General features: G+C 33.9%; 54 protein-coding genes, 1 tRNA gene, 1 other RNA gene and 2 pseudogenes (2 of these 58 running past the window's edge). 34 read left to right on the plus strand and 24 right to left on the minus strand.

The features are described from left to right. Nucleotides 1-955 carry the 5' portion of a PQQ-binding-like beta-propeller repeat protein gene (locus IPK14_27470; protein MBK7996975.1) on the minus strand. Its footprint begins 257 nt before the window's first position, so the window shows 955 of its 1212 coding nt (coding positions 1-955); the start codon lies at nt 953-955; the stop codon falls past the left edge of the window. Between the two features lie 121 nt (nt 956-1076). Here IPK14_27470 and guaA point away from each other — a divergent pair, with 121 nt between their 5' ends. The 17 genes from guaA to IPK14_27555 all read left to right on the plus strand — a co-directional run bounded on the left by guaA (nt 1077) and on the right by IPK14_27555 (nt 17924). After that, nucleotides 1077-2618, plus strand: coding sequence for a glutamine-hydrolyzing GMP synthase (gene guaA, locus IPK14_27475; GenBank protein ID MBK7996976.1), 1542 nt, complete (start codon nt 1077-1079; stop codon nt 2616-2618). A 119-nt stretch (nt 2619-2737) separates the two neighbouring features. Next, nucleotides 2738-5254 (plus strand): SMP-30/gluconolactonase/LRE family protein, encoded by a 2517-nt coding sequence (locus tag IPK14_27480; GenBank protein ID MBK7996977.1) that lies wholly within the window; start codon nt 2738-2740, stop codon nt 5252-5254. Between the two features lie 118 nt (nt 5255-5372). Beyond that, complete coding sequence (locus tag IPK14_27485; protein MBK7996978.1) at nt 5373-7121, plus strand: tetratricopeptide repeat protein; 1749 nt, start codon at nt 5373-5375, stop codon at nt 7119-7121. Nucleotides 7122-7233: 112 nt separating this feature from the next. Further along, nucleotides 7234-7305: transfer RNA gene (locus IPK14_27490), tRNA-Val, on the plus strand. Between the two features lie 187 nt (nt 7306-7492). Next, nucleotides 7493-9424 (plus strand): threonine--tRNA ligase, encoded by a 1932-nt coding sequence (gene thrS, locus IPK14_27495; GenBank protein ID MBK7996979.1) that lies wholly within the window; start codon nt 7493-7495, stop codon nt 9422-9424. Between the two features lie 40 nt (nt 9425-9464). Beyond that, on the plus strand, nt 9465-9668 hold the full coding sequence (rpmI, locus tag IPK14_27500) for a 50S ribosomal protein L35 (protein MBK7996980.1): 204 nt from the start codon (nt 9465-9467) through the stop codon (nt 9666-9668). A gap of 58 nt (nt 9669-9726) precedes the next feature. Beyond that, on the plus strand, nt 9727-10179 hold the full coding sequence (gene rplT, locus IPK14_27505; GenBank protein ID MBK7996981.1) for a 50S ribosomal protein L20: 453 nt from the start codon (nt 9727-9729) through the stop codon (nt 10177-10179). An 89-nt stretch (nt 10180-10268) separates the two neighbouring features. Then, nucleotides 10269-11300, plus strand: coding sequence for a phenylalanine--tRNA ligase subunit alpha (gene pheS / locus IPK14_27510; GenBank protein MBK7996982.1), 1032 nt, complete (start codon nt 10269-10271; stop codon nt 11298-11300). 44 nt (nt 11301-11344) lie between these two features. After that, complete coding sequence (locus IPK14_27515; protein ID MBK7996983.1) at nt 11345-13393, plus strand: phenylalanine--tRNA ligase subunit beta; 2049 nt, start codon at nt 11345-11347, stop codon at nt 13391-13393. Between the two features lie 31 nt (nt 13394-13424). After that, nucleotides 13425-13700 (plus strand): hypothetical protein, encoded by a 276-nt coding sequence (locus tag IPK14_27520; GenBank protein MBK7996984.1) that lies wholly within the window; start codon nt 13425-13427, stop codon nt 13698-13700. 39 nt (nt 13701-13739) lie between these two features. Continuing rightward, nucleotides 13740-14042 (plus strand): cell division protein ZapA, encoded by a 303-nt coding sequence (locus tag IPK14_27525; GenBank protein MBK7996985.1) that lies wholly within the window; start codon nt 13740-13742, stop codon nt 14040-14042. Nucleotides 14043-14120: 78 nt separating this feature from the next. Beyond that, a non-coding RNA gene (gene ssrS / locus IPK14_27530) (6S RNA) lies at nt 14121-14304 on the plus strand. 58 nt (nt 14305-14362) lie between these two features. Beyond that, on the plus strand, nt 14363-15043 hold the full coding sequence (locus IPK14_27535; protein MBK7996986.1) for a hypothetical protein: 681 nt from the start codon (nt 14363-14365) through the stop codon (nt 15041-15043). A 49-nt stretch (nt 15044-15092) separates the two neighbouring features. Next, the gene (locus IPK14_27540; protein ID MBK7996987.1) at nt 15093-15872 is read left to right on the plus strand and encodes a TIGR00282 family metallophosphoesterase; all 780 of its coding nucleotides are present in this window, start codon (nt 15093-15095) and stop codon (nt 15870-15872) included. A gap of 197 nt (nt 15873-16069) precedes the next feature. After that, nucleotides 16070-16792: a DUF4870 domain-containing protein gene (locus IPK14_27545; GenBank protein ID MBK7996988.1), complete on the plus strand. Its 723-nt coding sequence runs from the start codon at nt 16070-16072 to the stop codon at nt 16790-16792. A gap of 86 nt (nt 16793-16878) precedes the next feature. Continuing rightward, nucleotides 16879-17148, plus strand: a complete 270-nt coding sequence (locus IPK14_27550; protein MBK7996989.1) for a hypothetical protein — start codon at nt 16879-16881, stop codon at nt 17146-17148. A gap of 152 nt (nt 17149-17300) precedes the next feature. Beyond that, a complete protein-coding gene (locus tag IPK14_27555; GenBank protein ID MBK7996990.1) occupies nt 17301-17924 on the plus strand; it encodes a hypothetical protein in 624 nt (207 codons plus the stop codon). A 5-nt stretch (nt 17925-17929) separates the two neighbouring features. Here IPK14_27555 and xth read toward each other — a convergent pair whose 3' ends face one another. From xth to IPK14_27570, 3 genes are read right to left on the minus strand one after another with little or no spacing between them, the layout of a single operon-like run. Then, nucleotides 17930-18700 (minus strand): exodeoxyribonuclease III, encoded by a 771-nt coding sequence (xth, locus tag IPK14_27560; GenBank protein MBK7996991.1) that lies wholly within the window; start codon nt 18698-18700, stop codon nt 17930-17932. A gap of 24 nt (nt 18701-18724) precedes the next feature. Further along, nucleotides 18725-19465, minus strand: coding sequence for a serine/threonine-protein phosphatase (locus IPK14_27565; protein MBK7996992.1), 741 nt, complete (start codon nt 19463-19465; stop codon nt 18725-18727). 43 nt (nt 19466-19508) lie between these two features. Next, complete coding sequence (locus IPK14_27570; GenBank protein MBK7996993.1) at nt 19509-20600, minus strand: ankyrin repeat domain-containing protein; 1092 nt, start codon at nt 20598-20600, stop codon at nt 19509-19511. Between the two features lie 199 nt (nt 20601-20799). On the opposite strand from IPK14_27570, the gene IPK14_27575 reads away from it, so the two are divergent. The 4 genes from IPK14_27575 to IPK14_27590 all read left to right on the plus strand — a co-directional run bounded on the left by IPK14_27575 (nt 20800) and on the right by IPK14_27590 (nt 24165). Continuing rightward, on the plus strand, nt 20800-22377 hold the full coding sequence (locus IPK14_27575) for a protein kinase (GenBank protein MBK7996994.1): 1578 nt from the start codon (nt 20800-20802) through the stop codon (nt 22375-22377). Between the two features lie 115 nt (nt 22378-22492). Continuing rightward, nucleotides 22493-23302 (plus strand): metallophosphoesterase, encoded by an 810-nt coding sequence (locus IPK14_27580; GenBank protein ID MBK7996995.1) that lies wholly within the window; start codon nt 22493-22495, stop codon nt 23300-23302. A gap of 226 nt (nt 23303-23528) precedes the next feature. Beyond that, a complete protein-coding gene (locus IPK14_27585) occupies nt 23529-23975 on the plus strand; it encodes a hypothetical protein (protein ID MBK7996996.1) in 447 nt (148 codons plus the stop codon). Next, nucleotides 23914-24165, plus strand: a complete 252-nt coding sequence (locus tag IPK14_27590) for a hypothetical protein (GenBank protein ID MBK7996997.1) — start codon at nt 23914-23916, stop codon at nt 24163-24165. Before IPK14_27585 ends, IPK14_27590 begins: the two co-directional genes overlap by 62 nt. On the opposite strand, the gene IPK14_27595 is transcribed toward IPK14_27590, so the two are convergent. The 6 genes from IPK14_27595 to IPK14_27620 form a co-directional block, all read right to left on the minus strand. Continuing rightward, complete coding sequence (locus IPK14_27595; protein ID MBK7996998.1) at nt 24162-24464, minus strand: hypothetical protein; 303 nt, start codon at nt 24462-24464, stop codon at nt 24162-24164. The two genes, IPK14_27590 and IPK14_27595, sit on opposite strands and share 4 nt — an antisense overlap. A gap of 5 nt (nt 24465-24469) precedes the next feature. Further along, nucleotides 24470-25003: a hypothetical protein gene (locus IPK14_27600; protein MBK7996999.1), complete on the minus strand. Its 534-nt coding sequence runs from the start codon at nt 25001-25003 to the stop codon at nt 24470-24472. Between the two features lie 83 nt (nt 25004-25086). Then, a complete protein-coding gene (locus tag IPK14_27605; protein MBK7997000.1) occupies nt 25087-25527 on the minus strand; it encodes a DMT family transporter in 441 nt (146 codons plus the stop codon). Nucleotides 25528-25542: 15 nt separating this feature from the next. Beyond that, nucleotides 25543-26223 carry a Holliday junction resolvase RecU gene (locus tag IPK14_27610; GenBank protein ID MBK7997001.1) on the minus strand — a complete coding sequence of 227 codons (681 nt, stop codon included), beginning with the start codon at nt 26221-26223 and terminating at the stop codon, nt 25543-25545. Between the two features lie 64 nt (nt 26224-26287). After that, entirely contained in the window at nt 26288-27034 is a 747-nt protein-coding gene (locus IPK14_27615) for a YebC/PmpR family DNA-binding transcriptional regulator (protein ID MBK7997002.1), read from the minus strand. 235 nt (nt 27035-27269) lie between these two features. Next, a complete protein-coding gene (locus tag IPK14_27620) occupies nt 27270-27962 on the minus strand; it encodes a YggS family pyridoxal phosphate-dependent enzyme (protein MBK7997003.1) in 693 nt (230 codons plus the stop codon). A gap of 142 nt (nt 27963-28104) precedes the next feature. Between IPK14_27620 and IPK14_27625 the strand changes: the two are divergent. After that, nucleotides 28105-29033 (plus strand): annotated as a pseudogene (locus IPK14_27625) (hypothetical protein). An 18-nt stretch (nt 29034-29051) separates the two neighbouring features. After that, nucleotides 29052-30398 carry a hypothetical protein gene (locus IPK14_27630; GenBank protein ID MBK7997004.1) on the plus strand — a complete coding sequence of 449 codons (1347 nt, stop codon included), beginning with the start codon at nt 29052-29054 and terminating at the stop codon, nt 30396-30398. Nucleotides 30399-30400: 2 nt separating this feature from the next. Here the strand turns inward: IPK14_27630 and IPK14_27635 are convergent, their stop codons facing one another. Together IPK14_27635 and aroA are read right to left on the minus strand one after the other, a co-directional pair. Beyond that, on the minus strand, nt 30401-30868 hold the full coding sequence (locus IPK14_27635) for a shikimate kinase (GenBank protein MBK7997005.1): 468 nt from the start codon (nt 30866-30868) through the stop codon (nt 30401-30403). 37 nt (nt 30869-30905) lie between these two features. Next, nucleotides 30906-32192, minus strand: a complete 1287-nt coding sequence (gene aroA / locus IPK14_27640) for a 3-phosphoshikimate 1-carboxyvinyltransferase (protein ID MBK7997006.1) — start codon at nt 32190-32192, stop codon at nt 30906-30908. Nucleotides 32193-32345: 153 nt separating this feature from the next. On the opposite strand from aroA, the gene IPK14_27645 reads away from it, so the two are divergent. The 6 genes from IPK14_27645 (at nt 32346) to IPK14_27670 (ending at nt 39755) form a co-directional block, all read left to right on the plus strand. Continuing rightward, the gene (locus tag IPK14_27645; GenBank protein ID MBK7997007.1) at nt 32346-32786 is read left to right on the plus strand and encodes an ATP-binding protein; all 441 of its coding nucleotides are present in this window, start codon (nt 32346-32348) and stop codon (nt 32784-32786) included. A gap of 18 nt (nt 32787-32804) precedes the next feature. Beyond that, entirely contained in the window at nt 32805-33152 is a 348-nt protein-coding gene (locus IPK14_27650) for an STAS domain-containing protein (GenBank protein ID MBK7997008.1), read from the plus strand. A gap of 65 nt (nt 33153-33217) precedes the next feature. Next, entirely contained in the window at nt 33218-35011 is a 1794-nt protein-coding gene (locus tag IPK14_27655; protein MBK7997009.1) for a hypothetical protein, read from the plus strand. Between the two features lie 27 nt (nt 35012-35038). Beyond that, nucleotides 35039-36367: a cytochrome P450 gene (locus IPK14_27660; GenBank protein MBK7997010.1), complete on the plus strand. Its 1329-nt coding sequence runs from the start codon at nt 35039-35041 to the stop codon at nt 36365-36367. A 79-nt stretch (nt 36368-36446) separates the two neighbouring features. Beyond that, the gene (selB, locus tag IPK14_27665) at nt 36447-38339 is read left to right on the plus strand and encodes a selenocysteine-specific translation elongation factor (GenBank protein ID MBK7997011.1); all 1893 of its coding nucleotides are present in this window, start codon (nt 36447-36449) and stop codon (nt 38337-38339) included. 33 nt (nt 38340-38372) lie between these two features. Beyond that, entirely contained in the window at nt 38373-39755 is a 1383-nt protein-coding gene (locus tag IPK14_27670) for a hypothetical protein (GenBank protein ID MBK7997012.1), read from the plus strand. Here IPK14_27670 and IPK14_27675 read toward each other — a convergent pair. From IPK14_27675 to IPK14_27685, 3 genes are all read right to left on the minus strand, one after another. Further along, nucleotides 39744-41702, minus strand: coding sequence for a BatD family protein (locus IPK14_27675; GenBank protein MBK7997013.1), 1959 nt, complete (start codon nt 41700-41702; stop codon nt 39744-39746). The genes IPK14_27670 and IPK14_27675 overlap by 12 nt on opposite strands. A 115-nt stretch (nt 41703-41817) precedes the next feature. Next, the gene (locus IPK14_27680; GenBank protein MBK7997014.1) at nt 41818-42480 is read right to left on the minus strand and encodes a tetratricopeptide repeat protein; all 663 of its coding nucleotides are present in this window, start codon (nt 42478-42480) and stop codon (nt 41818-41820) included. A gap of 210 nt (nt 42481-42690) precedes the next feature. Further along, the gene (locus IPK14_27685) at nt 42691-43554 is read right to left on the minus strand and encodes a hypothetical protein (GenBank protein MBK7997015.1); all 864 of its coding nucleotides are present in this window, start codon (nt 43552-43554) and stop codon (nt 42691-42693) included. Between the two features lie 304 nt (nt 43555-43858). Here IPK14_27685 and IPK14_27690 point away from each other — a divergent pair, with 304 nt between their 5' ends. From IPK14_27690 to IPK14_27700, 3 genes are all read left to right on the plus strand, one after another. Continuing rightward, nucleotides 43859-45151: a hypothetical protein gene (locus tag IPK14_27690; protein MBK7997016.1), complete on the plus strand. Its 1293-nt coding sequence runs from the start codon at nt 43859-43861 to the stop codon at nt 45149-45151. Then, the gene (locus IPK14_27695) at nt 45099-45440 is read left to right on the plus strand and encodes a TlpA family protein disulfide reductase (protein ID MBK7997017.1); all 342 of its coding nucleotides are present in this window, start codon (nt 45099-45101) and stop codon (nt 45438-45440) included. Before IPK14_27690 ends, IPK14_27695 begins: the two co-directional genes overlap by 53 nt. 164 nt (nt 45441-45604) lie before the next feature. Continuing rightward, a complete protein-coding gene (locus IPK14_27700; protein MBK7997018.1) occupies nt 45605-46669 on the plus strand; it encodes a trypsin-like peptidase domain-containing protein in 1065 nt (354 codons plus the stop codon). A 50-nt stretch (nt 46670-46719) separates the two neighbouring features. On the opposite strand, the gene IPK14_27705 is transcribed toward IPK14_27700, so the two are convergent. The 4 genes and pseudogenes from IPK14_27705 to IPK14_27720 form a co-directional block, all read right to left on the minus strand. Beyond that, a complete protein-coding gene (locus tag IPK14_27705; protein ID MBK7997019.1) occupies nt 46720-48546 on the minus strand; it encodes a tetratricopeptide repeat protein in 1827 nt (608 codons plus the stop codon). Between the two features lie 184 nt (nt 48547-48730). Then, nucleotides 48731-49099 (minus strand): protein kinase, encoded by a 369-nt coding sequence (locus tag IPK14_27710; protein ID MBK7997020.1) that lies wholly within the window; start codon nt 49097-49099, stop codon nt 48731-48733. Beyond that, nucleotides 49074-49622 carry a serine/threonine protein kinase gene (locus IPK14_27715; protein ID MBK7997021.1) on the minus strand — a complete coding sequence of 183 codons (549 nt, stop codon included), beginning with the start codon at nt 49620-49622 and terminating at the stop codon, nt 49074-49076. Before IPK14_27715 ends, IPK14_27710 begins: the two co-directional genes overlap by 26 nt. Nucleotides 49623-49738: 116 nt before the next feature. Continuing rightward, nucleotides 49739-50907, minus strand: a pseudogene (locus IPK14_27720) (hydroxymethylglutaryl-CoA reductase). 211 nt (nt 50908-51118) lie between these two features. Between IPK14_27720 and IPK14_27725 the strand changes: the two are divergent. Next, nucleotides 51119-51586, plus strand: a complete 468-nt coding sequence (locus IPK14_27725; GenBank protein ID MBK7997022.1) for an SRPBCC family protein — start codon at nt 51119-51121, stop codon at nt 51584-51586. Nucleotides 51587-51612: 26 nt separating this feature from the next. Beyond that, entirely contained in the window at nt 51613-52431 is an 819-nt protein-coding gene (locus IPK14_27730; protein MBK7997023.1) for a hypothetical protein, read from the plus strand. Nucleotides 52432-52469: 38 nt separating this feature from the next. Here the strand turns inward: IPK14_27730 and IPK14_27735 are convergent, their stop codons facing one another. The 5 genes in view from IPK14_27735 to IPK14_27755 are tightly spaced (at most 53 nt apart) and all read right to left on the minus strand, a layout consistent with a single transcriptional unit that may run on beyond the window. Then, complete coding sequence (locus IPK14_27735) at nt 52470-53630, minus strand: glycosyltransferase family 4 protein (protein MBK7997024.1); 1161 nt, start codon at nt 53628-53630, stop codon at nt 52470-52472. Between the two features lie 9 nt (nt 53631-53639). After that, a complete protein-coding gene (locus IPK14_27740) occupies nt 53640-54404 on the minus strand; it encodes a glycosyltransferase family 2 protein (GenBank protein MBK7997025.1) in 765 nt (254 codons plus the stop codon). Beyond that, on the minus strand, nt 54404-54886 hold the full coding sequence (locus tag IPK14_27745; protein ID MBK7997026.1) for a hypothetical protein: 483 nt from the start codon (nt 54884-54886) through the stop codon (nt 54404-54406). Before IPK14_27745 ends, IPK14_27740 begins: the two co-directional genes overlap by 1 nt. Then, a complete protein-coding gene (locus IPK14_27750) occupies nt 54858-56570 on the minus strand; it encodes a sulfatase (GenBank protein ID MBK7997027.1) in 1713 nt (570 codons plus the stop codon). The genes IPK14_27745 and IPK14_27750 overlap by 29 nt, the downstream gene beginning before the upstream one ends. A gap of 53 nt (nt 56571-56623) precedes the next feature. After that, on the minus strand, nt 56624-57671 hold the 3' portion of the coding sequence (locus IPK14_27755; protein MBK7997028.1) for an alkaline phosphatase family protein. It continues 230 nt past the right edge of the window; the window shows 1048 of its 1278 coding nt (coding positions 231-1278); its start codon lies off the right edge, out of view; the stop codon is at nt 56624-56626.

Raw genomic sequence — 57671 nt, forward strand, 5'->3', positions numbered from 1 at the left:
TTAAGCGGACTTTCCAAGCTGTATCACCGTTTTTAGCATTAAAGCCATAAACAAAATTATCAAAACAACTTACTATTAAAAACTTATCTGTTAGTTGAGGTGCAGTTTCTACAGCAGCACCAACGCGAACTTGCCAAAGTAATTTTCCTGTATCACGCTCTAAAGCATAAATATTGCCCAGGCTATCACCAAAAAAGACTTGGTTTTCATTAACTGTTGCTGTTCCACGTAAAGCACTTTGAGCTTGAAAACGCCAAAAAACTTCGCCTGTTTCGCTTGATAAACTGTGCATTAAACCTGCTTCAGTGCCAATAAATATTTCATCATCTGCAAATAAAGGCTTAGCCTTCGCTAAAGAACCTAAGTCAACTTGCCAATTAGTATTTCCTGATATATCTAGCGAGTAAAATTTGTTGTCTTCGCTTGCAGCATAAATTGTTTGTTCTTCTAGCACTAAAGGGTTAGAAAAAGCTTGAGGAAAATTTTTTGTCCAAGCTGTTAGACCAGTCCGCTTATTAATAACTCTTAAAATTCCTTCATTACTATCAGAAGAGTTTGGACGAGAGGAAATATAAATATTTTCTTCAGTGGCAATTAGCGGAGAAACAATTTTTCCTCCTGGTTGAGTTTCCCAACGAAGTTGACCGCTACTTGCTTCTAGCGATACTATCCGCCCATCATCCAAAGGTAAATAAACGCTTTCTGGTTCTACTAAAACAGGTAATTTAGTAGTATTACGGCTAGCAAATTGCCATTGAAAAACAAATGCTGGTGGTAAAGTTTCTAGCTTGGTAAAAATCTCTTTTTTAAGTTTTTCCTTTTTTTGACGGTTTCTAAAATTTTCTCTATCTCTTCTTCGTCTGCCTTGTCCAAAAATGTCAATATTGAACAAAAATAGAAAAACTAATAATAGACAAAGCATTTTAGAATATTTTGAAGTCGCTAAATTTTGCATAACTTAATTTCCTACTAAAGTTTGGCAATAAAGCCCTAGCTCTATTTGCAGCTATTAAGTTGATCCTCATATAATATTGGTTTCTTTTTTATTGTATTTTTATTACTGAGAGACAACTTTTGTGACTAATAAATCCGATATTATTTTGATTCTTGACTTTGGTTCGCAGTACACTCAACTAATTGCCCGACGAGTTAGAGAGTTAAATGTTTACTGCGAAATCATACCTTTTAACACGCCAATAGAGAAAATTAAAGCAAAAAATCCTAAAGGAATAGTCCTTTCAGGTGGCCCGGCTTCGGTCTATGAAAAAGATGCTCCTCATTGTGATTCTCAAGTATTAAAACTAGATATTCCTATATTAGGGATTTGCTATGGATTTCAATTACTAGCTTTCTTTCTTGGCGGCAAGGTAGAAGCCTCTAAACAAAGGGAATACGGCGCAGCAGAGATTATTGTTAACGAAACCGACACTAAACTTTTTGCTAATTTACCTAATCGTTTACAAGTTTGGATGAGTCATGGAGATTACGTTAGTCAACTTCCTAGCGGGTTTAGAGCTATAGCACAGACAGAAAACGCGCTTGGTGCTGCTATAAACTTAGAAAATAACTACTATGCCTTACAATTTCATCCTGAAGTAGTTCATACTCCAGAAGGAAAACAAATCTTAAGTAATTTTTTAGATATTTGTCATTGTCATAGAGATTGGACAATGAATGCTTTTATTGATGAAACTGTTGCTGAAATCAAAGCTCAAGTAGGCGATAGACATGTAATTTGTGGGCTTTCTGGTGGGGTTGATTCTTCTGTAGCAGCAGCTTTAGTTGATCGTGCAATTGGCGCACAGTTAACGTGTTTATTTATTGATAATGGGCTACTTAGAAAAAATGAATTTACCGAAGTTCTAAACCTTTATAAAGAAAATGTTCACTTAAATGTTATTGGAGTGGCTGCTGGAGAAAGATTTCTTTCTCAATTAGAAGGGATTATCGATCCAGAATTAAAACGTAAGCGTATAGGAAATGAATTTATTGAAGTTTTCCAGTCAGAAGCTAAAAAGCTAGGAACAATAGATTTTCTTGTTCAAGGCACACTTTACCCAGATGTTATTGAATCTGTATCGGTTAAAGGCCCATCGGCAGTAATTAAATCTCATCATAATGTTGGCGGATTGCCAGAAAAAATGTTATTAAAGCTAATTGAACCACTAAGAGAATTATTTAAGGATGAAGTTAGGCAATTAGGCCGTGAACTAGGGCTTCCAGACGAAATCATTAACCGTCAACCTTTTCCCGGCCCTGGTTTAGCTGTTCGTATCTTAGGCGAAGTTACAGCAGATCGAGTTACTACGCTACAATCAGCAGATACTATTGTGATGGAAGAAATCCGACGAGCAAACCTTTATGATGAGATTTGGCAAGCTTTTGCCGTGTTGCTACCTATTCAAAGTGTAGGCGTAATGGGTGATAGTCGTACTTATGAAAATGCTATTGCTATTCGTGCCGTACATAGCCAAGATGGAATGACGGCTGATTGGGTAAGAATGCCTTATGATGTTCTACATCGTATTTCTAGTAGAATCATTTCAGAAGTAAAAGGTATAAATCGAGTGGTTTATGATATTTCCTCTAAACCCCCTAGTACAATTGAATGGGAATAAATATTTTATACACTTGCAAATTGAGCAATAAGAGTTTTAATGCTATTATTCTTTGATCTTTAAGTAACATAACCACATTCAAACCTTTAGCATAAAAAGAATTATATTAAGGAGTATTTATGACTCTTATTGCTGATACTAAGGCAAAAAAATATTTAATTAAAAGTTTTGCGATTTTATTAATATTATTTTTAGGTTTTTGGTCGTCAAATCGAGAAACTACACCAAAAGTTTCTGCCAATGATCAACCAAGTGCTGTTTATAGTTTTGAAAGCCCACAAATTCATCCATTAGCTATTACCCCTGATGGAACACGTCTTTTAGCCGTCAATAGCCCAGATCATAGACTTAGTGTTTTTGATATTACTGTCAATAGTCCTAGGCTACTTTCTGAAATTCCTGTTGGCCTAGAACCTGTAAGCGTTGCTGCTAGAAATAATAATGAAGCTTGGGTAGTTAATTGGCTGTCTGATAATGTTAGCGTTGTAGATTTATCTACAGGTAATGTTATTAGAACAATTGCTGTAGGAGATGAGCCAACAGATATTATTTTTGCTGGCGGAGCAAATGAAAAAGCTTTTGTTTGTGTTTCTGGAACTAGACAAATAAAAGTTTTCCAACCCAATAGCGATCAACTTTTACAAACTATTGAAATTCAAGGTAAACAACCTCGCTCGCTCGCTCGTGATAGTAAAGGCGAAAATGTTTTTGTTTCTGTTTTTGAATCAGGTAATCAAACCACCATTATTTCAGCAGAGTTTGTTCAAGAATCTGGAGGACTTCCAGCCCCCAATCCAGCTATGTCTTCTAGTTTGCCTCCATTTCCACAAACTGGAATTATTGTTAAGAAAAAAGGTAAAAAGAAATGGGCTGATGAAACAGGTAGCACTAAATGGACAAAATTTGTTCCATTTACTTTAGCTGATAATGATGTTTTTGTTATTGATGCTACTAGCGATAAACCAAGTGTCAAAACTTCTGTAACAGGTGTTGGAACTCATATCGGAAATAGCGTTTTTGACCAAAAATCTAATAAATTACTTGTTATTAATACTGATTCTGATAATGTTGTACGCTTTGAGCCTAAAGTTAAAGGCCGCTTTATAAAAACTCAGGTAGCAGTAATTGATGTTTCTAGTAAAAATCCTGCTGTCAAAAATGTAAATCTCAACCCACACATTGATTTAACAAAAGAAGAAAGCAGCGCAGAAGATAAAGCTAAAAGTTTAGCTATGCCAACTGATATTGTCCAAGATAGTAGTGGGCGATTTTATGTAGCTTCTACAGGTTCGGCTAAAGTCGGAATTTTAGATAGCAATGGAAATATTCAAAGCCGCGTTAGTGTTGGCGAAGGCCCAACAGGACTAGCAATAGATGGGGCACGCAGTCAGCTTTATGTCTTAAACCGATTTGATCAAACAATTAGCGTTATAAATACTTCATCTCAACAAGAAAAAGAACGAGTCGCAATTGGTTATAACCCTGAGCCAAGTTTTGTACGTGAAGGCCGTCAATTCCTTTATGGTACAGAGTTTTCATCACATGGAGATATTTCTTGTGCAAGTTGTCATCGTAATGGTCATAATGATGGACTAGCTTGGGATTTAGGCGATCCTACAGGGAAAATTGATGTTGTAAGAAGTCGCTCATTTTTAGGTGGAGGGTCTTTTACTTTTAATCTACATCCAATGAAAGGGCCGATGGTGACACAATCATTGCGGGGAATTGTTGGGACTGAACCGCTTCATTGGCGTGGAGATAAGGAAAAACTTAAAAACTTTGATGGAGCATTTACATCTTTATTAGGTGGAAAACGTAAGCCAACAGAAGCGGAAATGGAAAAATTTGAGGCCTTTATTAAAACTCTAACTTTTCCTCCTAACCCACTGCAAAATTTAGACCGTACTTATCCTAGTCCATCAAGCGGCCCAAATCCTGCTCGTGGAGAAAGAATTTTTGTTAATGATCGAACTGATCGCGGCGCGTTAACTTGTAATTTCTGCCATACAACTGTTCCATTTGGAACAGGAACAAATGGTTTAATTATTCCTGGTCAAGTGCTGCTTATGTCTAATGGTAGACCTGAACCTCAACCAATGAAAATTCCTCAACTGCGTGGAATGTATCAAAAAACAGGTTATTTAAGAGAAGCTGGTAAACAACTCTCAGGCTATGGTTTTGCTCATGATGGTGTGTTTGATACTTTATTTAATTTTCTTAAAACAGTTAATTTTACCTTTAGAAATGATCAAGAACGCCGAGATGTTGAAGCTTATGTTTTAGCACTAGATACAGGCATTGCTCCTAGCGTTGGATTTCAAGTTACGGTTAATGATGCTACTAAATCTGCTACTGCAACTACAGCAAACATTATGTTGTTAATGTCTCAAGCTGAGAAAAAGAATGTTGAATTAGTTGTAAAAGGGATTTATCAAACTCAAATACGGGGATTCTTTTATATTGGTGGCGGAATGTTCCAAACTGATAAAAATGGTGAAGCACCAGTGTCTTGGCAAACTTTAGTCCAAGCAGTAACTAAAGGTAATGAGCTAACATTTACCGGCGTACCTGTAGGAAATGGACGACGTATTGGGATAGATCACAATGATAATAGTATTTTGGATATGGACGAATAGCCAATATAAAATTTAGCTAATAATTTATTTACGATAAAATAGGTAGGATTTATCCTGCCTATTTTTTCATCAGCTATTACTGCTAAACTAATAACAATTAAGGAGAGCAATTAAGTTAATGCTAGAAAAAATGATTAGAATCTTTCAAGATAATCAAAAATTTTTGCCCATAATACCATTTTTTTTAGCAATTTGTTGTTTTATAAACACTTTAGGGTATGATTTTGTTTACGATGATATTTCTACGATAGTTAGAGCTAGTCCTGTTTTAGAGAATTGGAGTTTGGCAAACCTAAAGCTTATGTTTAGCTCTGATATGTGGGTCTTTTTAACTTCTCATCTTAGTCCAGAAGAGAAGAAAACAATGCTTTATTATCGACCAGTTTATGTTTTAGCATTAAAGCTAGGTTATATGTTTGCAGGGAAAACCCCATGGAAATGGCATCTTATTTGTGTTTTATTTCATTCTATTATTAGTGTAGTTGTTTATCAGCTTATAAATATTTCATTACAAAAAACAAAAATACTTAGTGATAGAATTCAAATAAGCAGATTCTCATTAATCGCCTCAGTAGTTTTCACTATTCATCCAGCACAATCTGAATCGGTTGCATGGATTACTGCTCTAGTAAATTCTCTAGTTGCAATTAAAATCTTTATTTCTTTACTTGCTTATTTATACGCACGTGATTTGCCTATAAAGAGTAAAGGTTTTATTTTCTGGTTATGCTTAAGTTTATTATTCTTTTTTCTTGCTTTACTTGTTAAGGAAGTTGCAGTAATTATACCAGTAATTATATTATTTTACGAACTACTATTATTTAAAAACAAATTATTTTGGAACAAAAAGTTATTTCCTGTGATTATCTCAGGAGTAGGTTTTTTTATAACAACACTTTTTTATATTTTTTTACGGTTTTTATTTGTTAGTGGAAAAAATCTTAGACTTGCTAGTCCAGACTTTCCAGAAATTAATAACCTACCTTTTTATGTAGCTATTTATAGTTTTCCTACAGTAACAGTTAATTACTTAAAAATTTTAATTTACCCATTCAATTTAATTCCTTTTTATCCTGTTTATTATATTTACCAGCCTAATTTATCAACATTTTACCTGCCGTTGCTATTTCTATTAATAATTGCTTTTATTTTATTGTTTATTGCTTGGAATAATCACTTAACAAGGCTTGCCTTAATATGGTTAGTTATACCAATACTTCCAACATTAAATGTTAATTTATTTTTTGCAGAAAATTTAATTCACGATAGATATTTATATTTTTCCCTAATAGGAGCAGGCTTGTTGTTAGGTCAGTTGTTACAATGGCTAAATGAAAGCTTAAAGACTAAGGAACAATTAACGGATACTTCATTACGGCCTTCAGTTCTAGTTATTATAGGAGTTGTCTTTTTAGTAATGATGGGTGCTACTATAAAGCAAAATAATACTTGGTTTAATGAATGGCAATTTTGGAGTGCTACTACAGAGAAATTTCCAGAAAATTGTACTGCTAATTTAGAATTAGGACGCTTAAGTCTTAAAAATGAACTACCTGATCAAGCACTTTATTATTTTGAACAAGCTAAGAAAGCTTGCCCTAATTCCCTAACTGTAAATGACTTTTTGGGTTTTTTATATACTAGTAAAGGGGATTTTGATTTAGCAGAACCCTGTGTACGTACTGTAGTAAAATATGCCTATACTACTAATATGCAAATAAATGCACACTTAAACCTAGGTTTTATTTTGGAGAAAAAAGGGGATAAAGTGCAAGCCATAGATTATTATCAAAAAGCTCTTAAACTAGATCCAAATTCACAAAAAGCTAAAGAACTACTAAATAACTTAGAAAAAACTAGTAATTGAAATTTGTTAGCAAAATTTTAGTTTAGATTGCTTGACAAAACTTAAGTTACTAAAGTATTCTCTCACTTTCCAAAAAATTAAGTTCTTAATCAATTAAATAAATTGTTAAAACAGGCGCGTGGCTCAGGGGTAGAGCACTACCTTGACACGGTAGGGGTCAGCGGTTCAAATCCGCTCGCGCCTATTCTTAATTTTATACTAGCTCCTGAAGTTCAAATATATTTTTAATATAATTGACGCTAGTATAAGACCTTACCTAATTAAAATGGCTATCTGCAAAGAGGCAACCTTAACCAACCATATAATTTTAGGTTACTAGCCTAATTTGGCTTATTTTTGCTCCTCTTTATTTTATAGCCCTAGTAAATATTATGAGTAACATAGAATCACCTATCGCTCGTACTGCTTTTGAAGTATTAAAAGAGCAAGACAAAGAAATAGCTAAACGCTGTTTAGTTGCACGTGTCAACGGAAACCTAGTTGACCTTACTACTCCTGTTAATCCAACCGATACAGTAGAAGCTATCATGCCGGAAACCCGCGACGGTTTAGAAGTTTATCGGCATTCTAGCGCACATTTACTTGCCGCTGCTGTACTTGAGCTATTTCCCAAAACTAAATTGGGTATCGGCCCTGCCTTATTAGATGACCCTAAGGGCGGGTTTTTTTATGATTTTCAACGAGAAGAACGCTTTAGTCCAGAAGATCTTCAATCAATAGAAAAGAAGATGAAAGAGTTAGTGAAGCAAAATCTTCCTTATCGCCGTGTAGAAATCCCTAAAGCAGAAGCCTTAGAAAAGTTTAATGGTATGGGCGAAGACCTTAAATGTGAGCTAATTTCAGATAAAGGTGGAGATACTGTTAGCTGCTATACATTAGGCAATACTTTTATTGATTTTTGCTTAGGCCCTCATGTTAATTCTACAAGCAAAATTAAAGCTTTTAAGTTGCTTTCTTTGGCAGGTGCTTATTGGTTAGGTGATAATGAACGCCCACAAATGCAACGTATTTATGGGATTTCTTTTCCAACACAAGAAGAACTAGACGCTTGGTTAAAACAACGTGAAGAAGCTGAACGCCGTGACCATCGCCGGTTAGGTCGGGAGCTAGATTTATTTAGTGTCCAAGAAGTTTATGGCCCAGGCATGATTTTTTGGCATCCAAAGGGCGGTATAATTCGCAAAGAAATAGAAGATTTTTTACGCGAACAGTTAGTAAAACGTGGCTATGGACTAGTTTTTACCCCCCAAATAGCTAAACGTGAGTTATGGAAAATCTCCGGGCATGAAGAAAATTATGCAGATTCAATGTTTGCTCCAATGGAAATGGATGAACAACACTATCGTATCCGCCCAATGAATTGCCCTTTTCACATTGGAATTTATAAATCTACACAACGCTCTTACCGGGAACTTCCACTTCGCTATGCTGAATTTGGTACAGTCTACCGCTATGAATTAGCAGGAGCTTTACACGGTCTTTTACGTGTTAGGGGCTTTACACAAGACGATGCACATCTTTTTTGTACACCACAAACTATTTGCCAAGAAGTCCGTGCTTGTATTGATTTTACACGCCATGTTTATGAAACTTTTGGCTTTAGCAAATATAAAGTAGAACTTTCTGTTCGTGGCGATGAAACAAATAAAAAATATATTGGTAGCGAAGAAAATTGGAAATTAGCTGAAGATACTTTGGTAGAAGCTCTTGCAGCAGAAAACTTACCTTATGAACGTATAGAAGGCGAAGCCGCTTTTTATGGGCCAAAAATTGACTTTAAAGTAGTCGATGCTATTGGTCGTATGTGGCAGCTTTCTACTATTCAAGTAGATTTTAACTTACCAGAACGCTTTAATATGGAATATATTGGGTCAGATAACCAACCACATCGCCCAATTATGTTACATCGTGCTTTACTAGGTAGCGTTGAACGCTTTTTTGGAATTTTAATAGAACATTTTGAAGGAAAATTTCCATTCTGGCTTTCCCCTCTGCAAGTTAGAGTTTTACCAATTACAGATAGACAAAATGAATATGCTCAAATGGTTCTAAATAAGTTGCAAGCGGCTGGAATACGTGCAGATGGTGATTTTGCTGGTGAAAAAGTTGGGGCAAAGATTCGTAATGCTCAACTAGAACGAGTTTGTTTTATGTTAGTAATTGGTGATCGAGAAGCCCAGGCTAACCAAGTAGCCGTGCGCGAACGTGGTCGAGGTGATATTGGAGCCATAAGCATAGACGAATTTATTAGTCGTGCTAGCAAGTTAATTACTAGCCGCACACTTACTAATGACGAATTTTAAGATTATTTTTTAATACTCTTTATTTTGAAGGAGAGCAGCAATGCCAAAACTCAAAACACATAAAGGAGCAGCAAAGCGTTTTCGTTCAACTGCTTCTGGAAAATTTAAGCGTGGTCATTCACACGCCCGCCATATTTTGACAAAAAAGACTGCTAAACGTAAGCGTAGCTTAGATATAGATGTTTATGTTTCTGAAGCAGATCAAGGCAAAATCGAAGCAATGCTTCCTTATGGACGCAAATAATTAAATTAATTTAGATTTTTAGGCTTTGCTATTAGCAAACCTAAGTTTGGGAGGAATTATGCCGCGGGCAAGACGTGGAAATAAACGCTTACAAAAGCGCAAAAAGATTTTATCTTTAGCCAAAGGTTTTTACTTAACTAAAAGCAAGCTCTATCGTCAGGCAAGAGAGTCTGTTCAAAGAGCTTTGAAATTTGCTTATGTAGGCCGAAAGATAAAGAAACGTGATTTTCGTAGTTTATGGATTGTTCGTATCGGTGCTGCTACTAAAGCGCAAGGCTTAAGCTATAGCCGTTTTATGCATGGATTAAAGCTATCAAGTATTAACTTAGACCGTAAAATGTTGGCTGATTTAGCTGTTAATGACTTAGCTACATTTACAGAATTAGTTTCTACAGCTAAAACAGCTTTAACAAGAGAAAAAGAAATGCTTGAAAAGATCTCGGCTGTACAAGGTGCTAAAACTACAACCAAAAAAGATGGCCGTTATAGCACTTTAAGATTAAATAAATAATAACTAAATTTATTACCTGGACTATTTTAGCTTAAATATTATAGCTTAATAGAACAGGTAATAAATTTTTGACCCCTCATTATAAAGTTATGAAAGAAACTATTTCTGAACTACGCAAACAATTTGACAAGGATGTAGAAACAATTCAGGAAGCAGTAGATTTTCAAAGAGTGCGGGATCTTTATTTTTCTCGCAAAAATGGTCATGTAACTCTACTAATGAAAGAGTTAGGGAAACTATCTCCTGAAGAAAAGCGTGATGCAGGAAAGTTAATTAATGATTTTAAGAATTATGCAGAAAACCAGCTTGAAGAGCATCAAAATGACCTAAAACGTCGGGCAGAAAGCCTAGCTTTAGAACGTGAACGAATAGATATTTCTATTCCTGGTCATCGCCCAAATGTTGGAAGTCCACATCCAATTGTACGCGCCAGGCAAAAAATAGAAGATATATTTGTTTCTATGGGCTATGCAGTAGAAGATGGCCCGGAAATAGACACCACTTTTTATAACTTTGACGCACTTAATATTCCACAAGGACATCCTGCTAGAGAATCTCAAGATACTTTTTATGTCACTGAACAATTAGCCTTACGTTCTCAAACTTCTAATGTCCAAATTCATGCAATGCAACGCCGAGAACCCCCTTTTAGAGTTATTGCACCTGGAAAAGTTTTTCGTCGGGATACTCCAGATCCTACACATAACCCAATGTTTTTTCAGGTAGAAGGCTTAACCGTTGGTGAAAACATTACTATGGGTGACTTAAAAGGTACATTGCAAACCTTTTTAGAAAAGCTTTTTAACCGAGCAATAAAACTTAGGTTTCGCCCTAGCTATTTTCCATTTGTTGAACCAGGTGCAGAAACAGATTTTAGTTGTTATTTATGTGAAGGTAAAAATACTATCTGTCGTGTTTGTAAAGGTTCTGGTTGTATTGAGCTTGGTGGTAGTGGAATGGTGCATCCAAATGTCTTAAAGGCTTGCAATATTGATTCAGAAAAATATTCTGGTTTTGCTTTTGGATTTGGTATTGACAGAATGACAGCAATGCTCTATGGAATTGATGATATTCGCCATTTCTTTACAGGGGATTTACGCTTTTTAACACAATTTCGCTAGTTTTAAGATGGTTAAAACTTAAGTAAATTGATAAGTATAAAATTATGAAAATTAGCTATAACTGGTTAAAAACTTATATTGATGTTAATGCTTCTCCTCAAGAGCTAGCCGAACGTTTAACAATGGTTGGTTTAGCAGCGGAAACTGTTACTGCTAAGGATGACGATTATATTTTAGAATTTGATATTACATCTAATCGTGCTGATGCTTTATCACATTATGGGATTGCACGTGAACTAACTGCAATTTATGGTGTTAAAGCAGAGCTACCAAAGCTTAAGCTAAAAGAATCATCTGTTGCTACTTCTTCTATTACATCTGTAGAAATTCTTAATCCTGAACTTTGCCCCCGTTATACTGCAAGAGTAATTCGAGGTGTAAAAGTTGCTCCATCTCCTGGTTGGCTGGTAAAACGCTTAGAAAGTATTGGACAACGTAGCATCAATAATATTGCTGACATTACCAATTTTGTTTTATTAGAACAAGGTCATCCACTACACGCTTTTGATTTTCATAAATTAGTAGGCAAGCGAATTGTTGTACGTACTGCACGAGCAGGGGAAACACTTAAGACACTTGACGGGGTAGAAAGAAAATTACGAGAAGATATGTTAGTAATTGCTGATGATGAGCGGCCTTCAGCCTTAGCAGGGATAATGGGCGGAGAGTATAGCGAAATTTCTAATGATACTTATGATGTTTTACTAGAAAGTGCTTATTTTAGTCCTGCTTCAGTTCGTCGAACTGCAAGAGTTTTAGATATGAAAACAGAAGCTTCACATCGTTTTGAGCGAGGTGCTGACCCAGAAGCTTGTATTAGGGCGATAAACCGATGTGCAGAGTTAATTTGTGAAATTGCTGGAGGGGAACTTTTAGCGGATGTTGTAGATGCTTATCCTCAAGCGATTACTAGAAAAAATATTGAGCTACGCTACAAAAGAATTGCTGCTTTAACAGGGCTGATTGTTGAGCCTGCTAGAGTTCCAAAACTACTAACAGAACTAGGTTTTGAAGTAACTACATTTATGCCTGATTCACATTGGGAGGTTGTTGGGCCTAGTTTTCGTACAGACATTAACATTGAAGAAGATTTGGTAGAAGAAATAGCTCGTCATGTAGGTTATGAACATATTCCTTTAACTCTGCCTACATGGAATGGTGCAGGTGCATATTTAACAGGTGAAGACCGACGTAGAAAAGCGCAAAGTACATTAATTGAGTTGGGTTATTCAGAGACAATTTCTTTTAGTTGGGTAAAAACTGAGTTAGATAAATACTTCCAAAATAAAGAACTTAATACTTTAGTAATTAGCAATCCAATAGATGAAGAACGTCCACAAATGAGGACTTCACTGCTTGGAGGACTTGTAGAATCTTTAGCACGAAATTTTAATTTTGGTAATCGCAATATTAGGTTATTTGAAGTAGGAAAATGCTTTGAAAAGCAAGATGATATTGTTAAAGAGTATGAACAACTTGCTTTTCTTGCTACAGGTCAACGTAGTGAAAGCGATTGGCAACATCAACAAGAAATGTTGGATTTCTATGATCTAAAAGGTGTTGTAGAAGTTGTGCTAGAAAACTGTGGAATAAAAGATTATGAGTTAGAAAGGTCTTCTGTTAGTTACTTACACAGCGGACAAGCAGCACAAATTAAAGTTGCAGATAAGGTTTTAGGGCATTTTGGACAAATGGCCCCATCACTAAGAGACGAATTTAAGTTTAAGCAAACAGTGTTTTTAGCAGAATTATCATTAGAACAGCTTTTATCTTTACCTAGTTCAGATGTAAAATACACCTCGTTACCTAAATTACAAGCTGTTAATCGTGACCTCTCTTTCCTAGTGCCAGAAAGTGTTAGTTATCAAGAACTTCAAAAGGCAATAAAGGATTTAGAAATAAAAGAATTAGTAAATATAAGACTATTTGATATTTATACAGGAAAGAATTTGCCAACTGGCCGACGTTCTCTATCATTTAGCTTACGTTATCAACCACTAGCAGAATCTATGACAGATCAGCAAATCAATGAATTAGATGAAAAAATTGTTAATCTCTTATCATCCAAATTTGACGGGCAACTACGTCGCTAACTAAAGTATAGAAATATAGAGGGATAAAGGGATGAATTTAACGGGATTGGAAAGATTATCGTATTTAGATGATAAAATACATCGTATCATTGAGCGATGGGATAAGATTAATCAAGAACGAGATCAATTTGAACAAGAGCTAATTACACTAAAAGAAGAAGTTGAAAGTTTACGTGCTGAAAAGGAACTTTTGCAAAAGCAATTAGGACAATTAAAAATAGAGCGAGAAGAAATTAGACTTAAAGTAGAAACTATGATAACAGCAATATCAATTATTGATCCTGAATTAGCAGAAACAGTACAATAGTAAAAAGCAGTTAAAGTATAATCTAAGGCCCTAGCCATTATGGAGTTACACCCTACACAGGTAGTTGAAGTGAAAATATATAATCAAACTTACTATATTCGCGGTGAAGGCGATAGTGAGTATATACAGCAATTAGCAGCTTATGTTGACCGGCGAATGAAAGAAGTTGCTGCTGGGACTATGACAGCAGATTCATTACGAGTTGCTATTTTAGCTGCGCTTAATATTGCTGATGAACTCTACAAGATTAGACGTAAGTTAGAACAGCTAGATTATACTATTGGAGAACGTAGCAGCGAATATGCTCAACTACTAGATAATTTATTAAAAAAGGCCAAATAGTTTTTGATTGATTTATTAATAGTCTTATCAATTACTTGACCTCTTTAAGACCTACAGTTATAGTAAATCAACATTTTAAGCTCTCTGCAAAGTTAGTGTTAGCACCTATTTTTTGAACCAACGTCATTTGAATGGGAGGCTAGAGTGCATCCTAATACCAGCTTTCCGTCAGAGTCACGGATTAACGACTGGATTGGAGCCAGGCCACCCACCTGTTTAGGCAGGTTCAAATGCAGATGCTTCACGGCCACGCGGAGAGCTTTATCCTTGTCTTATTATTTTTACATTATTTCTACTTAAATATAGAAAAAGGAGTCTTTATGACTAATGAACAAGTAGAAAAGGCTATAGAGTTTTTGCTTAATCAACAAGCTAAATATGAAGCTAATCAACAGGTATTACAGGAGAGTTTGCAAAATTTGTCTGTAGATGTACAAAGTTTGACAAGTGATGTACAAAGCTTAACAAGTGATGTTAAAGGTTTAACAAATGATATGCAAACTCTAACAAATGCTGTAGTTACTTTGGCTGTACAAGCTGATCAGGACAGAGCCGAAATGCGAATGATGTATTCTTCTTTAAATAACACAATAGAAAATTTAACTAAACAAGCAAATGAAGATAGAGCAGAGATGAGAAAAATGATGGCTTCTGCAACTAAGCGAGCAGATGAAGACAGAGCCGAAATGCGAATGATGTATTCTTCTTTGAATAACACAGTAGAAAATATAACTAAACAAGCAGATGAAGATAGAGTAGAGATGAGAGAGATGATAGCTTCAGTAACTAAACAAGCAAATGAAGATAGAGCAGAGATGAGAGAGATGATAGCTTCAGTAACTAAACAAGCAGATGAAGATAGGGCAGAGATGAGAAATGCTATTGTTTCAATGGAAAATCAAATGCAAGCAATGGTTTCTTCTGTCAATACAGCAATTACTAGTTTGTCTAATATTGTTGGAAATATACATAATAGGGTAAAAACAATAGAAGAAAAATAGATAAAAAGTAAAGATAGAAAATAAAATTATTTAGAAAGTATTTTGTTAAATGAAAGTATTAATGATAGGTGATATAGTTGGCCGTATTGGGCGTGCAGTTATAATAGAACAACTAAAAAATATTAGAAGAGATTATGAAATAGACTTTGTTGTTGCTAATGTTGAAAATGCTGCTGGTGGATTTGGAATGTTACCTTATATGGGAGAAGAATTTTTGGCTGCTGGAGTAGATATAATGACTTCTGGCAATCACATTTTTGATAAAAGGGATATTTTAGAATACATTAAAGATCAACCTAAGTTACTACGTCCGGCTAATTACCCTGTAGAAATTCCTGGTAGCGGGGTTTGGTCAGGTAAACACAAAAGTATTCCTATTGCAGTAATTAATTTACAAGGCCGTGTATTTATGGCACCTAATGATTGTCCTTTTCATGCTGTAGATAGAATACTTAATAATTTAGATAAGAATATCAGAATAATTTTAGTAGACCATCATGCAGAAGCAACTAGTGAAAAAATGGCTTTGGGTTGGTATTTAGATGGCCGAGTAAGTGCGGTAGTAGGTACACATACACATGTCCCTACAGCAGATGAAAGAATTTTACCTAAAGCTACAGCATATATTACAGATTTAGGTATGACTGGGCCATATGACAGTGTAATTGGGATTGATAAAAATGTAATTATAGAAAAATTTATTTCTGGCTTGCCACGTAAGTTAGAAATAGCAGAACGCGAATGTTTCCTGTGTGGTGTAATTATTGATATTAATTCGGAAACCGGACAAGCTAATTCTATCGTTAGGGTAAGAGTTCCTTATGATTAATTTGTTAGGAGTTTTATATGTCTGAGCAATCAAAAAATCAGCAAAACCCTCAAAATAAAGTATCGTCTGAGCAAAATAAAGCTACCTTTCCAACTACACAACCAAATCAAAATAATACTAGCCCAAATAGTAATTTCACTATTGATCCTTATAGAACAAATGAGATGCCTACACAGCCAATGCCACAAAATAATCCTATGGCACAGCAAGGAACTATTTTTAACCCACAACCAAATCAACCTTATAATCAAGCTTATAATCAACAGCAATATTCACAGTATCCACAAAACCAAGTAGACCCACGTTATCAAGGTAGCTATCCGCCTCAAGGCACTTATTATGATCCAAACCAAGCTTATCAACAGCCTTATGATGGGCAATATCAACAGCCTTACCAACAACAATATGATCCAAATCAAGCTTATCAACAGCCTTATGATGGGCAATATCAACAGCCTTACCAACAACAATATGATCCAAATTATCAACAATATGATCCCAATCAACAACCTGTAAAACAAGGTATTGACTTAAATGAGATAAAGGTAAATTTTGATCCTAAAATTGCTTCTGTGCTTAGTTATGTACTTTTTTTTATTTCAGGTCTTTATTTTTTCTTTACTACTGAAAAAGAAAATCGGTTTGTTCGATTTCATGCAATGCAATCTATTTTGTTTTCTGCTGCTTGGGTAATAGTCTTTTTTGTCAGTAATATTATTATTATTTCTATAAGTGGATTTTTTGCAGTAATTGGGCTTAGTTTTATGCTTAAGTTAGTGGGTGTATTTAGTAACTTAATTACTTTAGGATTAGTTGCGACATGGATATATTCTATGTATCAAGCTTATCAAGGTCATTACTGGAAACTACCTGTTATTGGTGATATGGCAGAAAAACAAATTGATGCAGCAAATATATAGGTTAAAAATATTTAATTTACCTTATTTATTTTAGATTTATTAGATAAGTTTAACAGGAGATTATTTTAGAAAAATAAATATTAATTATGTCTACAGTTGAATGGGAATATTGTAATTGTGATGCTAACGAACAAGAAGAGCTAGTTTGCGGTTGTGGACAACCTCATCTGTTTTTAATACAACAAAAAGCTATACATTGGCGTGAAAATCATTGGACTTGGGAATGTGCTTTTAATTTATTGTTAGAAGAAAATGATGATATGCGTAAAAGACTAGTCAAAATGGCAGTAGATAAAATATTTAAGAAACGTCGTAACTTATTAAAAGATTATACTTTGCAAGAAGATGATGAGTAAAAAAAATAGCTTTAAGTGCATAGTAGCTTTTTTGTTATTAGTAGCTTTTTTTTTCTATAGCAAAAGCTCAAAAAGGGAAGGCAGTAGCTACTAAAAACTCTTCAGTAGAGCTAAGTTCAAGTCAAAAACAACAAATAGAAATAGCTGAACGCTTGCTTAGTTCTACCATAGAATATAAAAGTAGTGTAGGGAAACTAATTGGTTTTTATCAAATAGATTTAGATAAACAGAAAGAAAAGTTTGCAAAGAGAAAAGAGCTTTATGAATTAGGGATTGTAGCACGTCGGGAAGTAGAAAATATAGAAGTAGAAATTAGCAATATAGAAACTAAAATAAAGTCATTAGAAAAAGAATTAACAGAAGCAGATTATTTATTAGTTGAAGCAGAAGCAGCAAAAGAGTTAGCTCAAAATCCTCCTTTACCAAAAACACCTTCTTATCAAGTTAGTAGTGGAGTTATTCGATATATAGGAAGTTATGCTTGGTCATTGCAAGATACTCCAGTGGTACAGAAATTTTTTCAAGATAGCTTTGGTCGTAGCCTACCAATTAGTGCTTATGGTCAAAGTCCTACTCATGACCGACTAGGTTTTGACCATCGCAATTGTATTGATGTAGCTCTACATCCTGAAACTTTAGAAGGACAGCAATTAATAAATTTTTTACGTGGAGCCGGGATTCCTTTTCAAGCTTTTAATCGAGCAATTTCAGGATCGTCTACCGGCCCACATATTCATATTGGCAAACCTTCTGTACGCTTAATAGCTAAACAATAACCTAATTAGTTGGTAAAAATTGCTGTTACTGGTGCATGGTCAGAAGGCTTTTCTCCTTTACGTTCATTACGATCTATTACTACATCTGTACAGCGTTTTGTTAAAGGATTGGTTAGCAAAATATGGTCAATTCTTAAGCCTAAACCACGTTGAAAGCCTAAGCTTCTATAATCCCACCATGTATAAATTCCAGCATCTGAATAATGAAGACGTAGGGCATCTTTTAAGCCCCAGTTTACTAAGTTTTTATGTGCCTCTTTTTCTGGTTCGCTAAAATGTAGTTGTCCTGTCCAATGTTTAACATCCCAAACATCTCTATCATCTGGAGCTACATTAAAATCCCCACAAATTAATAGGTTTTGTTCTGGGCTAAAAGATGTATCTAGGTAATCTCTTAAGCGATAATACCAGTTTAATTTATATTTATATTTATCTGAATCTATTTCACTACCGTTAGGCACATAAACATTAATAATTTGGATCCCGGAAATTTCTGCTGCAAGAAATCGTTTTTCCTTATCATTTGCATCACCAGGTAATTGAGAAATAACATTTTTAGGATCGCTACGAGATAAAATTGCTACTCCATTATAAGATTTTTGTCCACTAATTGTGCATTGATAGCCGATAGCATTTATTTCTGTTTGTGGAAAATCTGAATCTATTACTTTAGTTTCTTGTAAGCATACTATATCTGGTTGATTACGTATGAGCCAATCTAAGAGTCTAGATAAACGTGCGCGAATGGAATTAACATTCCAAGTAACTATCTTCATGCTTAATCCTTCTATTTTTTAGAGTTAATTAACTTCAACCGCCATAAATGTAACATCATCATGAGATAAATCTCCATTAGCATGTTGTTGCAAAGCTTTGATTATACGAGCTTTTAACTCTATTAAGCTATCATTTTGCCCATCTTGAAGCACTTTAAGGAGTTGTTCTTGTCCAAAAAAATCTCCATCGCTGTTAGAAGTTTCAATTACTCCATCTGTATAAACAATAAAGCGATCTCCTTTGCTAACAAAAACCTGGCCTTGATCATAAGCTACACTCTCCATTATTCCTAATGGAAGGTTAGAAGGAGTAGTTAAGGGTTTATCAATACTAAGTAGTTGCCAAAGACGTTCTTGATTTCGCCAAATAAAAGGCGGGTGTCCAGCATAGGAGAAAGATAACAAACCTGATTTTATAAAGTAACTGATTATTGCAGCAGTAGTCATAGCTTGAAAACCTTGCTCATAAGCAAGTTGATTAATATTTGCTAACACAACATTATTATCAAGATTACCAAGATTTTTTTTTAGTGTTGTGTAAACCCATTGGCTAATATGACTTACTGCTTGACCATGACCAACTACATCTGCAATTGCAATCCGTGTTAATAAATCCTGCCCACAAACACTAAAATAATAAACATCTCCACCCTTACCACCATCACTGGAACTAGAAAAAATTGTTGCTGTTAAACCATTGCTGCAAACATCATCATTAGTATTTTGGTTTCCTCCCCAAACTTCAGTACAACTTAGGCGATACATGAAAAGAGTCCTTTCTATTTTTAAAAACCTTCTAAAAAAATTTTTATTTAGCACCAGCATTTACTAAAATTTGCTCACACTCGCTACAAACACTGGCTTTAGCACACATTAAAGCTGTATAACCTTGGGAGTTTGTTATATTAACATCGGCTTTAGCCTCAATTAATGCTTTAAGTGCTTCTACATTAGCACTAGCTGCTGCAAGCATTAATGGTGTGCTATCAGGTGTCAATGTTAAGCTAGTAGATGTTTGAGTTTCTGATATGTCTTTACGAGCAAGGGAAAAATCCTTTCCTAATAAGCAGCTTTTTAAGTCTACACCAGCTTTTATTAAAGTTTTGGCTATCTCAGTATTATCATTTAACAACGCAGTTATTAGTAAAGGGTAAGAGCCTTTAATTACTTTATTTGGATCTGCTCCTGCTGATAATAAAAATTTGACAGTATCTATTTTATTATGTTCTACGGCTGCTAATAAAGGGTATTGACCATAAGTTGTAGTTATATTAATACTTATCCCTTGGTCTTTTAATAACTGAAGCATATTATTATTTCCATTTGCTGCTGCTTCAATCATAAGTAATTTTAGATCATTTTCATTAGGCTTTATTCCAATAGCCATTAGTATCCTTAATGAAGCATCACTGCTATTACGTAAGGTAATTTCTAGTAAAGGGTCTAATTGATCTTTGCTAGCAATTGTAAATAGCCACAATAGAGTAATACTATCATTAAACCTTGCTGCTTCTACTAAGTGGTAATTTACATGGCGACGTAAAGAAGGACTAAAATAGTTTGTGATTCTCATAGTTAAAAGTCCTGAGGGGATAGCAATAGCTACAAATATTAACCAAGTACTGATAAGAGGTTTTACTAGTTCATTAGAATTAGTAGAGGGATTTTTGTTGGCAAATTTGTTTTTCACTAAAATTACTAAACCAATTATTGCTAATAACAAAAACCAAAAACCAAAAACTCTGGGCCACAAAATAGCAGGGTGAGGATTGTTTAAGATATCAAATATTGATGGATTGGGTAAATAAGTTAACATTAAGTAAAGACTTATTGCCATTGTTATAGAACTAATAAGTAAAAACTTTAAGGCTATCAAAACAGTGAGTTTAAGTTTTGTCATCGTTAATGTACCTAACTAAGTAAGTTGTCTAGAAATTTTTAATAAAATATTTTTCTAGATAATTTTGCTTGTAAAGATAGAGATTTTATAGAAAATGAACATTTCTTGCGAGTTTTTTCATTTGATGGGAAAATTAGATTTCCAATCAAAATAATATAAATTCCAAACACCCATTATTCCCAATGTAAGGATTTTTTGGATGAAAGAATGCCCACTTTGTAAGTTCTGCTTTGAAGATAATATCTTATCTTGTCCAAATGATGGTAACAAATTGGTTTTTTCCTGGTCTGGTTCACCAAATATTTTAGATAAATATAGAATAGATTATGTTTTAGGTCGCGGGCGTACAGGAGTAGTTTACTGTGCTACGCAAATAGTTTTGATGAGACAAGTAGCTTTTAAGGTTTTACCAACACAATTATTAAACAATGCTGATGCTGTTAATCGCTTTCGCACGGAAGCTTTAGCTATAGCTAAATTAGAACATCCAAACATAATTAAAATCTATGATTATGGGACATTGCCAACAGGTGGAGCTTATATGGCAATGAAACTATTGAAGGGGCATTCTTTAACGCAAGAAATACTTGGTAATACCCAACTACCTTTTTTGCGTATTTTAGCTATTATGCAACAAATTTGTTCTGGAATTGCTCTAGCACATGAAAACCGAGTGGTACATTGTGACTTAAGACCAGATAATATTATTTTAGATAATACTGAAGGAAAAGAATTAGTACAAATTGTTGATTTTGGGATTGCTCGTTTAAGAGAAGTTTCTAATAGTGGAACTATTTATTCTGTACATAATAGCGCGGCAGAAGGTGCGCCTTCTTATATGTCTCCAGAGCAATGTTTAGGGGAAAAGCTTTATCCTACTTCTGATATTTATAGTCTTGGGGTGATACTTTATGAAATGCTTACAGGTGTAGTGCCTTTTGATAGTCCTGTAGGAGCGGATGTTGCATTAAAACATATTCAAACATCTCCAACACCACCTTCTCAACTACGTTCATATACTAGCCCTTTACTAGATCAAGTAGTGTTAAAAGCTTTAGCTAAATCACCTAAGCAGCGTTTTGATTCAGCCTTACTTTTGTTAGAAGCACTTGAGCCTGCTTTAAGAGAAAGTGAAGAACATTTTGCTAATGCAATAAAATCAAAACAGTTAATTAAATCTACTTCAGAGCTTGATAAGAATACTAGTCCTTTGAGTCCAGAAATTTTAGCTATTGTTAGAACTTCTATGGAGGAAATAGCTAATGAAAAGAAAAAAGCTAATGTAACATCTCCTTTAGTTGCACCTCCTTTTAAGGTTCCTGAACCTATTATAGCTACAAGTCCAGAATTTAGTAAAATAAGGGTTTTAATAGTAGATGATGATCCTGGCATGTTAGAAACTTTTATAGTAATTTTTGAAAACTTTGGCACACAAACTATAACTGCAATAGATGGACAAGATGCATGGGAGAAAATAAGACTTTTCCCACCTAATTTAATTATCTCCGATATAATTATGCCTAATGTGGATGGATGGCAACTTTTTCTTCAATGTAGGAAAGACCCTAGTTTAAGCGAAATCCCATTTATTTTTATTACAGGTCGAGATGTTAAGGAAGAAAAAATTCTTGCTTTAGAACAAGGGGTAGAAGATTATTGGATTAAACCTTTTGTTGTTTTAGAAATTACATTACGCTTAAAACGCTTATTGAAACGTATTGCTAAAAAAATTAGCCTAAAGTTTTTTATATTAAACCTTTATGTCAAAAGCTGCTGAGTACAGAATAATTATTTTTCTTAAGCGTTATTATTATAGTTTATATACTAGCTTTTGCTACAATTATTAGACTTTTCTTAAATAAGTTTTTTTCATTTCCATTAAGTGATCAAGTTTGGAAAAATGGTTAAGACAAGCAAGTTTAATAGCTGCTTTTTTAGGATTGATTTGCTTTGTCTATGGTTTTATAGAACCTTACTGGATTTCTATTTCTTATATTAAACTTGCTACTTCTAAACTCTCTAAAAATTCAAAACCCTTAAAAATAGTTCATTTTTCTGATTTACATAGTGATCCAAAACCCCGCTTAGAAACCACTTTGCCAGAGCTTATTGCTAAAGAACATCCAGATATAATTGTTTTTACAGGTGATACACTTAACTCACCTGAAGGATTAGAGGTAGCTAAAAATTTTTTTTCTAAATTATCTAAAATAGCTCCAACCTATGTTGTTAAAGGTAATTGGGATAGTTGGTTTTGGTATAATTTGGATTTATTTGGCGAAACAGGAGTTAAAGAGCTTAAATCTACTAGTGAAAAATTATCTATAAATGGTTATAACTTTTGGATTACAGGAGTTCCTGTAGGACAAGCAAATCAAATCCCTAAACTACTTAATCAAATCCCTAAAGATGAATTTTCAATACTTTTATATCATTACCCTGATGAAATAGAAGATTTGGCAGGTCAGATAGATTTATATTGTGCTGGACATACTCATGGAGGGCAAATAGCAATGCCTTTTTACGGAGCATTAATTACTTATTCTAAGTTTGATAAAAAATATGAGTCAGGTCTTTATAAAGTTAAAGATACTTGGCTTTATGTTAATCGTGGTATAGGTATGGAAGGAGGAAATACCCCTAGAGTAAGATTTTGTGCTAGACCAGAACTTACCATAATAGAAATTTACCCTACAAAATAATTAAAAATAAATATTTTTATCCTATTAAACGGTAGAAAATTAGTAGAATTAATAAAACTAAAATAATGATCGCACCTAGTTGTTGTGTTGATGTTAATTTCATATAGCCTCGTGAGTTTCTCTTCTATTATTTGCCTAAATTCATATATTATTGAGAAAGTTTCTTACAAATAATAAATCATTTATCTTCTTGCTTCCCTAGCTATCTAATAAGGACATAGATGCAATGGCAGACAAAATACAGTACATAATAGCTTTTGTTTTTTTGATAGTTGTTATTAAGCTAGTTTTGGATAAAACTTCAAAAGATAAACGTGTTTGGCAAACTTCTGCACAAAAATATCGGATGAGTTTTGGTGAAGGTGTAGAAACAAGAGGTGAGCGACAAGTAAAAGTTTTTCGTATAAAGGGTTATTATAGATCTTGCTTGGTAAATATTACGGGTAGTCGTGCTTTAGGGCAAAATGAAACACATATTTCTGTAACTTATCCAAAAGGATTAATGGATAGTTTAAGACTTTATCCAGAAGGCACTTTAGGAAAAATTGGGCGAGGCCTGGTTAAACAAGCAACTGCTGGTAGAAGTTCAAGACAGCCCTATTTTGTTACTTATGCCCCCTCCAAAAGGAACAGGACAATTAGAAGTTCAAAGAGAGTTAAACCCTTTAATTAGAGAACAATTAACCCAATTATTTATTATTTGTTCTGGTAAAGGTCGTCGTATTGATGTTACAGATGCTTATATGCTAATAAAACAAGTTGGATTTGTACAAAATCCAGAAGAATTATTTCCCTTAGTAGATGAAGTTTTAACCGCAATTAATGTAGTAGAATCAAACAGTGGAGAGCTATTTAAAGCTTAATTATTATCCCCTAAGCTTTGAGGCCCACGAAATATTTGACCACCATTATCAAGCTTATAAACCCCACGTAAGTCTGCATAAAAAGATAAACGTCCTGTTTTAGCATAAGCTAAAGGTTCAGCATGTAACCAAAACTCTTTTTTATCTTTGCCCAACTCTATTGAAAATTTATAGCCTTCTATTTCACCACTTTTTAGACTTGGAGGCCAAAAATTTGATGCTACTAATTCTTCCATTGAACCATAAATACCTTTATTTGCATCGCTATAAAGTTTTTGCGCACCAATATAGCGTTCCATATATATTAAGGCTGCATCTTCATGTGCGCGGATTTTGATTTCTGGAAAAACTTGCGATCAAGATTTTTAACCAACTGTAAAGTTTCTAAATCACCTACTACCCAGTTACCATTTACTTGAATTAAAAAAACTTCATCTGCTGTAGGATCTTTAGGATTATCAGAAGATTTAATAAAAATAGTGGCATTATTACCTATAATCTGAGTGCCAAGAATTTTTACTGTCTCAGGGATACGTGAAAAAGTAAGCTCAAAATCAGGTTCTAATTCTTTTAATTCTTCTGGTGTTAAAGGTTCTATTGCATCACGATAGACAGACAGACGAAACCCTTCTAAGTATTTTTTTTCTCTTAACAATCGGTAAAACTCTTTAACAGTATCTGCGGCACTTAAAGGTTTAGCCTCTTGTTCTTGAACTTCTGTGTCTTCTGTGTCTTCTGTGTCAGCTTTAGTTGGTTCTTGTGCAAAATTGCTTTGAGTAGAAATTAGTAATAAACTAATAGTAAGGCCAATTAGGAGAATTAACTTGCTGATTCTCATAGATTTTTATCCTAAATCAATTTGGGTTAGTTTTGAGATTTTAGCAAAAGAATTTCTTGCTTGACTAGTCTGTAGAGTTATTATTAGCTCTTTTCTGTCTTTATAGAAATTAAAGCTAAACCTAAAATAGAAAATAAAATTCCTAATAAATTCCAAACAGATATTTTTTCTTTATAAGCTATTATGCCAATAGGGATTAATAATAGAGCTCCTACAGCACCAACTAAAGTACCTGTAAAAGTTACATTCCAACCTATCCGATAAGCTAATAAAAAACCTATTTCAATTAACATTGCTGCTATACCAACAACAACAACAGCCCAATTTGTATCTTTAATTGCACTAAAAAAAGGTTTATCAGTTGTATAAAAAAAGCTTGCAAAAATACAAATAATAATTCCAATAATATAAGCAATTATTATAGAAAAAAAAGGGTTTGCTGTTTTAGGAATAGATTTTTGGGAAATATGATAAAGAATATTACCAATAATAGCTAAAAAAACTGGTAGATAAAGTGACTTCACTGCCTTTTCCTTAATTTAAGCTTTTTTAGGGATTACTAAATTATTATAATCTCGTCCATAAAGCTCTTCTTGTTTTTCAATTGCAGTTAAATAGTCAAAAATTAGTAAACCTTTGCCTGCTTCTACTTTGACTAAGTGATTTTCAAAAAAACGAAATGGTACGCTTTTATAACCTGTAGTGTTGCAATAACGCCTAACTAATTGAATTGGCAGGAAATAAACTTTTCTATGTGTTGAAAACTCAACTAAAAAACCTGAGATAGCTCCAGTTGTTGCCATACATTCTAAGAAGTAGATTTGATGAGGATGAAGGTTATCTAAGTCTAGTCGGTCACGTTGAGTTGTTTTAGCATCGTAAAATATTGCTCGACCGCTAGGGGCAACCGCACCACCATAATCAGGTTCAGCTTTTGATTCAGGCACAAATTCACGAAGTAATAAAGGATTACCTTGTTCTTTAGTGAGGGCAATTAATTGCGCCCCAGAAATATTTTTTTGATTGATAGGTAGATCCGCAACATTTGGAATATTTAAGCCTCGTCTTTGCTCTCCACGTTTCATTAAATATTTACCAGGTATAGCTTTACGGGTTATATAAGCGCGTTCAGCCTGAGCATAAGCGTTATTAGTACTATTTATAGCAGCTTGGAAACTACTACCAACATCAGCACCACGCCTTTTTAATGTTGCTCTCATAAAAGTTAAACCCAGGTTCTACAAAAAAATTTTATAGAACCTGTTAAAGTACAAAAGGTTTTAATTACCCAGCAGATTCATATTCGCTGTCATCCATTTCAAAATTGGCAGCTACTTTTTGCACATCATCCTGATCTTCTAAAGCATCATAGAGCTTAAGCATTTGTTGTGCTTCTTTACCAGTTAGTTTTACTGTGTTTTGTGGAACTCGTTCAATTTCTGCTGAAATAGGGCTAAGTTTCGCTGCTTTAATTGCTTCTAATACAGCATCAAAATCATCAGGTTTAGTTAGCACTAACCAGCTTTCTCCATCATCTTTAAGGTCTTCTGCACCAGCACCTACTACAAGTTCAAACATTTCATCTTCAGACAAAGCCCCTTTTTCAAGTAAAATAGAGCCTTTCTTTTCAAATATCCAACCTACACAACCTGCTTCACCTAAGTTTCCATTATTTTTAGAAAATAGATGTCGTAATTCACCTACAGTACGATTTTTATTATCTGTTACTGTATCAACCATTATAGCTACACCACCAGGGCCATAACCTTCATAAATGATTTCTTCTATAACATCCCCGCCTAGTTCCCCTGTACCACGCTTAATTGCACGGTCAATAGTATCATTAGGCATATTTTGAGCTTTAGCATCAGAAATAGCTTTACGTAAACGGGCATTATTATTAGGATCACCACCGCCACCACGAGCAGCTACGTTAATTTCCTTGATTAGACGGGTAAAGACTTTGCCACGTTTGGCATCTAAAGCACCTTTTTTATGTTTAATTGTGTGCCATTTACTATGTCCAGACATTAGATCACCTCTGTTTTTGTGTATAAATAAAAAATAATCTTTTCTTGGTTTTCCTCTCTAGTAAAAGAGGCAAGTTGTTAAGATAGGCAAATAATAGGTCTATAGGAAAATTTTCAAAAAAGCAAGTTGGCTTTATTTAGTAATATTAATGAATATTATTGATTTTTTAAGCTAACTGCATAATCTAGCATAGCTCATAGCTATGCTTCAATTCATAACCTTCTGTAAAAAGCTTTTATAAGTAATTTCGATCACCAAAAATAGCTGTTCCAACACGAATCATTGTTGCACCCTCAGCAATTGCATATTCAAAATCATGACTCATTCCCATAGAAAGTTCTGTTAAAGGGTTAGGAATAATTGGACGGTTATTAATATCTTCTAATAACTCTCGTAAACGTCTAAAATAGCGAACAGTTTTAGCGGGATTTTCAAAATATGGAGGAATAGTCATTAGACCTTGAAAAGCTAAATTTTCTGCTCGGCCTAGATAAGTAGCTAAATCTATCAATTCACTTTCATCAATTCCAGTTTTAGTAGACTCTTTTGCTAAATCTACTTGTGCCAAAACTACAATTTGTCGTCCAAGTTCGCCTGCAATACGGTTTACCCGTTCGGCTAGTTTTATACTATCTATTGTATGAATCCAATCAAAAAGCTCTACTGCACGACGGACTTTATTTGTTTGTAAATGTCCAATTAGATGATGACAAACATCATTTGGCAACTGCGGGAATTTTTCTTCTGCTTCTTGAACATGATTTTCTGCAATATCTGTTACCCCAGCCCTTAAAGCTTCTTTGATTAAATTAACAGGAAAAGTTTTTGTCACCGTAATTAATCGTACTTCATTAGGATTACGATTAGCCTTTTGACAAGCTTTAGCTATTCTTGATTGTATGGATGATAGATTTTCTTTGATTGACATATTGCAAAATATAACAAAGTAGTCTTTGAGATTAAATCCATTGTTGTAGATAAGTTGCTTGCTTCCAACTAGGGTTGCAGCATACTAAGAATTACCCGCATAATAGTCAACTCTTAATTTCCTAATTTGGAGCTAATAGAATATGCTTAAAGTAGGTTTATTAGTAGGCAGAGAGCGTTCTTTCCCTAATGCCTTGATAGAAGAAATCAATAAGCGCAATCAAAGTGTAACTGCTGATTATATTAGGGTTGGGGAGGTTGCTAGTAATATGGCTTGCCCCTATCAAGTTATTATTGACCGCATTTCTCATGAAGTCCCGTTTTATCAAACTTACTTAAAGACAGCTACTCTTAGTGGAACAGTGGTTATTAATAATCCTTTTTGGCGCATGGCAGATGATAAGTTTTTTGGTACAGCTTTAGTTGAAAAACTAGGTGTTGCTGTGCCTAAAACAGTTGTTTTGCCCATGCATAGCTATATGGAAGGCATTAGCGCGGAAAGCTTAAGCAATCTAAAATTTCCTTTAAATTGGCAAGCTGTAATTGAATATATCGGCCTACCAGCATTTCTAAACCTCATTGGGGAGGAGGGTGGAAAGCCGTTAATAAGGTTAATACCCTGGAAGAACTGCTTTTTCACTATAACCAATCAGGTCAACTATGTATGATGTTGCAGGAATTTATCGATTGGCAACAATATGTTCGCTGTATCTGTATTGGCAAAAAAGAAATACTTATAACTAATTGGGATCCTCGAAAACCTCATTTTGAACGCTATCGCGGCACTGACCAAACTTTAGACCCAAACTTAGAGGAAAGAATTAGAATAGATGCAATCAAAATAAATGAAGCTCTTGGTTATGATATGAATACTGTAGAGTTTGCTGTTAGAGATAATATTCCATATGCAATTGATTTTATGAACTCTGCACCAGATTTTGATATTAGCTCACTAACAGAAAAATATTTTCCATGGGTAATTAATAAAATGGCAGATTTAGTAATTGAGTCTGCTAAAAGTGCAGTTGAGAAAAAAACTTCCTATCGTTGGAATCAACTAATGAAAATTTAACTAAAATAAGGGTTTATTATGGAAAAAGAAGCGATTAAGTATTATCACGACTTATTATTAGAAGATAACTATCTACAAACTACCCAAGAAATCCTACAAAAAGCAACTGAAACAAGGCATTTAGCTTTTGGTAAACGTCCAGTTTGTAGCGTACTTAGACCTTATTTTATTAGTGAAAATAACTATAATTTTGTCTCTAAAACTTCTCAGCTAGTTAGTCAAGGTATTTTTACATTAGGACAACGCTTATTAGCAGATGAAAAATTACGTAAAGAGGTAGACTTAACCGAGCAGGAAGAAACAATAATTAAATTTGATCATAAATATGGCGCAGCGGATGTAAGCGGAAGACTTGATGGTTTTTTAAGTCCTGAGGGTGATTTTAATTTTGTTGAATATAATGCAGAAAGCCCAGGCGGATTAGCTTATGGCGACGAGTTAAGCGAAACTTTTGCAAAAATGCCAATAATTGAAAAGCTTAAGGAAAAATACACGTTAAAAACATTTCCTATTAGAAAAAAGATTTTTGATTCTCTAGTGTCGGCTTATCATCGTTGGGGCGGGGAAGGCTTGCCAAATATTGCAATTATTGATTGGCGCGGTGTTAGCACATATGGAGAATTTTTACTTTGTAAAGAATATTTTGAAGCACAAGGTTGTAATGTAAAAATTGCTGACCCTGACGAACTAGAATATAAAGATGGAAAATTATTTATTGAAGATTTCCAAGTAAATTTAATTTACAAAAGGGTAATAATAGGAGAATTTTTAGCTAAATTTGCGCTAAATCATCCACTAATAGAAGCACTTCAAAATCAAGCTGTTTGTATGGTTAATGCTTTTCAAGTACAAATGCTCTATAAAAAAAGTTGTTTTGCTCTACTTAGTGACCCGAATTATTCATATATTTACCCAAAAGAAATTTTAGAAGCTTTGTTAAAACATATTCCTTGGACAAGAAAAGTTAGAGAATGTAAAACCCTCCATCAAAATAACACTATAGATTTAATTCCTTATATTGCTGAAAATAAAGATAATTTAGTCCTAAAACCAAATGGCGAATATGGCGGTAAGGGCGTAGTTTTAGGATGGCAGTCAACTAACGATGAATGGCGCGATACACTAAAAGGGGCTTTAGAAAGTTCCTACATTGTTCAAGAGCGCGTACCACTTGGCACAGAAATCTATCCAAGCCTTATTGATGGCGAATTACGTTTTGATGAGAGATTTTTAGACCTAGACCCTTATGTTTGGGATGGAAAAAATATAGAAGGTTGTGGTATTAGACTTTCTAAGTTAGCATTACTTAATGTTACTGCCGGAGGTGGTTCTGCTACACCAATGTTTATTATTGATAAGAAGTAAAGTTATTTTCTTATTACCGAAATAATATTGTTTACTGTTTCATCAATTGTTAAGTTAGAAACGTCAACAGTAAAATTTGCTTGGCTATAGGCTGAAAGTCTTGAGTTTAATAACTCTTGCATCTGTTTAGGGTTACTATATAAAGGTCTTAAAGTATCATTACTTAAGCGGGATAAGATCACATCTAAATCACAGTCTAGCCAAATAGAAATACCATTTTGTTGTATTAAATTACGGTTTCTTTCAAAGGTAAATGTTCCACCACCAAGAGCTATTATGCTATCAGTATAATTAATTATAGTTTCAAGTGTTTTATGTTCTATCTCTCGAAAATATTCTTCACCAAATTTAGAGAAAATATCCTTAATACTAAAATTTTCCTGCTCAACAATTAGCTTGTCTAAATCAACGAATTTATAACTTAATTTTTGAGCTAAAACACTGCCAACAGATGTTTTTCCTACACCCATAAAGCCAACTAAAAAAATATTTCGCATAAATGATTATTTATGAATTAGTTACGCTAGCAAGTTTTTTAAAAAATCCAGGAAAAGAAATATCTACACAATCGCTATTAATAATTTCTGTTTCACCTTTTGCAACTAGTCCAGCAATAGCAAAAGACATTGCAACCCGATGATCGTCGGCTGAATCAAGGCTACAGCCCTTTAGTTGTTGTTTTCCATTAATTGCTAATCCATCCGTGTATTCTTCTACTTCTGCACCCATCAAACGTAAATTATCAACTACGCTACGAATACGGTCACTTTCCTTTACTCGTAACTCACCTGCATCACGAATCGTTAAACCGCCTTCAATTTGAGTTGCTAAGACCGATAAAATAGGGATTTCATCAATGATATTAGCAATAATGTCACCTTGTAAAAGTCTATTTTGGTCATTACTTACTAAATTGCTTGAAGAAATCAGTAAATCGCTAACTTCTTCACCATGCTGTAATTTAGGGTTAATAAATTTAATATTTGCACCTAAAGACAGTAAAACATCAATGATTGCTCTACGAGTTGGATTTATTCCAACTGAGCGCAACAAAAGTTCTGAATTAGGCAACATTGTTGCTGCAATAATAAAAAATGCTGCTGATGAAATATCTCCTGGAACTTGATAATGACAAGCTTTTAATGGGCTGTCTGAAATAGTAATACTACTGCTTTCTGTCTTTATATTAGCTCCAAACTCTTTTAACATAAGCTCAGTATGATTTCTTGTAATAGTAGGCTCAATAACCGTTGTAGCACCTTCAGCAAAAAGCCCAGCAAATAAAACACAAGATTTTACCTGCGCACTAGCTACAGGCATATTATACTTAATAGCTTGTAATTTTCCTCCAGTGATAGTTAGAGGGGGGAAATCATTATTTGTAGCATCAATATTTGCTCCCATTTGGCGAAGAGGTGTAACAATGCGTTTCATTGGACGACGGCGTAACGATTGATCGCCAGAGATTATGCTAGTAAAGGGCTGTCCGGCTAAAATACCGCTTAACATCCGCATAGTTGATCCTGAATTACCAGCATCTAAAACTTTGTTTGGAGCAGTAAAAGTTTTATTTTTAATACCGTTAATTAATAATTTATTTTCTTGTCTTTCAACTATAACACCAAGGCTTTCTAAACAATAAAGTGTACTTTGACAGTCTTTACTGCTAGCAAAACCTTCTATTTCTGATTTACCTTCTGCTAGGGATGCAATTAAAGCTGTACGGTGAGAGATGGATTTATCACCTGGTAAAAAAACTTCACCTTTAATAAAATTGGTTGGATAAATTTTCATAATTTTTGTTTTTTGCTTTTAGAATCGGAAAAGGTAAATATCTCTTACTTGACAATAATGTAAAGCCTATGTTACACCAAAGATGTTTTGCCCTAGACAAAATTGCTGGGGCGACCCTTATCCTAACACAAGCGAAAGGATAAAATAATACAGATGGAGCAACGCGATAGCACCATCGCATTAACTATTAATAGCAGCTTTAAGTTTACAGAACTAGTAGCTTCGGTGACAGATAACATTACTCAAATAGTCGGTTTTGGCGAAGAAGAAGCACATTGGATTAGTCTTTCTGTCCGTGAATCTGTAATTAATGCTATTAAACACGGTAATAAACTAGATAGTAATAAAGCAGTAGATGTTAAATTTATTATTGGTGAAGAAGAAATAATCATTTATGTGCGTGATTATGGAGAAGGGTTTGATCCTAAGCATATACCTGATCCTTTAGACCCTACAAATTTACTAAACCCAAATGGTCGTGGCATATTTTATATGCGTACTTTTATGGATGAAGTAGATTTTTCTAATCATCCTCAAGGTGGAACAGTCGTTAAAATGCTTAAGAAAAGAGTCAATTCTGAAACAACAAACTAATAATTTAAGGAGCTAGCAATGTCTCTAACAATCAATCAAAGAACTTCTGGGAGTGTTTCTATTTTGGATTTGAGCGGCAAAATCACTATTGGCGCAGGTAGTGTTCAACTACGCGAGGCTATCCGTAAACTTATTGATAGTAATAATAAAAATATATTACTTAATCTAGGTGATGTTAGTTATGTTGATAGTTCTGGTATAGGAGAGTTAGTACATAGTTTTACTACTACTAATAATGCTAGTGGAAACTTAAAACTACTTAATCTAACTAAGAAGATACAAGATTTACTAGCAATTACTAAACTTTTAACTGTATTTGAAACATTTACATCTGAAGATGAAGCATTAAAAAGTTTTAATAAGTAATCTTCGACCTATTTGGTATTAGCTCCAGACCTGATAATTTATTGGGTCTGGAAAAGGTCTATTTTATGGTAAAAAAAAGTTTTTTTATTTTCACACTAATCTTATCTCTATTTTTGACTTCCATCATCAACGCCCAAACAACACAAACCGATAATTTAAGTAATTCCAACAACACAAAAGAATCCATTAACACAAGAGATTACAATGTTTTAATTCTTAGTGATGAAAGAATTTTAGTTATGATGGCCGCGCTAACCTTAGCTGGTTATAATTATGATGGAACAGGAAAGCTTGCTGAGTTTCAAAAGAATCTACGTGAGGATCTAAAAGATACTCCTCAAGCAATGGTAAAAAAATTACGGGAATTTTATTCTGCTCATCAAATTCCTGGCCGCGAAGATGCTGTGCAAATATCGCCTTATATTGGCTTAGCCCTTTCTTTATCTGCTGTTCCAGCCTTAAGTAATCCTCAAGTAAAAGTTAATTTGCCTTTTGATGTTCAAGAAATACTGGGTTTTGGTAATTTGGTAAGAGAATTTTATAGCCGTTCACAGGTTCGTAATTTTCTACCAAAATATAAAGCTATATTAGATAGCTTAAGAAATGACTATGAAAATACGGCTAATGACGTTCTTTATGAAACGTTAGTTTATTTACGCACTAAACCTGTTTTATTCTTGCCTCCTACCCCAGTATTAGCTAGAGAATATGACACTTATGTAATGCCAAATCCAGTAGTAATAAAAAAAGACAAAAAAGAAGATAAAAAGGAAGATAAAAAAGATAGTAAAGAAGGGGATGAGCCAAAAGAAAAAATAATATATTTGCCTAGGGTAAGACGCTTGCAAATTTTTCCTAATCCTCTAGCACCTCCAGGAGCAATTTTTTCCCGCAATGATATCTTAAACGGGGCTGATCAAGAGTCTCGACGTTTAGGAGATGACTATTTTATTGTTGCTTCTGAACAATCCATCAAAGAACACATTAGACATGCTTTTCTTCGCTTTGTTCTTGATCCAGTGGTTGGTAAAAGGTCAGTAGAAATTGCTAACTTAAAAGAGCAAATTGATCCTTTAGTATTGGCGCAACCTAATGCTAAAGAAAGGGCTAAACGTAATGTTTTTGAGGTAGTTGGAGAATCTTTAGCCCGTGCTGTAGGTGTTCGTCTAACTGCCCGAGCAGCAGGAAAGAATTTTTCTGCTGATACGGCAGCTTATTTACTTAGCCAATATTATGAACAAGGTTTTGTCCTAACATTTCATTTTTATGAAACCTTGTCAGACCTTGAACGCGCAGGCTTAGACATTAGCGACTTTTTTCCAGCAATGCTAAAAAGTATTGATTTTGCCCGTGAAACAAAGCGTTTAGAAGACACTCGTTTAGCTCGAAGTCGTGTTGAACAACGCCAAGCAGAAGTAAAAACAATCATTGATCTTGATACTTTAATTAAAGAGCGTAAATTTACAGAAGCCCAAGCACAAATAAGTGCAATTCTTCGTGAACAGCCAAAAAATGCTCGTGCTTTATTTGGGATGGCTCAAATTGTTAATAGCCAGCCTTCAAACATAGAAACAGATGATATTAGCTCGGATGAGGATAAAATTGCTGCTCAAGAAGAGCGTCTTTCACGGGCAGTAAAAATCTACCGTGAAGCTATTGCAGCAGCGGGAAATGATGAAAAATGGTTGGTTTCTCAATGCCATCTCTTAATTGGGCGAATTTATGATTTTGTCGAAGAACGAGAAGCAGCCCTTAAAGAGTATGACAAAGCTATTGAGCTAGGCGATGTGCCAAAAGGGGCTTACAAAGAAGCTTTGGCCGCTAAAAATAAACCTCCACAAAACAAAAATGAGGAATAATTATTTAGGAGTAAATGTCTTTTGAAAATATCACGACCACCTGGGCCAAAGCAAAAACCTCTTTGGGGTGATTTATGGGATTTTAGACGTGATCCTATTAAATTTCTAACCAAACTTAGAACTTATGGAGAAATTGTTTATTTTAAGTTAGGCACACAAGATGTTTATCTTCTTAATGAACCTGATTATGTAAAAGAAGTTTTTGTTACTCAATATCGTAATGTTCATAAAGGTAGAGGGTTACAACGTTCTAAAAAACTTTTAGGTGAGGGGCTACTTACTAGCGAAGATGAGGTACATAAACGCCAACGCCGACTTGTACAGCCTGCTTTTCATCGTCAGCGAATTGCTAATTATGCAAAAGTAATGGTGGATTATGCTGCTCAAACTAGAGATAGTTGGAAAGCTAACACAACTATTTCAATTCATGAAGAAATGATGAAGTTGACCTTATCAGTAGTAGCAAAAACGCTCTTTGATGCTGATGTTCAAAAAGAAGCTAAAGAATTAGGCGATGCAATGAATGTTTTTGTTAACTCATTTGATATGATTACTTTGCCATTTATAGAGCTTATAGAAAAAATTCCTTTTCCCAGAATCCGCGCCCTTAACCAATCCCGCGATTTACTTAATAAAACAATTTATCGTATTATCAATGAACGTCGAATAGAAAAAAAAGACCATGGCGACTTGCTTTCAATGCTTTTAATTGCCCAAGATGAAGAGGGTGATGGCAATGGCATGACAGATTTACAGGTGCGTGATGAAGCCATGACGCTTTTTATTGCAGGACATGAGACTACAGCAAATTCGCTAACTTGGACTTGGTATTTACTTTCACAACATCCAGAAATAGAGAAAAAAGTTTGGCAAGAAATAGACGAAGTTTTAGCAGGACGGCTACCTTCGGCAGAAGATTATCCTAAGCTAAAATATTTAGAAATGGTGCTTTCAGAGTCAATGCGTCTTTATCCCCCAGCTTGGCTAGTTGGTAGAAGGGTAATTAAAGAATGTCAAGTAGGTGGTTATACTCTACCAGTTAATGCTATAGTTTTTCAATGTCAATATTTAATGCACCATGATGAAAGATATTTTCCTGATCCATTTAAGTTTGATCCAGAGCGTTGGACACCTTCAGAAAAAGAAAAACGTCCAAGATATAGCTATTTTCCTTTTGGCGGTGGCCCAAGACAATGTATTGGTGAACCTTTTGCTTGGATGGAAGGTGTTTTAATGCTGGCTACAATTGCTCAAAAATGGCAGCTAACTTTGCCCCAGGATTACAAAGTAGAAATGCAGCCTCTAATTACTTTAAGAACTAAAAAAGAAATCCCAATGAAATTAGTTCTACGCTAAATACACTAATTATTATACTTAATGAAATTTAATTAGAGTATAAAATTTTTGTCCACATTTTTATTAAACTGGTTAAATCATGAAAAACATTATTATTGGTACGGCTGGACATATTGACCATGGCAAAACTTCTTTGGTTAAAGCACTTACTGGAATTGATGCTGATAGACTAAAAGAAGAAAAGCAACGTGGAATTACAATAGACATTGGTTTTGCTGACTTGGTTTTAGATGATTTTCGATTTGGATTTGTGGATGTTCCTGGACATGAACGGTTTGTTAAAAATATGTTGGCAGGAGCGCATGGAATTGATTTAGTAATGCTTGTAATTGCAGCAGATGAAGCTGTGATGCCGCAAACACGAGAACATTTTGATATTTGCAGACTTTTGCAGGTTAAAACAGGTTTAACCGTACTAACAAAAGCTGATTTGGTGGATGAAGAACTGCTTGAACTAGCCAGGGAAGAAGTAAAAGATTTTGTTGCAGGTTCTTTTTTAGCTAATGCTCCAATTGTTGCAGTTAGCACAAAAACAGGTCAGGGAGTTGAAGAGTTAAAAAAAGAATTAGTTAAACTTGCTAGCCAAACTTTACCAAAAACTTTAACTGCTGTTGCAAGACTTCCAATTGACCGAGCCTTTACCATTAAAGGTTTTGGTACTGTAATAACTGGAACATTGACTAGTGGACAATTGCAAGTAGGCGATGAATTAACTATTTTGCCTAATAAGATAAATACTAAAGTTCGTGGTTTACAAGTTCATAATTCTGCAACAGAAAAAGCTTTTGCAGGTCAACGTACAGCGGTTAATTTACAAGGAATTAGCTTAGAAGAAATTGAACGCGGACAAGTTTTACTTCCTGCTAAACGCTTTGATGCTACTTCTATGCTGGATGTAGAGTTAGAGTTATTGCCTAATGTATCAAGACCACTTGTTCAAAGAACCCGTGTTCGACTTCATCATGACACATCAGAAATAATGGCTAGAGTTATCTTGCTTGGTGGAAAAGAGCTTTTAGCAGGTGAAAAAATATTTGCTCAACTTCGTTTAGAATCACCAATTTTTGCTTTACCTGGGGATCGTTTTATTATTCGTAGCTATTCGCCTCAAATTACTATTGGAGGAGGTCGAGTAATAGACGCACTACCTATTAAGCACAGGCTTAAAGATGTTAAAGCAGTAGATTGGCTAGCAAAACTTGTAAAAGCAGATGAGTTAACACAGGTATTACTCTTTGTAGAAATGTTGGGAATAAAGGGTTTACCTTTAAGTGAACTAGCTAAACGAACCGGTTTTGCAGATGAGTTGTTAAATAAATTAATAGCTCAACTTGTAAAAACAGGTCAGCTAATAAAATCAGACTCTCAAACTCAACATTTACTTTCTAAAACTAGTTATGAAGAGTCAAAGACAGAAATAATTAAAAGACTAAAAGATTTTCATAAACGAGAACCCTTGCAAGTAGGTGTTAATCGTGAAGAAATACGTGAAAAGTTGGGCTTGGCTACAGAAGTTTTTAAGATGTTGCTAGAACAATTAGCAATAGAAAAACTAGTTGTTAGTGAACGTGATATTTTACGACTTGCAACACATACAATTGCTTTATCGGCTGATGACGACAAGACAAAAGGCTTAATAGAGACTAAATGTAAAACAGCAAATTTTCAAGCTCTTACTTATGATGAGTTAGTTAAAGATTTGCGAATAGACAGCAATAAATTACGTAAAATCTATCAATTATTAATTAATGAGCAAAAATTAATTAAAGTAGCTGATTTTGTTTTTCATCGTGAAGCCATCAATGAAATCGTTAAGCGCATCAAACTACAAAAAGACAAAAGTAGTAAATTAGATGTTGCTACTTTTAAGGATTTGACAGGGCTTTCACGTAAACATGCTATTCCACTTTTGGAATATTTTGATTTACAGAAAATTACTCGTCGAGTAGGAAATGACCGGGAAATCTTGTAGTTTGAATAAGTTAGAAGTTTATGAGGCAGATAAATGCAAAAATTTTTCGTATCCAAATTAATAAATAAATTAGTTTGTTTGTTAGCTAAGTATTTTAAGCCAGCACTATTATTTTTATTGGTTTTTACTTCTTGTCATGGAAATCTGCCTAAATCTAACTTAATTTTAACGGATCAAATAATAAAGTTAACTCCTAGTCAACCACGTCCCAAACCAATATTTGGAGCGCATTTTAATTTTGCTGACCCACCTAATGAAATTATTTTTCATATGGTTATTCCAGAAAAACGACCAATTTTAGCTAAAGCTTTACGTGATGCAGGAGTTGAAGATTTGCGGATGAGTTTTCATGGTTACTATAGCCACTTAAGTTTAGATAAAACTGTAAAAGTAAAACAGGAAGCAAAATTAACTAATAAATTCCCTTGGTTTCCTATAGAGGTTTTTATTAATTTTATAAAAGAATATAACTTTAAGACTGTGTTAGGGGTAAACGTTGAAGAAGGCCCAGAAACAGCAGTAGATTTGCTAAAACGTTTTGAAAAAGCAGACGCGCTTAATTTAATTAGCTCTGTTGAGCTTGGAAATGAGCCTTTTCTTAGTCCAAGACCTTGGCCGCCTGAAGAATATGCTCAAAAATCGGCTGAAATAATTAACGCTCTACGACCATTTAAGGTAAAGTTTGCTGTTGCTGTAATTGTTGGTAAGGATAGCAATATCCCTACAAAAATGACTGGTGATGAATATTGTGAACGGACTTTAGCCACTTTAGCCCCTCTTGTAGACTTAAAAAATAGCGATGATATTTATGGAGCAGTACATCTTTATAGTCGAGGTGTTACACCAGTAGCCATAAAGCAATTTAATGATATTGTTCGCAAATATTCAAAAATGACTTACCAAGTTACAGAATATAACATTCGCCTTTCATTAAAAGGTAATCCTCATTTAACTAATGCTTATGCAATGGAATTTGCACGAAAATTAAATAATTTGCTAGCAACTCCAGAAATTACAGGGCTTTGGATTCATTCATTCCCTTATCATGCAATAAATTATTGGACAGATGGACGACAAGCTACAGTAGTTGGATTTATGGATAATAAGTTATCTAGCGAGGACTTAAAACCAGGTTGGCATTTAACACCTGCTGGAAAAGTGCATCATTTTTATCAAAGTTTGGCTTGGAATGGCGAAATACTAGCTTTTTTTGAAGAAAATAATAATCAATATTGGGTTGTTTCCTCGCCAACACAAGGAAAACTTTTAGGTGTATTAAATGACCACAAAGAACCATTGGAAACAATAGTAAGCTTTGAAGATAAGAAAATTTCTGTGCAACTAAAAGCAAAAGAAATTGCTTGTTATGAAATAGCTACAGGAAAACGAGTCACTAGTCTTCATTTACCGGAGTGAAACAAATTTTTCTATTAAAGTACGAACCTTTGTAAAACGTTCAAAATCTTTTTCACTATTAGGAACATGTTGTGTTTCTGTAGATGAAAAACAAAGTAATTCACATTCTTGATAAAGCGTTATAATAGAGCTAGTTAAATCCTTATTGACTTTATGTTGTTCTAGTATTTCTTGAAGCTTTTCAACGCTAATTTCAAGAGTTGTTTTACCAAATTTAAGTTCACAAGCTAGCTTCAATGCTTTCAAAATTTCTTTAGCATAAGCTCTTTCATCTCCACGATGTAACTTGCCATAAGCAACATTAACTGCTCGGCTAATTTCAGACTTTAGATCTTTAGTCTCAGGCTTAGGTTTATTAACAATTGTAGGTGTTGTATTTGCTTTACTTATGGGAATTATCGGTTCGGTTTTAGTAACAACAGGTTTAATAGGTTCAGTTTTAGTAACAATAAGGTTTTCAATTTTTTCTTGAACTTTGGGACTAGCAATTGTTGTAACTTTAGGTATTGGTGCAACTTCAGGGGTTTTAACAGTGGGACTAAATGGACTAGGTTGTTTTTGAACTTCTGTGCTAGGCAAATCTTTGCTATTTGTAGTTATTGGGCTCGCAGTTGCTAAAGTATTACCAGCCAATGACTTAAATTTAATAGCTACAATTATTCCTGCTGCTAACAATAATAAAAGTATAAAATAGCGCAAAATAGGAGAAAAAGAAAACGGATTAGATTTCTTAGTTGGTTGTAAAGTTTTTACAGCTATATTTGTAGCAGGTGTTACTTGTAAGGAAAGAGGTTTACTTTCAACAACTTCATATTTTTTTAGCTCAGGATCAAAATAAGCAAAAGAAAATGGTGGAATAGTAAATTTTCCTTCTTTTGACGCAATGACTTCAACTTCCCATTTAGCTTTGTTACTAAATTTCTTTTCTACATCAGTTAAAGTTACTGGTTTAGCTGAATATAGCTTTAAGTCTGAGTGGGTTGTTGGGTTTGGAGGTGGGCTAATTAGTTCTAAATTTCCTTCATTTTCAACTTCAATTAATAATTTTGTTGGGACTCCAACAGCGGTTTCTGAGTCTTTAAGGCTAACATTTAGCTTGCTTTTTCCTACTAAGCCAGAAAATTCTGCTGGTTGATTATTAGTAGGAAGCGCAATAACAGGAAATGAAATTGAGGAAGTTTTAGCTGTTAGAGGTTTGCTTTTTTGAGAAGCGTTGCCAGCAATCATGCTATAGGTTAAAGAGGGAATTGTTAACTTTCCCGAAGTTGTAGGAAAAAGATTAAATTGATGGATTATTTGTGAAGCATAAGGACGATTATTTATAAGAACTTCTTTATAATCAGCAGATTGCTTGGACAATGGAATTTCTTTATTTAAGAAATTAACAAAAGCTGGAATTTCTGCTGGCTTAATTTGCTCTACACTTGTTGTGCTAAGTAGCCTAACAGATAAAATAACCGATTGACCAACATAAGCTTGTTTTTGATTAAGTTCTGTAACAAGTCTTACATCAATAGGAATATTGGGAATAGGTGTTGGTAGATTTTCAGGAAATTTCTCACTCTTTTCAGGTTTTGCTGAAGATGCTGAAGATGCTGAAGATGCTGAAAATGTTGAAGATGCTGAAGATGTTTTAGTTCCTCCTTTAACTTCTAAAACTTCACCAGAAGAACTATAAATTTCTCCATTAGCAGTTACAGCAAAAGTAGCTATGCGAAATTTACCTGCTACAGTTGGTTGTAATTCGTAGCGGATAACTCGGCTGCTAATAGGACGACCATTAGCATCTTGGCTTAAACTTGGTTTATCACTTTGGCTAATGATAGCAAAAGAACTAGGAAACAGTGCAGGTAGAGGAATCCTTTCAACTCCAACACCCTTAAAAACTATAGTTAAATTAACAGTGTCAGACAAAGAAATTTGCTTTTTACTAATTGAGACAGACACTTGACCAGTAGCTAAAATAGTTTTGCTTTGTGTAAAAATAAGTAAAAAAGCTAATAGCCAAAAGACAATGAAGCTAAGCTTATTAAATTTTCTAGCTTTACCATACATTTACTTTTTACCAATCACGATCTGGAGAATCTTCAATAGAAGAATTTGCTTCTTTATTACCTTTTTTAAGTGGAGATCTTTCACTACTTTGTAATTTATTTAATAAACGTTCCGCCTCATTGCGTGACATTTGAGGGGTTTGTTTTGGCGATTCAGACGGACTATTATCTGGCGGAGGATTATTATCCTCGTTGTTATCATTATTACTATTGCTGTTAGAGTTTGGGCTATTAGAAGGAGGAGGGGGATCTTGCTGCTTAAGTGCAACCTCTAAATTATGTTTAGCTGCTAGATCATCAGGATTAAGCCTTAAAGCTGTTTTATAGTGTTCAATAGCTTTGTCTAGTTGGTTAGCATTAAAATAATAATTGCCAATATTGTAATTAATTCGGGATAATAGCAATGGATCATCGGTTGATTTTAAGGCTGTTTGCCAATGGTTTAAGGCTTCATCTGAGTTTTTTGTTTGATAAAGTGAGCATGCTAAATTGCTTTGTAATTTAGCCGACTGAGGATCTTTTAATAGTAATTTTTGAAATTGTTTTGTTGCTGCTTCATATTGCTTTTGTTTATAAAGTTGCTCGCCACTTAAGTTATTATCATTAGCGGCTAAAACAAAACGTCCAAAAATTACTGTTACAAAAAATAGGAAAAAAGCCAGTTTACGCACAAAACTTTCCTCAAATAAATTATTTGGTGATTTTTTAAATCAAATGAAGCTAAATTTTATACAAGATCTGTTTTTAATACTAGACAAGCTTTATACATCAAATAAAGACCATAGAAATCTTTGAACCTAAATACTCTGTAAATTAAATATTCTGATATTTTAACCTTAAGCCCCAACGGGGCGACAGATAGGTAGTATAGGGTTGAAACCCTACGTATGATTTATTAGAGTTTCTTGTTTCTTTTCTAAAATCTCTGTAACAGATTTTTTAATTACACCTGAGATTTGGTCTGTTGGTAAATCGTTAGGATCAGTCCCAAAAGGGTTCTCTATCTCTTCAGCAATTAACTCTAAACTTGCCAAAGCATAAAAAATTAAAACTACAACAGGTACAATTAACCATTGTAAAGAGAACACATAGCCTAAAGGTAATGTCATCACATAAATAAAAATAAATTTCTTAAGGAAAACACTATAAGAAAAAGGTATAGGAGTATTTTTTATTCGCTCACATGCCCCAACTACATCAGTAAAATTTTGCATCTCTTGGTTTATAAAAAGCAGTTGTTCATGAGCAATTTTTCCTGCTTTATTTAATGAACAGAGGCGTTGAAACATATGATCAGCTATTAAATTAGGAATATGACGGCCAAGGTCTAGTTTAGTTGCATCAAAGGATTGAACGCTATTTAACTCTTCTCTAATAAATGAGTTGCGAAGATGATTTTTTAAGGCAAAAGCATAATTAGTAATCATTACTGAAAAAAACTCTTTATCTGCATTATCTTCCAATAAGTTATTTATTTTTAAAGCTAAGTTACGGCTAGAATTTACTAAAGATCCCCAAAGCTTTCTACCTTCCCACCAACGCTCATAAGCTGTATTGGTTCTAAATACTAATAGCATTGAGAGTGCAAAACCTAAAAGTGTATGTATTAATGAAACATTTTTAATGTAATGATTACTACTTAGCTGCAATAATTCTATTTCTAAGTAAGCTACTAGGCCACTATATAGCCCTATGTATAACATCATAGGTAAAAAGCTGCCTGAATGTATCAGCTTTGTGAAAATTAAAAATAAATTTAGTCCATTCTTTGGGATTATAGTTAATCATATGTAAGAGATATCCGGGAAAATAAAATATGAGTTAACAACTTTTTAGTTTTAAGCGCGTTAAAGGATAGCAAAAAAGAGTTAGGTTGTAAAAAATCGCTTGAAATAATTTGGATAATTAAAAAAACTCTAGCAAAATTTCTTTAGAAAAAGTATTATTGCTAATAAATCTGTAAAATATAACTGTGTTTTAGGGAGGTTAAATGAAAACAAAATCTATTTTAGGAGCATTTTCTTTATCTTATTTAGTTTTGCTGTTGTTATGGCGCAACAGGTTGTTATTAGCGGCCAATTATTAGGAAGTGATGGCAAAGCAATGCCTAAATCACATGTGCATCTTAGTAAAAATTCTATAGGTAAACCAATTAGTACAATAGAAACAGATAAAGATGGTAGTTATAAATTAACTTTTAAGGAAAGTGGACTAGTATTTTTACAATTTACAGGAACTAGCCACCAACGTAAAAGCATACCCATACTTATTGAAGGAGATAGTTTTATAAAACTTAATGTTCGGCTATCTGCTAATGAATACAATAGTAGTTTTAGTGACTTAAAGTTGATTGATGATTTTAAGGATTTAAATCCAGAAACAGCTAAAGCTTTTCAAAAACAAGCAGATGGAACTTATGTAGTTGAGTTTGAAACTAAAGCAGAGCGTGTAGAATATGAAATTTTTGGTCTAGAAAAAAATGATCGTATTATTAATGGAACTCAATCAGATGATTATATTTATGATGGTGATGGTGACTATCGTTCAGTTGTAGTAGTAAAAGATGGTAAGGCTAGAATCGTATTTGACCCACAAAAATTAGTTCGCTCTGATGCAAAACCAGAAATCACTTTTGATAACCAAAACAGCAAATTACAAGAATTTGTCAAAATTTATAATGGGATGCAAGAACGAGAAGAAGCCTTTAGCAGTAAAATAAATGAAGCTGTAAAAGCAGGAAAAAGCCCTCAAGATGTCTTTGAAAATTATAGTGAAGCTGATAAAGCTACTTTAGTAAAAGAGCGTATTAAAACAGAGAAAGAACCTTTTATTAGGCAAACACTTATTTTAGATTATTTTACTTACTATGAAAAAATTAAAGATAGTGCAATTGCATTACTTGCATTAAATGAAATACCTCCAACTTCACCTCTTTGGACATTAAAACCTTTTGCATTAAGTACAGTTATGAATGCTTGTGAGCAAAAAGATCAAGTAGAGAATTACTTTACAAGCTTTTTAGCAGAAAACAAAGACAAGAATTTAAAAGCAGAAGTCTTGTTAAATCAAGTGCTTGAAGCTGATTTTAACCAACAAGATGAAAAGGCTAAGAAATACTTTAATCTTTTACAAAAGGATTATCCTGATAGCCGAGCAGCTAGAATGGCAAAACTTCAATATAGAGAAACTCGCAATGTTAAAGTAGGTGTTGGTGTTCCAGAGTTTTCCGTAGTCTCCCTAATTAATAATAAAGAAACCTATATAGGAATCCCTAAAAGGCAAATATTACTTGATAGATTTTTGGGCTACTTGGTGTGGGCCTTGTGTTGGAGAAATGGGTAATTTACATAAAGCTTATGAAAAATTTAAGGGTAAAAATTTTGAAATTCTTAGCCTTTCTTTTGATGGTAGTCCAGAGGATGTAAATAGTTTTAGACAAGGTAAATGGAAAATGCCCTGGCTTCATACTTTTGTTGAAAGCGGCTTTCAATCAGAACTAGCTAAGCGTTTTGAAGTGGTAGGAATCCCTAAACCCGTTTTAGTTGATCCAACAGGAAAAATTATTGCTGTTGAAGTAGATTTAAGAGGTGAAAAACTAGAACAAACTTTAACAAAAGTTTTAGGAGACTAAATTTTTTAATAACTAAGCTAGTTAATTTATATGAATTAACTAGCTTAGTTTACTTAGTATTACTATTAAATTGCATTTATCAAAAAACCGCCTGTCAAGCAACCAACAAACTGTGTTAACATATCCAAAAAATTAAACAAAAAATTAAACAAAGTGAAAAATTTATGAAAGTTTTGATAGGAATATCTGCTTTAAGTTTAATGCTTTTAACTACTAACAGTTTTGGAGAAACCTTACAACGTCCAAAACGCCCACAAACCACACCAGCATCTAGTAAAGACACAAATGTTGAAGATGCAAAAAAGAATCTTCCTACAGGGATGATGGTTTTAAATGTTGCCGATATTGTAGATAAGATTGATCAAGCTGTAGTAAATATTCAGTCACCTGGGGCAGAAGGTACATCTTTAGGGACAGGATTTTTTGTAGATGAAAAAGGTTTAGTTGTAACAAACCTGCATGTCATTAGAGATGCGCTAAAAACAGGTGGTGATATTATGGTAGTTACTTCTGATTCTACCCGTCATAGTGCCAGTGTCAAAGGCTATGATGAAGCAACAGACATTGCTCTACTAGAAATTAAAGTTACAGATAAAAAAACTCCAGTAGTAAAGTTAGGTGATAGTGATAACGTTAGAGTAGGAGAATGGGCAATAGCTGTTGGTAGTCCTTATGGATTAGATCATAGCGTTACTTTAGGCATTATTAGTGCTAAAAGTCGTGGTGGGTTAGATGGCGAATATGATGATTATTTACAAACAGATGCTGCCATAAATTTAGGTAATTCTGGAGGGCCTTTAGTTAATACTAAAGGAGAAGTAGTAGGAATTAACACTCTAATAATAGCTAAGGGTCAAGGTCTAGGTTTTGCTATTCCTGTTAATATCTTAAAAGAAATAATGCCTCAACTACGTGATTATGGACGTGTTCGGCGCAGTGCTTTAGCAATAGAGGTTGCAGATATTTCTTTAGGTGCAATTAGAGAATTAAACTTACCTTCAGGTTTACAAGGTGTTGTAGTTGCAAAAGTCGAACGTGAAACAACTGCTGCTCGTGCAGGTTTACGCCGTAATGATGTTATCTTATCGATTAATAGTACAACAGTTTCATCTATGGGACAGTTTAACCGCTTTATTTCTAAGTTGCTTCCTGGTAGTAAAGTAGAAATAAAAATTTTACGCGAGCAAAAAGAATTTACTGTTACAGCCGAAGTAACAGAAAAGAAATAAGAAGAAACTCTAGGAAAACTTAGTACTTTTATAAAACTAAGTTAGAGATTTTAGCTTTGAGATTCACTTTCTAGTTTTTGTTTGGCTTTAAGTGCTGTTTTATGATCAGCCTTAATTGCTAATGCTTCTTCAATATATTTTTTAGCTAATTCTATTCGATTATATTTTAAGTAAAATACCCCTAATTCAGCCTTATAATCAGGGCTTTTTGGTTGTAGATTAATTGCTTCCTCAAATTCCTGTATTGTTTGTTCGTTATAGCTACGTAGCTCACCGTAAGAGCGTGCTAAAGCTGCATGGTATTCTGCATCATTAGGACGAAGTGCTATTGCTTGACGAAAAGCACGAACAGCTTTTTCTAAATTTCCTTTATCCATTAGTTCTAAACCATAAAGATACCAATCATCTGGCTTACGTAGCTTTGACATATCTGTAAAGTTTTGTAAAGAAGGTGGTAGTAATTCTTCTGGAGGTATTTCCTTTGTACTTGGAGGACTATCCAAAATAGGTTTAGGGTTAGGAATACTTACAGGTTTAGGACTAGGTATAGTGCTAGGCATAGAATTGAAATTTTTTGCATTTTCACTTGCATTAGTAGTTGGAGTTGTTCTAACGGGGCTAATAGATTTTATGCTAGAACTAGGCAAAACAGATTGTGGATTAATAGGTATTATAGAATTAGTAGCTTTTTGGCTAGGTTGAAGAGGTGGTAATTTAGTAACAGTAGGTTTTTCTAAAGGCTGAGTTGCAATTTTAAGACTAGCTGTAGTGTTTGAAATAGGACTAGTTGGCCGTCTTTGACTTATTACTTTATTACTACTAGATTGTGAAGAAGAAAGCTTTTCATAAGCTTCTTTGATATTGCTATAAACAGATAGAATTTGATCTTTTAATGAAGGCATTTGAGAAATTATAGATTCATGTTTTTCTGGATCAAATTTATCTTTTAATTCCTGAAATGAACTATTAATTTGTTCTAAACTAGCTTGAGGATTGACACCTAGTCGAGCATAGTAGTCATTTCCTGCACGTTGAATTTGTGCTGACATATTTTCTAATTCATAAAAAAATAAAGAAATGGTTTCCATACTAACAGCCTTTGTAAGAGGCTGATTTTCAATTTTATTTTCTTCTTTTTGCGCTTCTACGACAGGCATTTCCTTACGTGCTAAAGCTCTTAAAGAAAGCAATGCTGCTAGAGTGCGTAGGATTTGTTCTTCTGGTAAATCTATTCTTTCTAGTAAATTAGTAATATTACAAGGTTCTTTTAATGCTTCTAGGACTTTTACTTCATCGCTACGAAGCATAATTTTTTCTCTTTCAGGCCAATCTGTTGCTGCTAAATAAGTTTCTTGTTCATTGCCTAAAAAACTTTTAATTCTAGGTAAATCAATTAGGCTACGTACAGATTCTAGGATTAGTTCACCTACAGGTAAGTTAACTTTTGAGGGTTGGGTAAAAAGGGAAGCATCAAAAGCATATCCGCCTTCTTCCCAATCAATTAAAGAATAACAAATGCTGTAAACGTGTGCTGTTAGAAGGGCAGAAGCAGATTCTGCTGGTAAAAATTCTAGTTCTATAAGTATATCTAAAATGCTAACACCATCTTGATCACGTTGTTCTTTTAATGCACGGTTATATTGTTGGCGAGAAATTCGGCCTTGACGAACTAACCGTTCTCCTAAACGTTCAGTTTGGTCATTAGAAACAGCAAAAACAATCTCGCCTTCCTGCCAAACTATACCTTTAATATTAGTACCATAGGAAAACCATGTAGTCCCACTTACTTTATCTGTTGCTAAAGAACCAAAAAACTCTGGTAAAAATAAAGCTTCTAATTGATAAAAAACTGGTAATTGGTTTAATGCAACAGGCACATTTAATTGAGGCCATTCAGCTTTGTTATAAAGACGTAAAAATGTAGTGCTATCGTCCTCAGTTTCTTCTTGTTTTACTTTTACTTTCCTTGTTGCTGAATCTACTAGTTTTTCATCAGGGCATAAACTAGCAAAACTTCAGCTAATTCTTCTGCAAAAGTTCCTACATCTTCACTAACAGGATTCAACTTCTTTTTCTAAAGCTTTTTTGAACTATTAGATCTAATTCCTCTGGTAGGTCTGAACGTAGTTCAAGAATAGAACGGGGCTTTTCTGTTATGTGTTTATAAGCAACAGATGTTGCTGAAGTTCCCTTAAATAAAGTGTCACCTGTTAACAGTTCAAATAAAATTACACCTAATGAATATATATCAGCACGCAGATCTATATTTTCATTATCAGATAGTTGTTCTGGGGCCATATAATGAGGTGAACCTAAAGAACTGCCTACTTGAGTAAGCTTTTCTGAACCAAATTGCAGTTTAGCAATTCCAAAATCAAGAACTTTAACAACTTCAACATCTCCATCATGTTGTAAAAAAAATATTTTCAGGTTTTAAGTCCCGATGAATAATACCCCTACGATGTGCAATTCTTACTGCTGCACAAACTTGTTGAAAAATATTATTTATTTCTTTTAGCGGTAGTAAGGGTTGTTGTTTAAGTCTTTCAGTTAATGTCATACCTTGGAGGTATTCCATTATAAGGTAAACTAACTTGCGATCTGTAACTCCAAAATCTAGGACTGTAATAGCATTAGTGTGACGAATACGCATAGCAGATTGTGCTTCTCGACGAAAGCGGCGAATTGCTTTTTCATCGGAAACCAGGCGTTCATGCATAACTTTTACAGCTACAGGAATTTCCAACTGTAAATGGTTAGCACGATAAATATGACTCATACCGCCTTCAGCTATTTTGCTTTCAATACGATATTTATTGTCGATCACATATCCAATCAATGGATCTTTATCTTCATTACTTGTTGGAACATAATCTATTACTCGCTCACCATCTTTTGAGCAGAATAATATTTCTTCTTGAAATTTAGTTTCGCAAACAGGACAAATTTTCATGATTTTAGAAATCCATAGGGGAGTTGCCAGGATTGTAAAACATCCAAAATTTTCTGTCTAGTTGATTACTTATTTTAGATTTATCATTAAAATTTTTATAAAGAAAAGAAATAATTTTAAGGACGGTTACGTCCGTATTGTTCATGGCTTTGTACCCAGTCCTCAGAGGCTATAGCTGTTGCTAAAGATAACTCTCCACAAAGTACAGTGGCAGCAACAATTTCAGCAAGTTTTCTTACTCTATCTTGCCCATAACAACCTAGTAATTCTAAACATTCTCGTTGTGTTGCTAGTGCTGTTCCACCACCATATGTTGCTACAATCAAAGAGGGTAAAGTAATAGAATAGTAGTAATCTCCTTGAGGTGTAATTTCTGCATAAACAATTGCTGCTGATGATTCAGCTACATTGGCAACATCCTGACCTGTAGCAATAAATAATGCTGTAATTGCATTTGCTGAATGTGCGCCGTTGTTGTTTACTCCAGATAGTAAACTCCCTAAATTACTTACCTGTCTAGCTTTATATACTAGCTCTATGTTTGTGTGCATTATTTTTTCTAACAACTTAGCAGGTATTATAGCTTCTGCTACTACTCGCTTTCCTCGTGTATGTAGCATATTAATTTGAGAAGTTTTTTGTCAGTAGCAAAATTGGATTCTAAATAATAATGCTCAATACCCGGATAAACCTTACAAATCCAATCACAGGCAGCTTTAGTTGCTTTACTTACCATATTTTGCCCTGCTGCATCTCCTGTAGTAAAGTTAAAGCGCAAAAACTGAAACCGACTAGCAGAATATTGCTCAATATCTCTTAATTTACCAATTTTAGTAGTTTTTTCAGCTTGTATTTTTATATTTAAGAAGTTTTCCTTAACCCATTTAGCAAAATCTCTTGCTTGACGTGCAGTAGGAAAAATAAAAACAGGTGCGCGTTGCATAGCATCATCGCAAACTGTAGTAGTTACCCCACCTGATTCATATAAAAGTTTCATCCCTCGATTGTAGCTAGCAACTAAAGTTCCTTCTGTTGTTGCAAGTGGAATATAAAATTCTCCTTGTGCATGTTCGCCATTTATTAAAAGTGGCCCAGCCATTCCAATAGGAACTTGTGCTATGCCTGTGAAGTGTTCAATATTGCCTGGCAAAGTTGAAGGATCAATAGAAAATTTTCCAAGATTATTTAACTCAATATTTGTTTTTTCTGTAAGAAATTGCCTACGTATTTGTGCCATTTCGCTAGTGTAGTCATTAGTAGAAGAACGAGGAATTTTTTTGCTCATAATAAGTAAAATCCTTTTATATTTTTTACAGTAACAGCATAAGAATGGAATTAGTATAAACTTAGCTTTTAGGTTTGATATTTTATTTTAATTTATTAAAAGTGTAGAGTTATTTTAGATGGAATGAATAAAGTAAAAGCAAAACTTACGCGGGTAAAAGTCTGTAATTGCCTACTTGTCAAGTATTAAGCAATCAGTTATCTTTTACTGCATGAAGTTATATTCTTTACAAAGAACCCAAATTTTATCAATAGATATAAAACAAGCTTGGAATTTCTTTTCTAATCCTAGTAACTTAAAAACTATTACCCCACCCTGGTTAGGGTTTCAGATCACTTCTGAGTTACCAGAAAAGATTTATCCAGGACTACTTATTACTTATCAAGTAACACCTGTTTTAGGTATTCCTATGGATTGGGTGACGGAAATTTCGCAAGTTCAAGAACCACATTTTTTTATTGATGAGCAAAGACTTGGGCCTTATCAGTTTTGGCACCATCAACATGTTTTTAAGGAAACTCCTAATGGTTTGGAAATGCGCGATATTGTTAACTATAGCCTACCTTTAGGAATACTTGGACAATTTGCACATAGTTTATTTGTTTCAGAACAATTAAAAGAAATTTTTGATTTTCGCTATAAAGTATTAGATCAAAAATTTGGTAAAGCAACAGCTTAAATAAATTAGGATAAGGAGGAATATTTATGAGAAAAAGTTTAGTTACTATAATTTGTCTATTATTAATTACAACCTTTATTACTATGTCTTCTTTAGCGGAAAGTAACCATATTTTAGCTAACAATAATATTATTAGTAATTTATCAAATAATACTTTAAACACATCTACTCAAGGACAAGGAAAAAAACAACCATTTATTAATATAGCAATGGAACGTGCTAAAGGTGCTACAGCACTACTAAAAGAAATTAATTCTGGGCTTTATCCAATTCCTAAATATATGTTTGCTAATGCTAAAGTTATGGCAATAGTTTCTTCTAATCCTCGTTTTGGAGATCCTGCTAATGATGCTGCTGGTAGTGGGGTAGTAATTGGTAGAGATCCAAAAACAAAACGTTGGAGCGCGCCTATTTTTATCACCATAAAAGATGGCTATATTAGAGATCAAACAGACCCTACTAAGATCAATAACTTATTTGAAAATAAAGACAGCACAATGATATTTTTTGGTATGCATGACAATGCTAAAAATTTGTTTTGTCAGGAAAAACTTGAAGTTGGTAATTTAGCAGGCGTGCTAGTTTCATCAGGTATATTTCAGTATAGAAAACACGTTGCCGATTCTGCTGCAATTAGTGTAGGGCTTTTTGGATATGTTTATAGCCAAAAATTGATTATTGGTATGTCCATAGAAGAATCTATATTTAAGCAAGATAAAGTGCTTAATGATGCAATTTATGAAACACCTATCTTAGAGCAATTCCTACCTGAAGCAGAATATATTCCTAAACCAGTACTAGCTTGTACAGATATGTTAAATCAGCTTTATCCTGCTAGAAGATAATAAAATAATTTATTTTGCTAAAGCAGTAGAAGATTACTCTATTGCTTTAGCAATAAATAAAATTCTTGGCTAATTTTTGTCCAATCATACTTTTCTGCTAATTTTCTTGCAGATTCTCCCATTAATTTAAGTTTATTATTATCTGAGATTAAGGAAAAAATTTTTTCTCTTAGTTCTTTAATGTTAGCAGGCTGAGATAAATAACCAACCTTACCATCAATTACTAAAAAACTTAAACCACCTACATCACTTGCTATTACTGCTTTAGCACAAGCAAACGCCTCTAAACAAACTAAGGGTGTGCCTTCTGTACGTCCATCAGGCAAAATTATTGAAGGAATTACTACTAGATCACAAGATTGTAGTAATTCAAGTTTTGTTTTTCCTGTAACAGTACCTAAAAACTTTGCTGGAGCATTTAACCTAATTGCTAACTCTTCAAGCTCTTTCCTTTGTTCTCCATCACCAGCAATTAAAAGCTTAATGTCTAAACAATTAGCTAAAGCTTTTAGTAAAATGTCTACCCCTTTTATTTTTACTAGCCGCCCAAGAAATAAAATAGTTTTTTGGCTCTTAATACTGTTAGCTTTTGGCTGATAAAAATTACAATCTACACCCATAGGAATTACTGAAGTTTTATTAACTAGTTCTGGAGCTAATTTTAAGAGCTTTTCTTTTAACTCTTGGCTAACAACTACAATATTTTTACTTCCATAAGCAATAAATTTTAATAAGTATCGCCCTAAAAATAATTTATTCAGAAAATTTAATGCTCCAGAATGTTCAATAACTAAATGTTTTTTCTTCTGTAGAAGTGTAATTAAACTACCTACTAATGCAGAAGGAACAAGCCAATGTGAGCAAATAACATCAACCGACTTAGCTAAAAAAAATGCTTTCCAGCAAAAAACTATAAAAAAAGGTATTATTTCTAGTCGTGCTAATAAAGATTTTTCCAATAAAGGTTGTAAATCTCTAGCAGAATCAAGTGATTGTAAACGCTTGAAAGGTAAATAGTTAAAACGACTTATTTTTATATTTCCCCAAGATTCTTCACTTTTAGCAGATAAACTTGCTGGTGTTAGAACTTCAATTTCATAAATATGAGAAAGTGATTTAGCAAACTCTAAAACAACACAACCAGCAAAATCATTTTCTAAAGGAGGAAATGAGCTAGTCAAAATAAGCATTTTAGGCATAATAGCTAATTATTTATTTGTTTGATTGTAGTTGATTGCTATTAATGTAGGTTTTGTAAGAAAATTGCCAAAAATTCTACTTAAGTAACCATATAAAATAATATAAAGTATTGTTGGAACAGTAATAAAAGGGTTAATGTCAGACTTTTCCTCTCCATAGACGGTACGCACTGCTACTGTACTTATACGAAGGTTTCTTGCAACTAATTGAAAAAGTAAGCTATTAAGAAATCCATACCTAGGGTAAAGTCTGTCTAAGTCAAGTTGCTTAATTGCTTCTCTAGTGATTGCAGTATAACCACATTGTGTATCTATTATAAATGGTAGCCCTAGAGCATAACGCATTAAGTTGCTAAAAATTTTATTGCCTAAGTAACGAAATTTAGGCATTGTCTTAATACTACTATCTAAAAATCGATTACCTTTTACGTAATGATGCTTAAGGATAATTACTTGATCTAGTAATTTAGGTAGGTCTTTTGCGTCCATTTGACCATCTCCATCCATCACCACAACAATATCTGTTGCTAAAAGCAAGGCTTGACGATATCCGCTAATTGTAGCAGCACCAACACCTAAATTTTTCTGATGTTTAATTACTATTAGTTTGCTACTTTGAGCAGCAGAAATAACTTCTAAAGAACTGTCCTTACTTGCATCATCTACAACAATAATAAAATCAACAAAATCTGGAATAGAACTAATGGTTTTAGCAATAAATAATTCTTCATTAAATGTAGGAATTACTACTGTAATATTATGTGAAGAATACATTAAAACCTCTGCCAATAGCGGTAATTTTTATCTTGTGTCTGATAATCAAACCATAAGCCAAACTTCTTTTTTAATTCATTAGTTTTTTCTATTTCTTTATCAATAAGGTTGTTTTGTTCTAATGGGTCTAGTTTAGTGTTATAAAGCTCAAAAGTATTTCCCACAATGTCATAGATAAGCCGCCAATCGCCATCAACCATTGCCCAAGCAAAGAAATTTGCATCAGGCACATTACGCGGGGTTTCCATAAAAACTTGACGGTTTGTAACATTATTTTTTGCTGTTTCTACCAGGTCTACACCATTGTAGTTTTTAGGTGGCAATTGTCCTGTAAGACGTAAGAAAGTAGGTGCAAAATCAATATTGCTAACAGCCTGGTTGATTCTTTGTGAAGTAACTCCAGGATAATAAAGAATTACAGGAACATGGGTTTGTACCCGATAAGGTCGGCCATTATGAAATGATTGCCCATCTCTCGCCAAATTCCTCTCCGTGATCAGCACTAATAGCAATTACTGTGTTATCAAATAATCCAGTAGTTTCTAAATAATCAAAAAGCCTTCCTAAATGCTTATCTGTAAAGCGTAAATTGCTATCATAAACATCCATAGGTTTGCTAACAGCGTCTTGTTTATCTTGTTTATGATATTTTTCTGCTTTTGCGTGTAGGTCGTTATAATGCACCCAAAGATAAAAAGGTTTATCAGAATTGTTTTTAATATAATTAATTGTATGATCAGTTAATTTTCTAGAGTTCCAATTTCCTCCACTTTCATGAACGATTTCTTGAAAGCCCTTTAACATCACATCTTTATAAGTTTGCCAGCCTTGTTTTTGTAACCATTTGGAAGTTTCTGGACTAGTAATTGTTGCAGTTATATAACCTTGTTTGGAAAAAAGTTCTGCTACAGTAGGAATTTCATCATTAAAAATATTTTCGCTATAGTTTGCCCGTGCAATACCACAAAAACTATGTCCTGTGTTTGTACCTAAAGAAAAACCATTTTCAAAAATTATTGAGCGATTAACCAATTTGTCAATATTAGGACTAAGTGCTTTGTTGTAGCCATAACAACCTAAATGATCTGCTCTTAAACAATCAATTGTGATAAATAAAATATTTTTAGCTGCTATTTTTTCAATAGGTTTTTGGTTAACTTCTGCTGGATTTGAAGGAGGTTGTTTATAATCTCCTGCTAAAAAATTCTCATCAATATTATTATTAGCGAGGTCTATTGATAAAGGATTTTTAGTAAGAATTTTATCGTCATAATCTCCACCATCAAAAAACGGAGAAAAGCCATCCCCATCACGATCATAAACTGTTTGAATTAGTGACAAATAATTTTTTACCACTACACCACGTCGCCAAAATAAGCTTTTCATCGCTTGATGTTTACTAATTGCTTGATGTGAAAAAGTAAAAAGAAAAGCTGGGATAATAGCTAAAATTATATATTTGGTATCTAGTCGAAAACGATGTACTAATATTAAAGAAATAAAAAAACTAAATAAAATAATAGCTAGCCCTAAAGGAACATGATAAATATCTTGATAACGTCCTATAAAAGTACGAGAATCTAAATAATAAAATGCTGGAACTATCAACGCCGAAAAGATAAGAAGAACAATTCCTAAACGCCCCTTTATTAAGCTTAAAAAAGTTTTGCTTTCTAGTAAAGTGAGTTTCAAAGCTATAAGGTAAATTAATATAGACACAAATATTTTTGGATATTGAAAGACTATGTCTATATTAATAATTTTGCGGTTTATCATTGAAATAGTTTCTTGAAAACTATCTACAAATAAAGCAGGAAAGAAAAAGTTTAATAGCAAAAATGGTAAAGAAACAGAAAAAGATACTGCCAAATATTTTAACCAAATAGATAGCTTAACTTGTTGCTCTAAGATAGTTAGTAATAATTTAGCTTTAGTAGTAATAATTGCTATAAAAAGCCCTAAAGCTAAATTACCAATAGGTGCTAAAGCTAAAGTACATAGGAAAAGTAGCCTGTCTAATTGGCTAGGAAAATTTAATACTATAAGCCTATCAGTTGCTTCTAGTAGCGTTACTAACAAGCCACCTAATAGGCTGGCTAAAATATAGATACGGAAATTACTAGTAGCATTTGCTAGTAGAGATGTAGAGGGTATTTCACTACTCATATATCTTAAAAAAACATTTTACAAAGCTAGCCCATATAACCAAGTTCATGTAATCAGGCGCGTACTTCTTCGCTTTCTTCGTCAGAAAACTCGGCTGCTGCTACTTGGCCGCGAGAAGCCTCTTTACCAATCCTAACAGGGTTATTACGTAAAAATTCATCTGTGAAAATTTCACTCAAAACTTTGCCATCCATATCTGGCGGAACTGGTAAATTTGCTAGGTGTAAAATAGTAGGTGCTGCATCAGTAATATGTGCATTTGGCAAAGTAAGTCCGCTTTTTAGCTCCTTGGCTTTAGCTATCAAAACTCCATGTAGCCTATGAGTTCCAGAATTACCAAAAGACTTAACCATAAAGCGGTTGGACATAAAATCTAAACTTCCAAGTGAAACATAACTCATATCTTCAGGTAAAAAACAAATGTCGGGAGCATCTGTTAAATGCTCACCTGAAAAAGTTTCTTCCCGCTTGTAAATTTGGCCTATTAATTTTCCACCTGTTTTTGGGTCTTTTATTTGACGTAATTTTTCTATAACTTGATTACGCACTCGCTCATATTCTTCCCCTTGAGAAACACTTCCATCAATTTCACGTCCCTTTAGGTTAACAAATATTTGACCGTAATTACCCTTAGAAAAAGCTGTAGTTTTTGACCAATCTACATCATTAAAAGATAAAAAGAATTTATTAATTAAACCTACTTTAGATTTTTGTGTGCCAACTCCACGTGATGGACGCAGGCTCTTAAGTAAAGGATTACGAAGTAACGTGTAAGCAAATTCTGGGGTTAAGCCTAAAGAAAACATTAATTTTTTTAATCTAGTAAAAGCATCAGGCTTTAACTTAAGAAAACCTTCTTGCATTAGCCAAATATTAAAAGCGCAGTAAGTGTAAGCTGGCCCAAAACCATGATCGGAAGCTATAAAGATAGCTGTATCATCTCCTGCGGCTGATAACATATTGCCAACTTCACGATCAACCGTATCCCAATAGTCATAAATTCTTTCACGATAAAGTTTAGCTTCTTCTTTGTCGTGTCTTGGGTGAGTATCATCAAAAATATGCCAAAGTTCGTGTTGACAACGATCCGTTCCCCAAATA

This window comes from Blastocatellia bacterium, assembly GCA_016713405.1.
GTDB lineage: Bacteria > Acidobacteriota > Blastocatellia > Chloracidobacteriales > JADJPF01 > JADJPF01.

Excerpts from the sequence above, each read along its gene's own strand:
- IPK14_27480 (MBK7996977.1), top strand. The coding sequence starts at position 2,738 with ATGACTCTTATTGCTGATACTAAGGCAAAAAAATATTTAATTAAAAGT.
- IPK14_27485 (MBK7996978.1), top strand. The coding sequence starts at position 5,373 with ATGCTAGAAAAAATGATTAGAATCTTTCAAGATAATCAAAAATTTTTG.
- thrS (MBK7996979.1), top strand. The coding sequence starts at position 7,493 with ATGAGTAACATAGAATCACCTATCGCTCGTACTGCTTTTGAAGTATTA.
- rpmI (MBK7996980.1), top strand. The coding sequence starts at position 9,465 with ATGCCAAAACTCAAAACACATAAAGGAGCAGCAAAGCGTTTTCGTTCA.
- rplT (MBK7996981.1), top strand. The coding sequence starts at position 9,727 with ATGCCGCGGGCAAGACGTGGAAATAAACGCTTACAAAAGCGCAAAAAG.
- pheS (MBK7996982.1), top strand. The coding sequence starts at position 10,269 with ATGAAAGAAACTATTTCTGAACTACGCAAACAATTTGACAAGGATGTA.
- IPK14_27515 (MBK7996983.1), top strand. The coding sequence starts at position 11,345 with ATGAAAATTAGCTATAACTGGTTAAAAACTTATATTGATGTTAATGCT.
- IPK14_27520 (MBK7996984.1), top strand. The coding sequence starts at position 13,425 with ATGAATTTAACGGGATTGGAAAGATTATCGTATTTAGATGATAAAATA.
- IPK14_27525 (MBK7996985.1), top strand. The coding sequence starts at position 13,740 with ATGGAGTTACACCCTACACAGGTAGTTGAAGTGAAAATATATAATCAA.
- IPK14_27535 (MBK7996986.1), top strand. The coding sequence starts at position 14,363 with ATGACTAATGAACAAGTAGAAAAGGCTATAGAGTTTTTGCTTAATCAA.
- IPK14_27540 (MBK7996987.1), top strand. The coding sequence starts at position 15,093 with ATGAAAGTATTAATGATAGGTGATATAGTTGGCCGTATTGGGCGTGCA.
- IPK14_27545 (MBK7996988.1), top strand. The coding sequence starts at position 16,070 with ATGGCACAGCAAGGAACTATTTTTAACCCACAACCAAATCAACCTTAT.
- IPK14_27550 (MBK7996989.1), top strand. The coding sequence starts at position 16,879 with ATGTCTACAGTTGAATGGGAATATTGTAATTGTGATGCTAACGAACAA.
- xth (MBK7996991.1), bottom strand. The coding sequence starts at position 18,700 with ATGAAGATAGTTACTTGGAATGTTAATTCCATTCGCGCACGTTTATCT.
- IPK14_27565 (MBK7996992.1), bottom strand. The coding sequence starts at position 19,465 with ATGTATCGCCTAAGTTGTACTGAAGTTTGGGGAGGAAACCAAAATACT.
- IPK14_27570 (MBK7996993.1), bottom strand. The coding sequence starts at position 20,600 with ATGACAAAACTTAAACTCACTGTTTTGATAGCCTTAAAGTTTTTACTT.
- IPK14_27575 (MBK7996994.1), top strand. The coding sequence starts at position 20,800 with ATGAAAGAATGCCCACTTTGTAAGTTCTGCTTTGAAGATAATATCTTA.
- IPK14_27585 (MBK7996996.1), top strand. The coding sequence starts at position 23,529 with ATGGCAGACAAAATACAGTACATAATAGCTTTTGTTTTTTTGATAGTT.
- IPK14_27590 (MBK7996997.1), top strand. The coding sequence starts at position 23,914 with ATGCCCCCTCCAAAAGGAACAGGACAATTAGAAGTTCAAAGAGAGTTA.
- IPK14_27595 (MBK7996998.1), bottom strand. The coding sequence starts at position 24,464 with ATGGAACGCTATATTGGTGCGCAAAAACTTTATAGCGATGCAAATAAA.
- IPK14_27600 (MBK7996999.1), bottom strand. The coding sequence starts at position 25,003 with ATGAGAATCAGCAAGTTAATTCTCCTAATTGGCCTTACTATTAGTTTA.
- IPK14_27610 (MBK7997001.1), bottom strand. The coding sequence starts at position 26,223 with ATGAGAGCAACATTAAAAAGGCGTGGTGCTGATGTTGGTAGTAGTTTC.
- IPK14_27615 (MBK7997002.1), bottom strand. The coding sequence starts at position 27,034 with ATGTCTGGACATAGTAAATGGCACACAATTAAACATAAAAAAGGTGCT.
- IPK14_27620 (MBK7997003.1), bottom strand. The coding sequence starts at position 27,962 with ATGTCAATCAAAGAAAATCTATCATCCATACAATCAAGAATAGCTAAA.
- IPK14_27630 (MBK7997004.1), top strand. The coding sequence starts at position 29,052 with ATGGAAAAAGAAGCGATTAAGTATTATCACGACTTATTATTAGAAGAT.
- IPK14_27635 (MBK7997005.1), bottom strand. The coding sequence starts at position 30,868 with ATGGGTGTAGGAAAAACATCTGTTGGCAGTGTTTTAGCTCAAAAATTA.
- aroA (MBK7997006.1), bottom strand. The coding sequence starts at position 32,192 with ATGAAAATTTATCCAACCAATTTTATTAAAGGTGAAGTTTTTTTACCA.
- IPK14_27645 (MBK7997007.1), top strand. The coding sequence starts at position 32,346 with ATGGAGCAACGCGATAGCACCATCGCATTAACTATTAATAGCAGCTTT.
- IPK14_27650 (MBK7997008.1), top strand. The coding sequence starts at position 32,805 with ATGTCTCTAACAATCAATCAAAGAACTTCTGGGAGTGTTTCTATTTTG.
- IPK14_27655 (MBK7997009.1), top strand. The coding sequence starts at position 33,218 with ATGGTAAAAAAAAGTTTTTTTATTTTCACACTAATCTTATCTCTATTT.
- selB (MBK7997011.1), top strand. The coding sequence starts at position 36,447 with ATGAAAAACATTATTATTGGTACGGCTGGACATATTGACCATGGCAAA.
- IPK14_27670 (MBK7997012.1), top strand. The coding sequence starts at position 38,373 with ATGCAAAAATTTTTCGTATCCAAATTAATAAATAAATTAGTTTGTTTG.
- IPK14_27690 (MBK7997016.1), top strand. The coding sequence starts at position 43,859 with ATGGCGCAACAGGTTGTTATTAGCGGCCAATTATTAGGAAGTGATGGC.
- IPK14_27700 (MBK7997018.1), top strand. The coding sequence starts at position 45,605 with ATGAAAGTTTTGATAGGAATATCTGCTTTAAGTTTAATGCTTTTAACT.
- IPK14_27715 (MBK7997021.1), bottom strand. The coding sequence starts at position 49,622 with ATGAAAATTTGTCCTGTTTGCGAAACTAAATTTCAAGAAGAAATATTA.
- IPK14_27725 (MBK7997022.1), top strand. The coding sequence starts at position 51,119 with ATGAAGTTATATTCTTTACAAAGAACCCAAATTTTATCAATAGATATA.
- IPK14_27730 (MBK7997023.1), top strand. The coding sequence starts at position 51,613 with ATGAGAAAAAGTTTAGTTACTATAATTTGTCTATTATTAATTACAACC.
- IPK14_27735 (MBK7997024.1), bottom strand. The coding sequence starts at position 53,630 with ATGCCTAAAATGCTTATTTTGACTAGCTCATTTCCTCCTTTAGAAAAT.
- IPK14_27740 (MBK7997025.1), bottom strand. The coding sequence starts at position 54,404 with ATGTATTCTTCACATAATATTACAGTAGTAATTCCTACATTTAATGAA.
- IPK14_27750 (MBK7997027.1), bottom strand. The coding sequence starts at position 56,570 with ATGAGTAGTGAAATACCCTCTACATCTCTACTAGCAAATGCTACTAGT.